The sequence below is a fragment of the Herbaspirillum sp. NPDC101396 genome, assembly GCF_044767365.1.
GTDB lineage: Bacteria > Pseudomonadota > Gammaproteobacteria > Burkholderiales > Burkholderiaceae_D > Herbaspirillum.
Window position 1 is genome coordinate 173,904 of record NZ_JBIWNT010000007.1, and the last position, 57,671, is coordinate 231,574.

Sequence of the window (57,671 nt, forward strand, 5' to 3'; positions counted from 1 at the left end):
TGCGGAGAGAAGTAAGCCGCCTGCGCGGCTTACGCGGGGGATTCGAAGGGAATCGCTTGCAAGCGATTCAGCGGCCTGCGGAACGTAGGCGAATCCCCCCTCTCTCCGCCAAATGCTAACGCCTAACCTGTTGATTTAAAACGGTTAGGCGTTTTTGTTTGTGGGCTACAATAGGCCGGAGTGGGGCTGAATTAACCTGAGAATGACAGCTTAAAAGCCAGCATTCACATACTGTCTATAGTCCCTTTCCTAAACTTCCTATAAATCATATCCCATGGGTAAAGACGATAAGAACGGAGCGGAGGCACAGGCGCAGCAGCAGCAAGCGTCTCGGGGAGCGCAGCCACATGTACTTGGTTTTTCTATGGATGAGTTAGGTGGCTTGTCTGTTGACGAACTTGCGGGGAATAAAGTCGCTTTGACAATGCTTTTGCACTATTACAAGCAACTCAACGACGAAAATACTGGGCTGAAGAATGAGCGGAATACACTGAGCACATATGTCAGCAGTTTTGGACAAAAGAAAAGCGATGCTCGCAATGGTGCAATATTTATGGCTGCGAGCACCATATTTACAGGTTTCGGAGTAAATATGCTGACCTCAGACGCGAAAACATTTGCCGGTTACGGTGTTTTTATCCCTGGTTTGGTACTGCTAGTTGTTGGCCTCTATCTTTCTTTGCGAGATGGGGAAAAATGACCGTCCGATATCTCTTCAATACAGCAGGAAACTACGTCGCGTTTATCTCCGGGCAAAATATTTTCACTCCAGACTGCGACTGGATTGGCTTCGTACATAAAGGCAATCTAATGTATGACCCAAGCGGCGAGTTCAAGGGTTACATTCTCGACGATGACAGAGTCGTCATAAATACGACCGAAGGACGTAGGGCGAAGTTAATGCGGCCCATGCGGCCCATGCGGCCGATGCGCCCGATGCGCCCGATTCGACGGTTACGCATGATGCCATTGCGCCCGCCGTTTAAGGACATCTTTGGCGAAACACCACTTACTAGCGATAATCAATTCATTCCTGGTGTGCAGTCCTTCTCCTCGTTGCTTGGCTCTAGGCTTGTTTCAGCCGATGGAACCTTTCTAGGAGTCGTAAGCAATAACCGCTTTGATGCAGATTCCTTACTTAACCCCTACGGTGAATATGGAAGCCCTTATCAGCCTCTTTCGATCTTCAATCAATTTGGGGAGTACGGGAGTCCATATGGCCACTTTTCTCCATTTAATCCTTACGGAGAGCCCGCTAGCTTTGTCAAAAGCAGCTTGATAGTTGCTAAGCTTTCGAAGAACACACTTCAGGGGCAATGTATTGACCCAGCCAATTTCATTCAATGGTTAAAATCGTTGTGAGAGCTTGATAACTATTCACGCTGATGCCAAAAAAGGGAAATAGCCTTGCTCCCTGCGTCAGGATTTGCGTCGAGAATCTAACGTCCGTACACACGAACGATCATTGTCCAATCTTTGTGGCCCATTTGTTGTGCGCCCCATAAGGTTGATTCGGCCGCTGTCAGCATTATGCTCGCGTAGGTGTGACGCGTTGGGTAGGGACGGCGCGATATCATACTCGGGCGGCAACGACCGTACGTTTCCATGCGCCTCGTACTACGATGTCGCCGCTCCAGCGATCACCAGTGCGTGGGTCTTTAAAAATCGCTCCATTTGCCTCGTACGTGAACTGTTTTTGTGCGTCCAACGCAGTTAAGACAGGAGCGAGGAGTTTTACTTCGCGGCGACCAGCCTTGGTTTTTGGTGCGTCTCCGGCACTCTTTAAGGCAATCGCCGCGCGAGTCAGTACAAGCCATACCTGGATAGAGACGTGCGAAGCGGATTGTTGAAACGCGCCAGCGCCAGAGTTAGCTTTCGAGGATCAATCAGAAATACCAAGGGGAAATATGGAAAGTTTCAAAGCAGGTGCGATTAAAAATCCGTTGACCATCATCGCCATCTTTGCGGGCATTGCTGAAATTAGTGGAACGCTCGTCCTACCTCACATTTCTCCAGAGAACCAGCATCTTTATATCTGGTTTCTGATGACTTTTCCCTCGGTGCTGGTGATAATTTTTTTTGCCACGCTGAATTTCAATCATAGGGTTCTATATGCCCCATCAGACTTCAACGACGAAGGACATTTCGTTAATCTAATCAGAAAGGCGAGCCCAATAGAAGTTCTCGGCAAAGTGGTAGAGGACGAGGTAGCAGCGATTGACGTAAAGAATGAGACTGCTGAGAAAGTTGACTCTGAGCACTCTACCGCAGCAGGGCCGCAGGACGACAACACGCCTCTGCATGATAAGGAAACGACTAAGCCTTCATCTCCCGTCGCCGGTGCTGCAACTGACAAAAGCTTGCCGTCTTCGACCGAACATCCGGCGGAGAAACCTCCTGAGGAATCGCTAAAGATGCCACGCAACTCGGAAGCGCCAGTCGCTCGAGCAAAGAGGACTGGCTACAGTACGCGCTCGCTCGAGAAATTCTCCATACTAGAAACATCTCGCGAATTTTTTGCTGCAGACCCCCAGTTCGACGTCAAGTTAGGGGATTCCTCCTATGTCTTCGATGCAATCACTGAGACAGGAACGAACTTGACCATATGGGAGTCGTTCACCGTGACCAGTCATGCGGCCGCGAAAGAGAAGGCCCGTCGTTTTCTTTCCGAAGCCTTGCTCGTGAGCCACAATACGACTGAAAAATTGCAAACGAAGATATCGGTGGTAATCATGCCGATATATGGGTCGACGGTGGCGCAAGAAGTCATAGACGACCGTAACAAGGATATTCAGGTCATGCTTTCCTCGTTCGGCATGAACGGTATCGTTTTGGCGAAGAGAATGGACGAGGTTTGGGAAGCCGCCAATCGATATGGCGTGCCGAAGCGCGCTGTCGCCAGGCCATGAGGGCGACGCGTGGGCCGGCCGCAACCTAGTCTGCTAAATGACTCATGTCGTTTCCTATTCCTGAATTTATGCCGCCAATGCGTCAATCTTCGTTTGCACGTCACGTATCGCACTATTGTCGCCTTCGAGCGCAAATTTGCGTTGCGCCGCTGGTTGCTCGGTTTGCTCAATATCGGCAATCCTCGCCGGACGTGGCTTTAATTCCAGACGAGCAGGCTTCATTTTTGACGCACCTACAAGGCGTTTTTTACAAGAGGTAATATGCTGTAAAAACAATCAGGGGAAACGATGGCCCAGGAGCAAACAGTTGAACAAAAAGAAGCGTTTGTGCGTACAGCGTTAGGCGAGCCCTTTGCCGCTGAATTTAGCGAATACGTCAGAAAATTAAGGATGAATCTCATCGTAGGAAGTTTTATCGGCCTTGCGATTGTGTACGCCAACGTCACCATTCTTCCGAGCTCGACCTTTTTTGGGCTGACCTTCAAAGGGCTAAACGACAGGCTTGTTCTCAAGCTATTGCTTTTGATTAATATTTATACAACGGTTCACTTCATTTGGTCTGCTGTCGATTATTTGATGGAATGGATGGCGAGGCTTTCAGGCACGAGACTGGCTTATCAACTAAGCGGAGGTAGCCCATTCGGAAATGAATACACTGACCAGTCAAAAGAACCGCGTCAATCCACACTCTATGGATGGTGGAAGCAACAGGCCTTTTACCTGCCCAGAATGGACGTCGAAATCAAAAAAATCGCAAGCGACCTTAAAGCATGGGAGGATCGAGTTAATGCCGAAGGAACAACGCGAGACGAAATTGTCGATGCCGTGCGCGCAGTTCATGCATTGCGTGGGCAGGTCGAGCAATTAAATGCGGGGGTCAACAGGGCCTGCCAGATTATAGAAAGCCCTCGCATTACGGTATCGCTTGAACGTTTCGACAAGAGATTCTCAACAATGCTTGAAAGCCAAAATCTGCGGTGGATCATTTTGGAGTTCGGAGTGCCGGTCACCATGGGTTTAGCGGCCATTTTTTATCTGCTGATGAAACTCATCAATGGTGGCGGGCTGGGTTGGATGACGGTATAGTTTTCAGGAACCTAGTGACAGCTTTTTGCCAGCATTTCCAAGGAAGCCGCGCAGCTACTGAACATAGCGTTAATTCGAATCCCCCTCTCTCCGCCAGAATACAAAATGCCCGCGCAAGCGGGCATTTTTATTTGTGTTTCCATTTTGTTTGCGCAGCAAACCTGGCTGCGGAGAGAAGTAAGCCGCCTGCGCGGCTTACGCGGGGATTCGAAGGGAATCGCTTGCAAGCGATTCCGCGGCCTGCAGAACGTAGGCGAATCCCAGCTACCGATACGGAAGCGCTCCCCTCACATCTTCTATGTCAGCCTTGTCTCAATTTTCGACGAAGACGTCGCTTTCTTTTGTGCGCTCAGTTCATGTAATTTCCGCGTCAGAACATCCAGCTCCAGATTCTTGATTTTTATCTGATCACCTAAAAACCGGTTTTCATTCGAGAGCTCTTTCCGCATGAATGCTTCATGGATATGCGCGCGCAGCTTGGTCTCGTCCCATGGCTTGGTCAAAAATTTGTAGACCGCGCCATCGTTGATGGCGTCCGTCACCGATTGCAACTCCGAGAAACCAGACAGGATAATCCGTATTGTTTCGGGATAGAGCACCTGCACACTGCGCAATAGCTCCACCCCCGTCATGCCGGCCATGCTCTGATCGCTCAGGATGACGTCCACCTCATGTGTCTCGAGTATCGCGAGCGCCTCTTCTCCATTGTTCGCCATCAGAATCTCGTAGTTATCCCGGCGCAATGGCTCCTGCAATTGCGACAGCATCTCCGCCTCGTCATCTACCAGCAAGATGGTGCGGGTCGCGTTCCCGGCGCCGAACAAGTGGGATGGCAGACGTTTTCCCTCTCTTAGCAAGACATCCAGTTCTTCCGACGAGATGCCGCGCGAAAAAAGATAACCCTGCATTTCATCGCACTGCTGGTCCCGCAAGATTGCGAACTGCGCTTCCGTTTCGATGCCTTCGGCGATCACTTTGATTCCCAAGCTGTGCGCCATGGAAATGATTGCTTTGGTAATAGCGGCGTCGTCGCTATCTTCCGTAAGATTGGTGACAAATGAGCGATCGATCTTTACGCGGTCAAAAGGAAATCGCTTGAGGTAGCTCAAGGATGAAAAACCCGTGCCGAAATCATCCAGCAGCAGATCGATGCCCATGGCCTTTAACCGCCGCAGTGTCGTTCTGGTGTTTTCGGTATCCAGCATGACTGCGCCTTCGGTAATCTCGAGGCACAGCATGGATGTATCCAGATCGTTGCGTTCAATCGCGTCCTGAATCAGGTCGGTCAGACGCGGACTGCTGAACTGATAGGGTGACACGTTGACGGCGACGCGCAACGGCGCGAGCCCTGCGGCCTCCCGTCGTCGCATGTCGAGACAGGCTGTTTGCAGAACCCAGTCTCCGATGTCTTCAATCAATCCCAACTCTTCCGCCACGGAAATGAAATGCGAAGGAGAGACGGCGCCGAGAGAAGAATGAGTCCAGCGAACCAATGCCTCCAGTCCGATGATGTCTCCGGTACGCATGGAGATGACGGGTTGATATTGCAGATGAAAATCCTTGGCCAGAACAGCCTGTCTCAACGACGATTCAAAAAACAGGCGCTCTTTCTCGATCAGGCTCTGCTCATCGACAACGATCGGCGTTGGATAGATATCAGGCTGCCAGGAATAGCCGCTTTGACTCAAGCCAGTGAAACGATCGCTGACATCAATCAGTACCGCGATGAAATGGGTGATCCTGCCTGTCGCGTCCGTCATCAAGGACAGCGTCACCTCGTTCCAGAACGGGGTACCGTCCCGGCGATAGTTACGCGCCACCAGCCGCGTATGCCCTTGCCGCTGCATTTGTTTCAATGCATCTTCGGCTCTCTCCGGTCGTTCACGCCCCTGAAGGAAGCGGCAATCACGCCCCATGATCTCGTGCAGCTGATAGCCGGTCAGCTCGCTGAACGCCAGATTGACGAAGACGATAGGGGCATTTTCCACCGTGGCGTCAACCACCATCAATGCCGCAGTCCAGGTGTTCAAGACTGCCGATTCCAAGGCAGGCAGATAAGAAGCCGCGCTTCCGTTATTGGTCGTATTTGGCATGGCGAGGCACCTATCGGTACAAAGATTGATCTTGTCCTACTGGGAGAGATGTAGATTACCATGCTATCCAAAGAGGAGTTTTTATCATGGTCAAGATGAGGAACTTATGAATCAACGTGGTTCAACACCCGCAGAACTGATTTCTCGCCTTCGTCTCCAGCCCCACCCCGAAGGCGGCCATTTCAGGGAAACCTATCGCAGCGCAATGGACGTGGCGCGATCCGGCGATGGCGTCACCCGCTCAGCCTCGACTGCGATCTACTATTTGCTGGGTGCCGGAGAAAGATCTGCCTGGCACCGGATCAAGTCCGACGAGATGTGGCATTTCTATGACGGGTCGCCCTTGCACATCCATGTCCTCGGGCAAGCCGGTGATTTAACGGTTCTCAAATTGGGCAATCCCGTTCTCCATGACGGCGCGGAATTCCAGGCCCTGGTGCCTGCCGGCGCCTGGTTCGCGGCGGAGTGCGCCGATCCGCAAGGCCACTCCCTGGTTGGGTGCACAGTGGCTCCGGGTTTCGAATTCGAGGAATTCGAACTCGCCGACAAAGCGCTGCTCACGCGGACCTGGCCTCAGCATGCGCAGGTGATTGAACGCCTCGCGTAAAGGCGTACCGCCAACGCCGTCAACATCAATCGCCTACTCAGCCGTCAAGGTAAACAACCTTTCAATGGCCGTGTCGTATTGCGTGGACTGATTGGGAAGCGTGCGCAGAATGGCGTATTGCGGCAATACGGTTTCGCGCAGCAGCGGCTCCTTGATCGGCATGCCGTTCTTGTCGCGCACCACGGCCACCAACGGCGCCGTCGGCGTAGTGCCGCGGCGGATTGTCACCGCCGTCTCGCCGCTTTTCAGCAGCACAAAACAACCCGGCGGATAGATGCCGAATTCCTTGAGCAGCGCCGATGCAATCGGATGTCCGTCGCTGGCCAGATAGACCGACTGGGCGGCTTGCCTCGACGGCATCGCCTCCCTGTTCTTGCGTGCGGAATATTTGGCGGTAAAGATATCGGCGAACCGGATCATTTGCGACAATTCGCTGAGTTTGTGTCTTGTGCCGTAGGGGTAACCGCCGCCGTTCGGACTTTCGTGATGTTGTTCAACTGCCTGCAACCAGTCCTCATCGGTCACGCCGGCATCCTGCAGCATGCGCACGCTTTCGGCCGGATGTACGTGTATCAGTTGCCGCTGTTGCCTGGTCGGCGCGCCCTCGCTGCGTGCAAGTTCGCCTTGCAAGCCGATGATGGAAAGATTCATCGTCAACGCGGCGTTGATGACGGTTTCCCTGTTCTTCTTCGACCAGCCCAGCCGTTTGGCAAGGATGCTGCAAACGCAGGCGACGTGGATCGAATGCGTGATGCCGTATGCAGCGAAGCGCTCCTGGTCGTGCCGGATGACCGAATAGATGGTCTGGTCGGTATGCTCCTCCGAGGCGACGCTGATCATCGATTCCACGTCGCTGATGCCGCTCAGAAATTTCGCATCACGATGATTCGCGAGCAGTTCGGTCAATCGTCTTTCCACCGCGTCCCACTGCTGGGCGAATGGCACCGTCGGCCGCTCGCTGGCGCCGAACAGCATTGGCGGCTGATCCTGGTGGGCCTGAACCTCGTCCGCATCCACAAACACGCCGCGCCGCAAAAGATTGTGCTGCATCTCCATGGTCTCGACCAGATAGCCGCGCGCCAGCAACAACTTGCCTTCCGTGTCCCGGACATTCCAAGGCAATGGAGCACCACAATTTATCTGCGCAGAGACTTCGCCAATCGGTATCAAGTTCATGATGAGCAGTCGAAAGATTGTCTTGAATGAAGCGCGTGGAAGATCTGCAGCCAACTCACCTGTTTCCCGAGCGGTACACAAATCCTTGCCTGATCGCCTGAAGCCGGCGCGTCGATTGAAGTCCAGAAATTCTGTGCGGCGTCATGCTGACCGACATACTAAGAGCGGCGCGAAAATATATCTGTCGGGAAACTATGATTCTTTAAGGAAAATAATGATGCCTATCCGGCAACCTTTTGGACATATCAGAGGAGATCAAAGGAGAAGCCTTACAAACGCCGACACAGTTAATTGTTTTGTAATAATTATTTGATATTATTCAAGCCACTGTTTCTGCCTGCGATCAACAAGAATCCAAAACTGCTCAGGGGGCGTATTGATAAATACGTTGAGCCGATTCGCAGCGACGCGACGATCACCACTGCGTTCAGACAGCAATCCCTGCAGCCATTTTTTTCGTCAACACCGATCCCCCATCGCGGCGGAACTCGGTGATGCAGTCGCGCAAACGCGCCCCGCAACGAAGAGAATGGAAAGCTCCAAATTCAACAGAAGGCGTAGTCAATCAAACGGCCGAAAAACCGACACTTACCCAGTGAGCGGTTGGCCAGAACGGCTGATCGAAATCAGTCATACTTTTTTGGGGCGGGGAAATGGATTTGAAAACGTGGCGCCAACTGGCGCCGGAAAAGAAAAAATTCGTCATCGGCATCGCCGTCGCCGTAGCGGTGGTCTATCTGATTTGCATACTGCTCAGCGTGAACGTTCTGCGCAACAACCGCGTGACGGCTGAGCTCAACCATCAGGCGCGCATGTCCAGCCTCGGCAAGGAACAAGGCGACTCCTCGTCGGCGCTCGCCGCTGCCGCCGGCAATGTCCCTACCGTTTCGGTCGGCACGTACGTGGACGGGATCGATACCTTCTCGATCAAGGATTCGAGCTGGAGCGGGACCTTCTACGTCTGGTTCCGCTGGACCGGCGACAAGGCCCTCGACCCGGGCGGCAAGCTCGTCGTCGTCGACGGCAACATCATCAAGAAAGAAGTGCTCGAGGAATACCACGGCGACGACGGCACGCATTACCAGCGGCTGCGGGTCACCGCCAAGTTCCTGAAATTCTTCGACACCATGCGCGTCCCGCTCGAAGACCACATGCTCAACATCTATCTCGAAGACGGCGCACGCGACAGCACCCGGTTGCGTTACGTCGCCGACGCAAGCTCCAACGTCAGTTCGCGGGTCCAGATTTCCGGCTACAAGATCACGGACAAATCCAGCGTCGTCAAACCGCACGCTTACCGTTCGTCCTATGGCGATCCACGCGTCGACGCGAAGACCGAAAAAGTATTCACGCAATACATCGCCGGCATCAACATCGCGCGCTCAAGCGCCGGCGTGTACAACAAGATCTTCCTGTCGCTGTTCGCCGCTTTGGCATTGGCGTTGTGCAGTTTCTACGTGAAGGCATCCGACGTCGGCCCGCGCTTCTCGCTGCCGTCCGCAGCCTATTTCGGCGCGGTGGCCAATTCCTACGTAGCCAACTCCATCCTACCGCCGTCGGGCTCGTTCGGACTGGTCGACTATGTGGCGGCGTTCGGCCTGGCCACGATCGCGCTGTCGCTGATCCTGGCGCTGCTGTCGAACTTCATCATGGTCAAGAAGGAAGACAAGGCCCTTTCGCACGCACTGGACCGGATGATGTTCTGGGTGTTGCTGAGTTCTTGTGTGCTGGCGAATATTGCCCTCCCCTGGGCTGCACGGGGTTAAAGCAAGCATCTTCCCGCAAGCTTGCGGGAAGGAAAAAAGGCTCCCGAACGGGAGCCTTTTTATTTGCGATCAGCGCGAACTGCCAATCGCGAAAGCCAGTGCGACCAGTCCCACCAGGAATGCCCATCCATATCGGGTCATGAATGGAATCGGGCTTTTCTCGAACTTGGCCTCCACCACTTTGTTCTCAAGCTGCCAGCCGCGACGGCAAACATCGCAGGCCATGTCATAGCGTTTTTCGGTGACCCAGCGCAAGTAGTACAGGTGCGCATAGCGATATTGCAAGATCAGCTTCATGGGCCGCTCTTTTTCGCAGGTGTCACAGTGGCGCAGTTCAATCTGGCCGAGATCTTTCACGTTGCCGCCCGATCCCCAAATGATCATGTTGCTTCCTCTTTTATTGTTAGTCCAAAGTGTTATGTTCCCGCGCTTTTTTGCAGCGACGGGTCATCAGGTCAACTCACTGGAATGTGACTTGCGCCGAGAAAAGCGCCTGATCGTTCAGCGAGGCTTTGCACAAGCGGCCGACTTCCACGGTTTGCATCATGATGACCATGGACTTGGCCTGCTCTTCGGTCAACTGGGGCATGTTTTGCTGCATGGAGGCGATGCGCTCGGGCGCGACCTCGGTCGGGCCCTCGTTCTGCGGCGTGCAGACCAGGTTAAGGTTGCCGCCTTGATAGGCCGCTGAAACACCCTTGGTGGTATCGTCGTCAATGCCCTTGACCACCAGCTTGCCGTCGATTTTTACCAGATAGGTGTCATGGGAAAAATTCCCCTGCGCGACGCACAACTCGACCTTGGCCGCGGCCTCGCCGATCTGGCTGCTGCCCGACTGGCAGATGGTTTTCCCCGCCTTGGGGAGGATGGTGAAGCTTGCAGGTTCGGCGCTGACGGCCATCGTGCTTGTGAACAGAACTGAAACGGCCGCAAGGCCTGTGAAATAGTGCCGGTATTGCATTCCCACTCCCCGTAGATTTGCTGTCGTAGACATCGCCGCCAAGGCAGCGCTGCCGCCGTTGTTGCCTTAATTATTATGTGGCGACAACGGCGGCATATGTTACGACGGAGAAACAAACCTGCGCATCCGAATGTGCGTGGGGAGGGAGCTAAATTGTGGTCAAGCCGCCGCTCGCACATCCACATGCGACTCACCCGAGAACGCCCCCATCAACTCCTCCCACTCCCGATCAGCCTTATCCATCGCCGCCAGCTTGACGTGCCCATACCCACGCACCTGCTCCGGCAACTGCGCCAACTTCAACGCCGCTCCCTTGTTGCCGGCATTCAGCTGTTCCGCCAACGCAAGCACAAAGCTCAAATACCGATCCCGCAACGCCCGCTCACGCCGACGCTCTTCGGTATAGCCAAACACATCCAACGGTGTCCCGCGCAGCGACTTGAAGCGCGACAGCACGGCAAACCCCGACATCATCCACGCGCCGAAGCGCATCTTGGCCGGCACGTCCAAGCCCGGCTTCTTGCGTGCCAGCATCGGCGGCGCCAGGTGGAAGGCCAGCTTGTAATCGCCGTCGAACTGCGCGGCGATCTGTTCGCGGAATACCGGGTCGGCGTGCAGGCGCGCGACTTCGTATTCGTCCTTGTAGGCCATCAGCTTGAACAGGTTGCGGGCAACCATCTTGCTGATCGGGCGCCTGGAGGCGTTGTCTTCCACGCGGGCTTCGGCGCGTTCGACTGCTGCCACGGCTTCTTCGTAGCGGCGGGCGTAGGCGCGGTTCTGGTACTTGGTCAGGAAGTCGATGCGGAAGGCGACGGTGTCGGCCAGCGACTTCGGCGCGGCAAACTGGATGACTTGCTGCTTCGGCTTGCCGAGCTTGTCCAGCGCAGCCGCATCGGCGGCGGCGAGGCGGCCGAGGGTGAAGGCGCGCTTGTTCATGTCGATGGCGACGCCGTTGAGCTCGATGGCGCGCATCAGCGCCGGGAGGCCGACCGGCACCAGGCCGCGTTGCCAGGCGTAGCCCATCAGCAGGATGTTGCCGCCGATGGGGTCGCCGAGGAAACGCAGCGCCGTGTCCTGCGCGTCGATCTGCACGACGTTGTCGGCGCCGGCCGAGGCGGCCAGTTTCTCCAGCAGGCCTTCCTTGTTGATCGAAGCGTCCGGGTTGCGCGTGAAATCGGCGGTCGGGATTTCGCGGTCGTTGGCGATCACCTTGGTGTGGCCGCGGCGCATGACCGACAGGCCTTCCGGCATGGCTGAGACCACCAGGTCGCAGGCGAACACGGCGTCGGCCTGTTGCAGGTCGATGCGCACCTGGTTGAGCGCCGCCGGCGATGCGGCGATGCGCACGTGCGACAGCACCGCGCCGCCCTTCTGTGCGAAGCCCATGAAGTCGAGCGTGGAGGCGCCCTTGCCTTCCAGGTGCGCGGCCATGGTGATCAGCGCGCCGACGGTGACGACGCCGGTGCCGCCGACGCCGGCCACGAGGATTTCAAAAGGTTTGGCGAAGCGATGCGGCGCCGGTGTCGGATACGCGGCCAGCGTGGCTTCCAGGTCGGCCAGGGTGAGCTTGACGCTTTCCGGCTTCTTCAGCGTGCCGCCCAGCACCGAGACGAAGCTCGGGCAAAAGCCTTCGACGCAGGAGTAATCCTTGTTGCAGGAGGATTGCTCGATCTGGCGCTTGCGGCCGAGTTCGGTTTCCAGCGGCAGGATCGACAGGCAGTTGGATTGCACGCCGCAGTCGCCGCAGCCTTCGCACACCGCCGGGTTGATCATCATGCGGCGCGCCGGGTCGGGGAAGGCGACGTGGCCGGGCTTGTTCTTTTTGCGGCGGCGACGCTTCTCGGCGGCGCAGGTCTGGTCGTAGACCAGCACAGTCACGCCGGGGATGTCGCGCAGCATGCGCTGGATGACGTCGAGTTCGCTGCGGTGATGCACCGTGACGCCGGCCGGCAGTTTGATCAGCGCGTAGTTCTCGGGCGCATCGGTGACGACCACGACTTTCTTCGCGCCTTCGCTGGTGACCTGCTGCACGATCTGCGGCACCGACAGCGAGCCGTCGACCGGTTGGCCGCCGGTCATGGCGACGGCGTCGTTGTAGAGGATCTTGTAGGTGATGTTGGTGCGCGCGGCGATGGCCTGGCGAATCGCCAGCGAGCCCGAATGGTAATAGGTGCCGTCGCCCAGATTCTGGAACACGTGCTTCTCGTCGACGAAGCGCGAGGAGCCGACCCAGTTGATGCCTTCGCCGCCCATCTGCGCGAGATAGTTGGTGTCGCGCTTCATCCAGGTCGCCATGAAATGGCAGCCGATGCCGGCCATGGCGCGGCTGCCTTCCGGCACGCGGGTGGAGGTGTTGTGCGGGCAGCCCGAGCAGAAATACGGTGTGCGCTTGACGCTGTCGGCGCCGTTGGACAGCAACTCGGCGGCGCAGAAATCGGGCAGGAAGCGTTGCAGGTTCAGCGCCGGGAATCGCGGTCCGAACCAGCGCACCAGCGCCGGCGCGATGCGCGACGGGCGCAGCTCGCCCAGCGCCGACAGCAGCGCTTCGCCGTGGGCGTCGGTCTTGCCGATCACCGATGGGCGGCGCTCTTGCGGCAGGTTGTAGAACAGGTTCTTGAGTTGCTGCTCGATGACGGCGCCCTTCTCTTCCACCACCAGGATTTCATCGAGGCCCGCGGCGAAGGCCGACAGGCGCGTGCGCTCCAGCGGATAGGTCAGGCCCGGTTTGTACAGGCGCACGCCAAGGTCTTCCAGCTGCTGTTGAGACAGACCGAGGCGCTCCAGCGCTTCCAGCAAATCGAGGTAGGCCTTGCCGGCGCTGATGATGCCGATGCGCGCGTGCGGCGACGGCACGATCAGCTTGTCGATGGAATTGACGCCGGCGAATGCCTGCACTGCCTTGAGCTTGTCGTCGACGCGCTGCTCCAGCGCCAGGCCGGGCAAGTCGGGCCAGCGGTTGTGCAGGCCGTCGGCCGGCGGCGTGTAATCGGTCGGCATGGTGTAGCTCGGCAGCGGCGGCAGTTCGACCACGGCGCCGCCTTCCACGGTTTCCGAAATCGCCTTGAAGCCGACCCACGCGCCCGAGAAGCGCGACAGCGCCCAGCCGTACAGGCCGAACTCCATGTATTCCTGAATATTGGCGGGATTGACCACCGGCATGCCCCAGGCGATTAGCGCCTGTTCGCTCTGGTGCGGCATCGACGACGACACGCAACCGTGGTCGTCGCCGAGGATCGACAGCACGCCGCCGTGCGGCGACGAGCCGTAGGCGTTGCCGTGCTTGAGCGCATCGCCGGAGCGGTCGACGCCGGGGCCCTTGCCGTACCACATGGCGAATACGCCCTGCACCTTGCGCGTCGGGTCGGCTTCGACCTGCTGCGAGCCGAGCACGGCGGTGGCGCCGAGTTCTTCGTTGATGGCCGGCAGGAACTCGACGTTGTGCGCACTCAGCAACTTGGAGGCGCGCCACAGTTCCTGGTCCACCGCGCCCAGCGGCGAGCCGCGATAGCCGCTGATGAAGCCGCCGGTATTGAGGCCGTTGGCGGCGTCGGCAACCTTCTGCATGCACAGCAGGCGCACCAGCGCCTGGGTGCCCGTCAGGAAGACGCGGCCGCTGCTGCGGGTGAGGTTGTCTTCCAACGCGTAATCGGGATCTGCCAGCGCGGAAACCAGCGATGCGGTCGTTTCAATTTGCGTTTCGGGCAGCGCTTCAAGCTGCGTTTCAAACTCATCCAGCGGCAGAGTTGCAGGCTGAACCGGCGCCGTAGCGGCCGATCGGAAGGGGGGAATTGTCACCGAGTTCATCGTTATCGTTGTCGTCTCAATAGGGGGCGGAAGGCTGCCGGAAAACCCGTCAAAAACGGGTATTGATACGAGAAAGGATATGGCTTCGAACCGGAAAAATTATTTCTATTTATGCCTTGATAGTCGATAGAATTGGAATTATTTTTCTAGATACGACCTCGAAAATGAAAAACTCACCTCTCGATCCCGCATCGCAAAAGATCCTCGCCGAGCTGCAGAAAAATGCCCGGATTTCCTCCAATGAACTGGCGGAAAAAGTCGGCATGTCGGCCAGTCCGTGCTGGCGCCGGCAGAAGGAATTGGAGGACAACGGCTATATCGTGCGCTACACCGCCCTGGTCGACCGGCGCAAGCTGGGATTGTCGGTCTGCTGCCTGGCGCACATCTCCCTGCTGCGCCATGCCGAGGGCGTGGTCGAGAAGTTCGAGGAAACCATGCGCATGCGTCCCGAAGTGATCGAATGCTATGAAACCACCGGCACCGCCGACTACATGGTCAAGGTCATCGTGCCCGACATGGACGCTTATCACGACTTCCTGCACAACGTGCTGGTCAAGCTCAACGGCGTCTCGCAGGTCAACACCAGCGTGGCGCTGCGTGAAGTGAAATACGAGACTGCGCTGCCGATCTGAGGCAACGCAAGACTTTTTAACCCTTGTAAATCCCGCAGCCGATCACCAGGCCGTTGACCTCTTCGATGTAGGTGGTCTTTTCTTCCAGCACGGCGGTGACCGGATTCGGCCAGCGGTAGTCGATCCAGCCTTTGCCGGCGCCCTTGGCGGTGTCGACGAATTGCTTGATGAACAGCTTGCCGTCGGCGTCCTTCAGGTCGATCAGGTTGCGCCCGATCAGCTTGGCGTTTTCGCCGTGCGCGAGCGTGTTGCCGTTGAGGTCGATGACGTTGATGTAGAGGTCGCGCTGCTTGAATGCCGGCGTGGGGCGGCTGAAGTCGGCCAGCGCCGCGTCCTTGCCCTGCTGCTTGACATGCTGCACCGCGCGCTTGACCATCGCCACGGCGTCTTCCGTATGGTTCTCGAGGCGGAAGGCGCTGACCGATTGCGCCAGCGAAGTCGCCAGTTCCTGCATCTTCACCGCCGACGAAGCGGCCTGCTCGACCATTGCGGCGTTCTGCTGCGTCATGCGGTCCATCTGCGTGATGGCCTGGTTGATCTCGCCGATGCCGCTGCTCTGCTCGCGGCCGGCCTGGGTGATTTCGGAGATGATGCGTTCGACGTGCTGGACCGAGTCGACGATTTCCTTCATGGTGCCGCCGGCCTGGCCGGCCAAGGCGTTGCCGCTCTGCACCTTCTGCACGGAGTCGTCGATCAGGGTCTTGATTTCCTTGGCGGCGACGGCCGAGCGTTGCGCCAGGTTGCGTACTTCGGACGCGACCACGGCGAAGCCCCTGCCCTGTTCGCCGGCGCGCGCCGCTTCCACCGAAGCGTTGAGCGCGAGGATGTTGGTCTGGAAGGCGATGCCGTCGATCACGCTGATGATCTCGACGATCTTGCGCGAGCTCTCGTTGATCGAACCCATGGTGTCGAGCACCTGACTCACCACCTGGCCGCCCTTGACGGCGAAGCCGGACGCCGCTTCGACGATCTGGTTGGCGCGCACGGCATGGTCGGCGTTCTGGGTGACGGTGGCGGTCAGCTGTTCCATCGAGGACGCGGTCTGTTCCAGCGAGCTGGCCTGCGCTTCGGTGCGCGCCGACAATTCGCTGTTGCCGCTGGCGATCTGGCCGGAGGCGTCCGAAATCACCTGCGTGCTGGAGCGCACTTCACCGACGATCTTGAGCAGGCTCTGGTTCATGGCCTGCAACGCTCCCAGCAGGTCGCTGACTTCGTCGCGCCCTTCCACCACCACTTTGGAAGACAGGTCGCCGGTGGCCACGCGCCGTGCGACCGACACCGCCGCCTGCAAGGGTCGCGTGATGCTGCGACTGAGGCGCCAGGCGATCAGGGCGCATGCCAGCATCAGCGCAACGCCGGCGCCGAGGGCGAATTTCAGCAGCACGCCACGCGCGGCGTCGGAATCGGTCAGCGCCGCAGCGATGGCGCTCTTCTGCGCCGCCGGCACGGTGGCGGCGATTTGCGTCAGTTGCTGCGACAAATCGTTTTGCAGCGACGCCGCCTGGATGGCGATCGCCGCGCCGAGCGCGACCAGCAACACGAACAGCAGCGCAAAGCCGCCGCCCAGCCGCACACCGATAGAAAACCGACGCAGGTTCATTGTCTCCACTCCGTTGTTGTTCGTAATTTGCGATCTGTGTCGCAATATTCTTTTTTAATGTTTGGCGAAACCCAGATAGCTCTCGATGATCTGCTTGTTGGCAGCGAGTTCCGAGGCCGGACCTTCCATCACCGGCTCGCCCATTTCCAGCACGTAGGCGTAGTCGGCGACCTGCAACGCGGCGCGCGCATTCTGCTCGATCAGCAGCGTGGCGACGCCGGTCTTGCGCAGCTCGCTGATGATGTGGAAGATTTCCTTGGTGATCAGCGGCGCCAGGCCCAGGCTCGGCTCGTCGAGCATCAGCACCTGCGGCTTGGCCATCAGCGCGCGGCCGACCGCCAGCATCTGGCGCTCGCCGCCGGACAAGGTGCCGGCCGCCTGCTTGCGCCGTTCCAGCAGGCGCGGGAACAAGGCGTAGACCGGGTCGAGCTGGTCCATGTAGTTGGCTTCGCCGTTCTTCTTGCGCTTGTAGGCGCCCAGTTGCAGGTTGTCTTCGACGCTCATGGTGGCGAACAGCTCGCGCTTTTCCGGCACCAGGCAGAGGCCGCGCGCGACGCGGTCTTCGACGTCCATGCTGCTCAGTTCCTGGCCGAGGTACTTCACGCTGCCGCTGGCCGAACCGCTGGTCGGCAAGGCGCCCATGATGGCGTTGAGCAGGGTCGACTTGCCGGCGCCGTTGGGGCCGATGACGGTGACGATCTGGCCGGCGCGCACTTGCAGCTTGGCGCCGTGCAGTGCTTCCACCTTGCCGTAGCGCGCGTCGAGGTTGCTGACGTCGAGCAGGACTTCGCCGTTGTTGATGATGGCGTTGGCTAGGTTGTTACTCATCATTCAACTCCTCCGAGATAGGCTTCCAGCACGGCGGGATGGACCTGGATCTGCGCCGGGGTTCCCTCGGCGATCTTGGTGCCGAATTCCATGACCACGATGTGATCGGTCAGTTGCATCACGAAGTCCATGTCGTGCTCGACCAGCAGCACGGCCATGCCTTCAGCGCGCAGCTTCCTGAGCAGTTCGGACAACGCCTCTTTTTCCTTGTAGCGCAAACCGGCGGCCGGTTCATCCAGCAGCAGCAAGGCCGGATCGCAGCACAGCGCACGGGCGATTTCGAGGATGCGTTGCTGGCCCAGCGCCAGGCTGCCGGCGGGACGGTACAGCATGTCGCCGAGGCCGACGCGTTCCAGCTGGCGTTTGGCTTCGAGCAAAATTTTGTCCTCTTCCTTGCGGTTCAGGCGCAGGATGCTGGCCAGTGCGCCGCCTTGCGCTGCACGGTCGCCGCGCAGGTAGGCGCCCATGGCGGCGTTCTCGAGCACGCTCATGCCTGGCACCAGGCGCACGTGCTGGAAGGTGCGCGCGATGCCGCGGCTGGCGATCTGGCGCGACGACAATCCCGCGATCGAGCGGCCGCGATAATTGACTTCGCCGCTGGTGATCGGCAGCACGCCGGTGACCAGGTTGAAGGTTGTCGACTTGCCGGCGCCGTTGGGGCCGATCAGGCCGACCACTTCGCCGGCCTTGACCGAGAAGCTGACGTCGTTGACCGCCACCAGGCCGCCGAACTGCTTGCGCGCGGCCTTGACGTCGAGGATGACGTCGCCGGCGGCAGGCTTGTCCTTGTGCGCCAGCGCAGGCGCATCGTCCGGCGCCCTGGCCGACGGCCGGCCCGGGAAGCGCGCCTGGATGAACGGCCACAGGCCTTCATTGGCGTATTGCAGGAACAGCACCAGTGCAATACCGAAGACGATGGCCTCGAAGTTGCCGCCGGTGCCGAGCACGGCCGGCAGCCACTCTTGCAGGAAGTTGCCGAGCAAGGTGATCAGGCCGGCGCCGAGCAGCGCGCCCCAGACGTAGCCGGCGCCGCCCACTACCACCATGAGCAGGTAGTCGATGCCGTACTTGAGGCCGAACGGGGTCGGATTGACCGCGTGCTGCAAATGCGCGTACAGCCAGCCGGACACGCCGGCCAGCATGGCGGCGTAGGCGAAGATGACGATCTTGAGCCAGACCGTGTTGACGCCCATCGCTTCCGGCATGACGTAGCCGAACTTGAGCGCGCGCACGGCGCGGCCGGTGCGCGAGTTGAGGAAGTTCTTGACCGACACCAGCGCCAGGATCACCACTACCCAGATCAGCACGTACATCGACTTGCCGCTGCTGAATTCGAAGCTGAACAGCGGAATCGACGGGATGCTGCCAATGCCGTCGTACTTGCCCAGGCTTTCCAGATTGCCGAACAGGAAGTACAGCGACAAGCCCCAGGCGATGGTCGACAGCGGCAGGAAGTGGCCCGAGATGCGCATCGTGACCGCGCCGATCAGCAGCGCCGAGACGCCCGTGATGAGCAGCCCGGCCAGCAGGCCGATCCACGGCGACAGGCCGAATTGGGTGGTCACGTAAGCGGTGGTGTACGCGCCGATGCCGACGAATGCAGCCTGGCCGAACGAGGTCAGGCCGGCGACGCCGGTCAGCATCACGAGGCCGAGCGCGACGATGCTGTACAGGCCGACATAAGATAACAGCGTGATCCAGAACGGCGGCACCGACAGGAACGGCAGCGCCAATACCAGCAACAGAACGACGACCGGAGCAATGGTCGAGAGAACGAGTTTGTTTTTCATGTGTTCCACCTCAGGCTTCTTCATCGACGTGGTTGCTGGTGAGCGAGCGCCACAGCAAGACGGGGATGATCACCGTGAAGACGATGAGGTCCTTGAACGAGCTGGCCCAGAACGAGGAGAAGCTCTCGATCAGGCCGACGCCGACCGCGCCGATAGCGGCGATCGGATAGCTGGCCAGGCCGCCGAAAATGGCGCCGACAAAACCCTTGAGCGCGATCAGGAAGCCCGATTCGTAATTGATGATCGTGAACGGCGCGATCAGGATGCCGCACAGTGCGCCGATGCCGGCGCTCAATGTGAACGACAGCTTGCCGGCCTGGTTGGTGCCGATGCCGACCAGGCGTGCGCCGAGGCGGTTGACGGCGGTCGCACGTAGAGCTTTGCCCGACAATGTGCGTTCAAAGTAGAAATAGATGCCGACGATCAGCGCGATCACGGTGCCGATCACGATCAGGCTCTGGCCCGAGATCGTCATCTCGCCGATGGTGAATTGCGCATCGGTGAAGGGCAAGGTGTTGGAGCCTTCCGGACCGAACATCAGCAAGCCCAGGCCGACCATCGCCAGATGCACGCCGAGCGAGACGATCAGCAGCACCAGGATGCTGGCATGCGCCAGCGGCTGATAGGCCAGGCGATACACCATCGGGCCCATGGGCACGACGATGGCCAGCGCCAGCGCGATCTGCGCCAGCATCGGCAAATCCTTGAGCGGGACGTAGAGCGTGACGGCGTAGATGGCGATCGGGAACAGCAGGTATTTGCCCGCCAGCAGCGGCAGCCGACCGAGCAGCTTGCCGCGGCGATCGGCGCGGCGCAGGTTGCTGGCCAGCTCGCACAGCATGGTTGCCACGCCCAGCGCCACCATCAGCAGCGCGGATTGCGGCGCATGGCCGCCCTGGATGGCCGCCAGGGTCAGTGCGCCGAAGGCGACGAATTCGCCTTGCGGCAACAAGATGACTCGCGTCACCGAAAAAACCAGTACCAATGCCAGCGACAGCAAGGCGTAAATTGCGCCCGTCGTAATGCCGTCTTGCACCAGGACCGCAAAGATACTTGCGTCCACGTCCATCCTCCCTTGGTTGCATGGCGGCAGGCGCGCGCCGTGCAGATTGAAATAGTGTTGTCGAAGGCGATGCCGGTCGATGCCGGTTGTCGCCTTCTGCCCTGCGTGCGCACTCCGGAAATTCAGGAGCGCTGCCGCAGGCTTTTTGTTATTGGGTGTTGCGGGGTATTACCGTGATTAGTTCTTCTTGGCGACCAACGTCAGGATGTCGTACGAAGCCACCAGTTCACCGTCCTGGTTGGTCACTTCGACATCCCATGCGACCACGCCCTGGCCGACGCCGTTGACGTCTTTCTTGTTGCGGTCGATCTTGCGCTTGCAGGTCAGGCGTGCGCGGATGGTGTCGCCGATGCCGACCGGCTTGACGAAGCGCAGCGTGTCCAGGCCGTAGTTGGCCAGCACCGGACCCGGCGCGGGCGAGACGAACAGACCGGCGGCGGCCGACAGCACGAAGTAGCCGTGCGCGATGCGCTTGCCGAACGGCGACTCCTTGGCGGCGATCTCGTCGAAGTGCATGTAGAAGTAGTCGCCCGACAGGCCGCCGAAGTTGACGATGTCGGCTTCGCTGACGGTGCGGCGATGGGTCAGCAGCGAGTCGCCGATCTGCAGGTCTTCGAAGTGATGGCGGAACGGATGGATGTCGGACTCGCGCACGGCAGCGCCGCGCACGTGTTCGCCGGTGACGGCGGCCAGCATGGTCGGCGAACCTTGCACCGCGGCGCGTTGCAGGTAGTGCTTGACGGCGCGCGCGCCGCCCAGCTCTTCACCCCCGCCGGCGCGACCGGGGCCGCCGTGCTTGAGTTGCGGCAAGGGCGAGCCGTGACCGGTGGACTCCACTGCCGCTTCGCGGTCGAGGATCAGCAAACGTCCATGCCATGCGGCGGCGATCGGAATGGCCTTGGCGGCGACCTTGGGATCGTGCGTCACGAGGCTGCCGACCAGGCTGCCGCGGCCGCGTGCGGCCAGGTCCAGCGCGCCGTCGAAATCGTCATAGGCGATCAGCGTGCTGACCGGGCCGAAAGCTTCAATATCATGCACCGCCGGATTGGCCACGCCGTCGCGGCACAGCAGCAGCGTCGGCGCGAAGAAGGCGCCGTCACCAACCGCATCGCCGACCGGGTTGAAGCCGTCGCCGGCGCCGAAGATCTGTTCATTGCCGGCCTTGAGCAGCGCCAGGCGTTCGGCCACGTCATGCTGTTGCGCCTTGGAAGCCAGCGGCCCCATGCGCACCTGTTCCAGCGACGGGTCGCCCACTACGGTCTTGGCCAGGCGCGCGCGCAGGCGTTCGGCGACGGCGTCGATGTGTTGGCGCGGCACGATGGCGCGACGGATCGCGGTGCACTTCTGGCCCGCCTTGGTGGTCATTTCGCGCGCGACTTCCTTGACGAACAGATCGAACTCTTCGTCGTCCGGCGAGACGTCCGGGCCGAGGATGGCGCAGTTGAGCGAATCGGCTTCGGCGTTGAAAGGAACGGAATGGCGGATCAGGTTCGGATGCACGCGCAGCTTGGCGGCGGTGTCGGCCGAGCCGGTGAAGGTCACCACGTCCTGGCCCAGCATGCGGTCCAGCAGATCGCCGGTGCCGCCGATGATCAGTTGCAGGCTGCCGGCCGGCAGCAGGCCGGAGGCGTTGATCAGGCGTACTGCGGCTTCGGTCAGGTAGCTGGTGGCGGTGGCCGGCTTGATCAGGCATGGCATGCCGGCGAGGAAGGTCGGCGCGAATTTCTCAAGCATGCCCCAGACCGGGAAATTGAAGGCGTTGATGTGCACGGCGACGCCGCCGCGCGGCACCAGAATATGCGTGCCGGCGAACTTGCCCTGCTTGCCCAGCGGGATGGCCGGACCTTCATGCACCAGGTTACCCGATGGGAATTCGTTGCCGCCCACGCTGGCGTAGGCGAACAGGGTGCCGGAACCGCCTTCGATGTCGATCCAGCTGTCGGCGCGCGTGGCGCCGGTATGCGCGGAGACGGCGTAGAGCTGTTCCTTGTGTTCGTTGAGGTATTTGGCGAGCGCGCGCAGGATGCCCGCGCGCTGCTGGAAATCGAGCTTCAGCAATGCCGGCAATCCCTGCTTGCGCGCATAGGTCACGGCTTCATCGAAGTCGATGCTCTCGGCATGCGTGGAGGCGATGAGACGGCCGTTGACGGCGCTGTTGAGCGGCGTCGCGGCGGTGGAACCGATCCAGCGGCCGCCGATGTAGCTTTGCAAGAGTGTGGATTGTGCTGTCATTGTTGTGTCCGATTTGTGCTCGAAAAACTGAGGCAGCGACGACGTTGGGACGCTAAAACGGCAAGGCGCTGAGGTAAGCCTCCCCTCGGAAGCCATCCCTCAGCCGCCCTGCCCGTTTCTACGTCATCGCATTGCCGGTAACGATGTTGCGCTTACGGTTGGTACTTCCATGCGCCGTTGACGATCTTCACCATCACCGATGCACGTTGATCCAGGCCGAGGTGGTCAGTGGCCGACATGTTGTAGACGCCGTGCACGCCGTTGACATTTTTGGAGGCTTCCAGCGCGTCGCGCAGTGCGGCGCGGAATTCAGGCGTCCCGGGCTTGCCCTTCTTCAGCGCTTCCGGCGCGGCGGCTTGCAGCAGCAGGCCGGCGTCCCAGGCATAGCCGCCGAACAGCGAGACGCTATCCTTGCCGTGCACCGCTTCATACTTGACGGTGTAGGCCAGGGCTACCTTGCGGATTGGATTGTCGGCCGGCAGTTGCGCCGCCACCAGCACGGGGCCGGCCGGCAGCAAGGTGTTGTCCAGCAGCTTGCCGCCTACGCGCAGGAAGTCGGAATTGGCGACGCCGTGGGTCTGGTAGATCAGGCCCTTGTAGCCGCGTTCGGCCAGGGCGCGCTGCGGCACGACGGCCGGGGTGCCGGAGCCGGCGATCAGGATCGCATCAGGCTTGGCCGACATCAGCTTCAAGGCTTGCGCGGTGGCCGAGGTATCGTTGCGTGCAAAACGTTCGTTGGCCACGACTTCGACCTTCTTCAAGGCGGCGGCCTTGCTGAATTCGCTATACCAGCCTTCGCCATAGGCATCCGCAAAACCGACGAAGCCGACACGCTTGATGCCGCGCGCAACCATGTCCTGCACGATCGCCAGCGACATCATGATGTCGTTTTGCGGAGTCTTGAAGACCCATTTCTTTTTCGCGTCCATCGGTTCGACGATGCGCGCCGAGGCGGCCAGCGAAATCATCGGCGTCTGCGCTTCGGCGACCACTTCAATCATCGACAGCGAGTTCGGCGACACGGTCGAACCGATGATCAGGTCGACGTTGTTTTCGGAGATGAAACGACGGGTGTTCTTGACTGCCTGGGTGGTGTCGGAGGCGTCGTCCAGCACGATGTAATTCACTTTTTGGCCGGCGATGGTGGTCGGCAGCAGGGCGATGGTGTTTTTTTCCGGGATGCCGAGCGATGCAGCCGGGCCGGTGGTCGAGAGGGTCACACCGACGTTGATGTCGGCGTGCGCTGCGCCGGCAAAAGCCAGCATTGCCAATGCAACCGACGTGGTCAGGGCGTTGAGTTTTTGGACGAATTTCACTTGCAGTCTCCTTGGTTGATTTTCTGGTCACTTCTTGCTGCATCGTTTGCCTGCAGCGTCCTGCCCGGATGGAAGCGGCTTGCACCGTCCCCTCCCCGTCTCTTGCGCAGAAATGATCGACTCTCAATCTGAAGCCTTGCTCATTCCTGCCGTATTCTTTTCCTTCTCAGGACTGGCCGATATCGTCCAGTCGCACTGCGCCGATGCCGCCGAACAGCAGGTCCGACACCACCATCGCCATGCGCTCATGGGTCAGTTCGCCGTCGGGCTTCAACCACATGAACATCCAGTTGATCATGCCGAACAGCAGCATCGTCAACGGCTTGGCCATCTTGCTGGCGTCCAGCTCGGGCCGTACACCGATCATTGCCTGCGCCATGGCGCCAACCACCTTGCGCTCGCCGGCGAAGATGCGCTGCTGGTCTTCCTCTTTCAGGAAGCGCACATCTTCGGTCAGCACCCGATGCTCGTTCTGGGCATCGGCGTATTCCTCGACAAATCGCTGCACCATCAGGCGCAGGCGCGGTTCCGGCGCCAGATCCTGCTGCGCCACTTCATCGACCAGAGCGCACAGGCGCTCGATATGGCCTTCGCAGATAAACATCAGCAACTGATATTTGTCCGACATGTAGTGGTACAGCGATGCCTTCGACAGGCCGCAAGCCTCCGCCACTTCATTCATCGACGTGCCGGGAAAACCATTGCGCGCGAACAAGGTTGCCGCTTGCTCGATGATCAGGTCGCGCTGGTTATCAAATCCTGCTGCACGCTTGCGTGGCATTTTCTTCCTTTCAACAAATTCCAAGAAGCCGTGATTGTGCCGTAAATCCGACCCAATTCAGCTTCACCTGTCGCTCTCACCGGCTTGCATTCACTCGTCGCTGCGCAAGTTCGTGCTGGCATTCCGGCATGTCGCGACATGCTGAAAGAACGTCAAACCATCTTCCGACCGTTTTTACAATGGCTCGCTCTTCCGCTCTGGGCGCGGCTTTGGCGCGCACTCCTGCACGCCGCGAACGCAACACAAATAGCGAAAATAGTTCAAAACATTATTGACCGACCGGTCGGTTGAATTTATTATTAACCAAAATCGGATGCCAGGCAAATGTTTTTTACATTGCCCCGCCCCGCCAAAAACAGAGCCGGAACATCTGGACAAGCAGGTCATCAAGGAGACGAGCAATGCCGTGTTATTCGATAGAAGGCGTGATCCCGGTGGTGGATCCCAGCGCCTACGTTCATCCGACCGCCGTGTTGATCGGCGACGTGATCGTCGGACCGGATTGCTATATAGGACCGGCCGCCTGCCTGCGCGGCGATTTCGGCCGCATCGTCATGCATCGCGGCTCCAACGTGCAGGACACCTGCGTGGTGCACGGTTTCCCCGCGCATGACACGGTGATCGAAGAAAACGGCCACATCGGCCACGGCGCCGTATTGCACAGCTGCATCGTGCGCCGTGACGCGCTGGTCGGCATGAATGCCGTGGTGATGGACGACGCCGAAGTCGGTGAAGAAGCCATCGTCGCCGCCAGCGCCTTCATCCGCGCCGGCATGAAAGTGCCGCCGCGCTCGCTGGCCGCCGGCGTCCCGGCCAAGATCCTGCGCGAACTGACTGAGCAGGAAATCGCCTGGAAGCGAGAAGGCACGCATACCTATCAGGACCTGACCAAGCGCTGCCTGGCCAGCATGAAGGAAGTCCAGCCGCTGCAAGAGATCGAAGCCGATCGGCCGAAATTGAAAGCGCCCGCGGTGGAGCCGCTGATCGCGGCAAAGAAGAACTGAAGCGTTACCCATTTAGCTTATTTAGAAACACGCCGTCGCGCCGCAGTGAATCACTGTTCAGGTCATTGATCAGCGCGGCACTATCACCTCAGTGGAGATGAACATCATGTATGCACAACTGGTAGAAACCGGCCTCAAGAACGTGCGCTCGCTTGACGAGATGAGCGCGGAAGAACGCGCGTTCCAGGCGCGCATCGACGAAGGCGTCAAGATCGAGCCGAAGGATTGGATGCCGGACGCCTATCGCAAGACGCTGATCCGCCAGGTGTCGCAGCACGCGCACTCGGAAATCGTCGGCCAGTTGCCGGAGGCGAACTGGGTCACGCGCGCACCGACGCTGGAGCGCAAGGCCGTGCTGCTGGCCAAGATCCAGGATGAAGCCGGCCACGGCCTGTACCTGTACAGCGCCGCCGAGACCCTGGGCGTATCGCGCGACCAGTTGCTGGCCGACCTGCATTCGGGCAAGGCCAAGTATTCCAGCATTTTCAATTACCCGACGCTGTCGTGGGCCGACATGGGCGCCATCGGCTGGCTGGTGGACGGCTCCGCGATCATCAACCAGATCCCGCTGTGCCGCTGCTCTTACGGTCCGTATGCGCGCGCCATGGTACGCGTCTGCAAGGAAGAATCCTTCCATGCGCGCCAGGGCTACGACATCATGATGTCGCTGTGCAAGGGCACGCCGGAACAGAAACAGATGGCGCAGGATGCGCTTAACCGCTGGTGGTGGCCGTCGCTGATGATGTTCGGCCCGTCCGACGCCGCCTCGGTCAACAGCGCGCAGTCGGCACAATGGCGCATCAAGCTGTTCTCCAACGACGAGCTGCGCCAGCGCATGGTCGACCAGACCGTGCCGCAAGCCGAATACCTCGGCCTGACCGTGCCCGATCCTGATCTCAAGTGGAACGAGGAAACCGGCCGCTACGATTTCGGCGCGATCGACTGGGAAGAATTCCACAACGTCCTGCGCGGCAACGGCCCTTGCAATCGCGAGCGCCTGCAGACGCGCAAGAAGGCCTACGACGACGGCGCATGGTTCCGCGATGCGCTGGTCGCCCACGCCGACAAGAAACAGACGGCGCAAGCTGCCGCATAAGTAGCCACATAAATACGCAATCCAATACAACACAGCCACGACCGCCCGCCTGCTTGCTTGCAGTGCGGCCGGTCCAGTCCAAAGGAAGAGATGATGAGTAAAGAATGGCCGCTATGGGAAGTTTTCATCCGCAGTCAGCACGGCCTGGCGCACAAGCACGTCGGCAGCCTGCACGCGCCTGACGCCGAGATGGCGATCAACAATGCGCGCGACGTCTACACCCGTCGCAACGAAGGCGTCGGCATCTGGGTGGTGCGCGCCGCGGATATCGTCTCCAGCAGCCCGGGCGACAAGGTCGCGCTGTTCGAGCCGGCCAACAACAAGGTGTATCGCCACCCGACCTTCTTCCCGATGCCGGAAGAAGTGAAGAACCTCTAACCCTTGCGCTCAGGAAACCGGCATGTCAGATAAAGCAACTTATGTACGCCGCCTCGGCGACAACGCGCTGATCCTCAGCCAGCGCCTGTCTGAGTGGTGCGGCAAGGGCCCTGCCCTGGAAGAGGATATGGCCTTGACCAACGTCGCCCTGGACCTGATCGGCCAGGCGCGCATGTGGCTGTCCTACGCCGGCGAACTCGAAGGCGACGGCCGCAGCGAAGACCAGCTTGCCTTCCTGCGCGATGCCCATCAGTTCAGCAACGTGCTGCTGGTCGAACAGCCCAACGGCAACTACGCGGATACGCTGGTGCGCCAGTTCTTCTTCGACGCGGCGCATTACTTCCTGCTGGAAGCGCTGACGACCTCGACCGATCCTCGCATCGCCGAGATCGCGCAAAAGTCGATCAAGGAAGTGACCTATCACGTACGCCGCAGCGGCGACCTGATCGTGCGCCTCGGCGACGGCACCGAACTGAGCCATCGCATGGTGCAGCAGGCTGTCGATTACCTGTGGCCGTACACCGGCGAACTGTTCAGCAGCGACGCCGCCGACCTGGCCATGCAACAGGAAGGTGTGGCGCCCGCGCCGGACGCGATCCGCGCACAATGGCTGCAGCATGTACAGGAAATCCTGACCGAAGCCACCCTGCAGACGCCGCCGGCCGACGCCTGGATGCAAAGCGGCGGCAAGCAAGGCAAGCACACCGAACACCTCGGCTACCTGCTGGCGGAAATGCAGTTCCTGCAGCGCGCCTATCCGGGAGCCACCTGGTGATCGCGAGCGCTTCCAGCCTGTCGACCGAGCAACTCCAGGAACAAATCTGGAGTTGGCTGCACCTGGTCCCCGACCCTGAAATCCCGGTGATTTCGGTGGTGGACCTGGGCATCGTGCGTGACGTGCAAGTCAGCACGGGCGACGAGCAGGAAGTGCAATGCACCATCGTGATCACGCCGACCTATTCCGGCTGCCCCGCCATGCAGGTGATTTCCCAGGAGATCGTCGCAGTGCTGGCGCAGCATGGCATTGCCGGCGTCGACATCCAGACCCGGCTATCGCCGGCCTGGAGCACCGACTGGATGAGCGAGCACGGCAAGAGCCAGCTCAAGGGCTACGGCATCGCGCCGCCGGCGCAGCAGGTGATCGACATCAGCGGCATCAGCCGCAAGCGCTTGCAGGCGCCCAAGGTGGCCTGCCCGCATTGCGGCTCGATGCATACCGTGGTCGTCAGCCAGTTCGGTTCAACCTCCTGCAAATCCCTGTACCAGTGCAAGGATTGCCTGGAGCCGTTCGACTATTTCAAAGCCCATTGAGTCCGTTGATATCTCAATAGGCGTCCCAAGCACATCAGGCAGACATCCATCATGAGCAAATTTTATCCTCTGACCGTCGGCAACGTGAAGAACGAAACCCGCGACACCATCGTCGTGTCGTTCGACGTGCCGGCCGAACTCAAAGAGACCTTCCAGTACCAGCAGGGCCAGCACCTGACGCTGCGTTCCGAGATCAACGGCGAAGACCTGCGCCGCTCCTACTCGATCTGCTCGGCGGTGCAGGACGACCAGTTGCGCGTGGCGATCAAGCGCACGCAAGGCGGCGTCTTTTCGACCTGGGCCAACGACACGCTCAAGCCGGGCCAGAGCCTGCAGGTGATGCCGCCGATGGGCCACTTCAACCTGCCGCTGGACGCCGCCAACCAGAAGCACTACCTGGCCTTCGCCGCCGGCAGCGGCATCACGCCGATGCTGTCGATCATCAAGACCACGCTGCTGGCCGAACCGGGCAGCCGCTTCACGCTGGTGTACGGCAACCGCGCGTCGTCGTCGGTGATCTTCAAGGAAGAGCTGACTGATCTGAAGGACGTCTACCTGGAACGCCTCAACATCGTCTACGTCATGAGCCGCGAACAGCAGGACGTCGAGTTGTTCAACGGCCGCATCACGCGCGAAAAATGCGACCAGTTCTTCAAGTCCTGGATTGATCTCGACGACATCGATGCCGCCTTCATCTGTGGCCCGGAAGAGATGCTCAACGCGGTCAGCGCATCGCTGCAGGCCAACGGCCTGGACAAGTCCGCCATCAAGGTCGAACTGTTCGCCGCCAGCATCCCGAAACACAAGGCCGTGGCGCAACGTCCGGTGGTCGGCAAGCAGGAATGCGAAGTCACCGTGATCGTCGACGGTTACCACACCGTCTTCACGATGGAGAAGGAAAAAGAATCCTTGCTCGACGCCGGCCTCAAGAACGGCATCGACATGCGCTATTCGTGCAAGGGGGGCGTCTGCGCCACCTGCCGCTGCAAGATCGTCGAAGGCAAGGTCGACATGGACGCCAACTACTGCCTGGAAGACTATGAAATCGCGCGCGGCTTCGTGCTGAGCTGCCAGAGCTTCCCGGTCACCGACAAGCTGCTGATCGACTTCGATCAGGATAATTAAACTCGCTGAGCCGAGCTGATCCGCGCTGATCCCAACTGATCCTACGTCGACCACTACACAATCATTCAGGAGACCACATGTCGACCACCTTCTTTGAACGCCACCGCGCCACGCTGGATAAAGCGGTACAAGCCATCGGTGAACGCGGCTACTGGAGCCCGTACAGCGAAAGCCCGAGCCCGCGCGTCTACGGCGAAACCGCCGCCGACGAGGGCAAGGCCGCTTACGAGGCGCGCCTCAACCGTCCGTTCGAGATCGACCAGGCCGGCACCACCGGCCGCACCGGCAATGAAGTCTCGCCTTACGGCCCGGCGCTCGGCATCACTTACCCGAAGGCCGACATCGATCAGCTGCTGCAAGGCGTGGCCGCCGCCGGCGTCGCCTGGCGCAAGGCCGGACCGGAAGTCTGGGCCGGCGTCGCGCTGGAGATTGTCGCCCGCCTGAACGCCCGCAGCTTTGAAATCGCCCATGCCGTCATGCACACCACCGGCCAGGCCTACATGATGTCCTTCCAGGCCGGCGGCCCGCATGCGCAGGACCGCGCAGTCGAAGCGATCGCCTACGCCTGGCAGGAAACCAGCCGCATCCCGGCCGGCGCGCATTGGGAAAAACCGCAAGGCAAGCACGACCCGCTAAAGATGCAGAAGAGCTTCCGCATCGTGCCGCGCGGCATCGGCCTGGTGATCGGCTGCTGCACCTTCCCGACCTGGAACAGCTATCCCGGCATGTTCGCCGACCTGGCGACCGGCAACACCGTGATCGTCAAGCCGCATCCGGGCGCGATCCTGCCGCTGGCGATCACCGTCGAGATCGCGCGTGCGGTCATCGCCGAAGCCGGTTTCAATCCCGACGTCGTCACCCTGGTCGCGCATGAAGCCGGCGACAAGGTCGCCACCGAACTGGCGCTGCGTCCGGAGATCAAGCTGATCGACTTCACCGGCAGTTCCGCCAACGGCAACTGGCTGGAGCGCAATGCGGTGCAGGCGCAAGTCTTCACCGAGAAGTCCGGCGTCAACCAGATCGTCATCGACTCGACCGCCGACTTCAAAGGCATGGCGCGCAACATCGCGTTTTCGCTGGTCCTGTATTCCGGCCAGATGTGCACCACGCCGCAAAACATCTACATCCCGAAGGACGGCATAGCCACCGCCGAAGGCCACGTGAGCTTTGACGCCGTGGTGGCGGCGATCGGAGAAGCGATCAACAAGCTGACCGGCGATCCGGTCAAGGCGGTGGAACTGCTGGGCGCGATCCAGAACACTGCCGTGCTGGACCGCATCGAGGCGGCGCGCAAGGTCGGCGAGGTTGTGCTCGACAGCACAGCGCTGCAACATCCGCAATTCCCCGAGGCACGCATTCGTACGCCGCTGCTGGTGAAGGCGGTCGGCGGCAAGGCCGTGACGGAAGAATTTTTCGGCCCGATCTCGTTTGCCATCGGCACCGACAGCACCGCCGAGAGCATCAGGCTGGCCGAGAAAACCGTGCGCGAACATGGCGCGCTGACGCTGTCGGCCTACACCACCGATGCCGCCGTCAAGGAAGCACTGGGTGATGCCGCCGCCGAAGCCGGCGTGGCGCTGTCGCTGAACCTGACCGGCGGCGTGTTCGTCAATCAGTCGGCGGCCTTCAGCGACTTCCACGGCACCGGCGCCAATCCGGCGGCCAACGCCGCGCTGGCCGATACGGCCTTTGTCGCAAGCCGCTTCCGCGTGGTGCAGACCCGCGAACCTGTCTGATCGTTTAGGAACCCGCCATGCAATACGAATCCATCCTGTTTGAAAACACCGACGGCGTCGCCGTCATCACGCTGAACCGGCCCGACAAGCTCAACAGCTTCACCGTCGCCATGCATCTGGAAGTGCGCGATGCGCTGGAAAAAATCAAGGCCGACGCCGGCGTGCGCGTCTTGCTGCTGACCGGCGCGGGTCGCGGCTTCTGCGCCGGGCAGGACTTGTCCGACCGCGCGGTGAAGCCGGGCGACGGCGCCGTCGATCTGGGCGAATCGATTGAAAAATACTACGGCCCGCTGGTGCAGACGCTGCGCGCCCTGCCCTTCCCGGTGATCTGCGCGGTCAATGGCGTGGCCGCTGGCGCCGGCGCCAATATTCCGCTGGCGTGCGACATCGTGCTGGCGGCGCGTTCGGCCAGCTTCGTGGAAGTGTTCTGCAAGCTGGGCCTGCTGCCGGATACCGGCGGCACCTACTTCCTGCCGCGCCTGGTCGGCACCGCGCGCGCCATGGGCCTGGCGATGCTGGGCAACAAGCTGAGCGCCGAACAAGCCGAGCAATGGGGCCTGATCTGGAAATGCGTCGACGACGACAAATTGCAAACTGAAGCGCGCGCCATGGCGCAACATTTCGCCACCGCGCCGACCAAGGGTCTGGCGCACACCAAGGCGGCGATCTATCAGAGCCCGGCCAATACCCTGACCGAACAGCTGGCGCTGGAACGCGACAGCATGCGCGCGCTAGGCTACAGCCGCGACTACAAGGAAGGCGTCACGGCCTTCCTTGAAAAGCTCGCGCCGCTGTTCACCGGAGAATGAGCATGTCCGGCAGCAATCAATCCAAAGCGTTGGCGCGTTCGCGCACTGTTGCCGTCATCGGCAGCGGCGCCATGGGCGCCGGCATCGCGCAAGTGGCGGCAGCGGCCGGCTACACCGTGCAGCTGTTCGACACGCGCGCCGAAGCGGTGGCGAAAGCGATCGCCGATATCGGCGGCATGTTCAGCAAGCTGGCCGACAAGGGCCGCATGACGGCCGACGAAGCGCGCGCCGCCACGGCGCGCCTGCGTCCGGCGGCGGCCTTGTCCGAGCTGGCTGAAGCCGGCCTGGTGGTCGAAGCCATCGTCGAAAACCTCGACGTCAAGCGCAAGCTGTTCGCCGACCTGGAAGCCGTGGTCGCGGACGACTGCATCTTCGCCAGCAACACTTCGTCGATTTCCATCACCAGCATCGGCGCCGCGCTACGGTTGCCGCAACGACTGGTGGGCATGCATTTCTTCAACCCGGTGCCGTTGATGGCCCTGGTCGAAATCATCAGCGGCCTGGCCAGCGATGCCGCCGTGGCCGAGTGCGTGTACGACACCGCGCTGGCCTGGGGCAAGAATCCGGTGCACACCAAATCGACGCCGGGCTTCATCGTCAATCGCGTGGCGCGTCCCTACTACGCCGAAGCCCTGCGCATCCTCAATGAGCAAGCGGCCGAACCGGCCACCATCGACGCCATCCTGCGCGAAGCCGGCGGCTTCCGCATGGGACCGTTCGAGCTGATGGACCTGATCGGTCATGACGTCAACTTTGCAGTGACGCAGTCGGTATTCAACGCCTACTTCACCGATCCGCGCTTTACGCCGTCGCTGATTCAGCAGGAGTTGGTCAACGCCGGCTTCCTCGGGCGCAAGAGCGGACGCGGCTTCTATCGCTACGGCACGGATGCCGTCGCACCGACGCCGGCTACCGAGGGCTCCTTTGAACGTGCGGCGCAGGCGGTACAGCTGTTCGGCACCGGCGCGCTGGCCGAGGCGCTGGCTGCACGACTGGGCAACGTCAGCGTAGAACGTAGCAGCACTCCCGGCGCCGATAATGCAGTGCTCCAGTGCGGCAGCGCCCGCGCCTATCTGACCGACGGCCGCAGCGCCACGCAGCGCGCCGCCGACAACCGTCATGCCGATACCGTGCTGATCGACCTGACGCTGGACTTCGGCAAGGCCACGCGCGTGGCCGTGACGCGCGCCGATCAGTGCAGCGACGCCGCCTATTCCTCGATTGTTGCGCTGCTGCAGGCGGCCGGCTTTGCCGTTTCGCGTCTGGACGACGTGCCGGGCATGGCAGTCATGCGCACGGTGGCGATGCTCGCCAACGAAGCCGCCGACACCGTCAACCAGGGCGTGTGCAGCGCCGCCGACGCCGACATGGCGATGCAGAAAGGCGTCAATTATCCGCGCGGACCACTGGCCTGGGCCGACGCCATCGGGCTCGACACCATCGCCGAAGTGCTGTCGCACCTGGCCGCCGCCTATGGTGAAGACCGCTACCGCGTGTCGCCGCTGATCATGAGAAAAACCGCAAGCAAAGGAAAGTTCCATGGCTGAAGCAATCATCAACGCCGCTGCTGTGCCCGCGGTTGCGCTCAACCCCGAAGAAGCACAGGCCCTGGCCGAAGCCACCGCCAAGTCCATGTATGCACGCGACAACGCCACACAGGCGCTGGGCATGAAGATCCATGAAGTGCGTCCCGGTTATGCGCGGCTGTCGATGCTGGTGCGTTCAGACATGCTCAACGGCCATGCGTCCTGCCACGGCGGCTTCATCTTCGCGCTGGCCGACAGCGCGTTCGCATTCTCATGCAACAGCCGCAACCAGGCCACGGTCGCCTCCGGCTGCAGCATCGAGTACCTGGCGCCCGGCGCGGTCAACGACGTGCTGACGGCGGAAGCCATCGAGCAATCGCTGGCGGGACGCACCGGCGTCTACGACATCACCGTCACCAACCAGGACGGCAAGCGCATCGCGCTGTTCCGCGGCAAGTCCTATCGCATCAAGGGCGAAGTCATCGCCGGACTGGACGCCACGGCGCTGGCGCGCGCCGCTGCAGCCTGACGTGCTGAACACGAAATTACCCATTACACAATAGAGCAGAGCCCTCACGGAGACCACCATGCCACAACGCACCCCACAACCAGGCGACCTGGAAGCCATCGAAACCGCCAGCAAGGACGAGCTGCAGTCCTTGCAATTGCAGCGCCTGAAATGGTCGCTCAAGCACGCCTACGACAATGTGCCGCATTACCGCGCCTCGTTCGACGCCGCCGGCGTGCATCCGGACGACCTGAAGACGCTGGCCGACCTGGCAAAATTCCCGTTCACGGGCAAGAAGGACCTGCGCGACAACTACCCGTTCAACATGTTCGCAGTGCCGCGCGAGCAGGTCGTGCGCATCCACGCCTCCAGCGGCACCACCGGCAAGCCGACCGTGGTCGGCTACACCCAGAACGACATCGACACCTGGGCCACCGTGGTGGCGCGTTCGATCCGCGCAGCGGGCGGCCGCAAGGGCGACATCGTGCATATCTCCTACGGCTATGGCCTGTTCACCGGCGGCCTGGGCGCGCACTACGGCGCCGAGAAGCTGGGCTGCACGGTGATCCCGATGTCGGGCGGCCAGACTGAAAAACAAGTCCAGCTGATCCAGGATTTCAAGCCGAGCATCATCATGGTGACGCCGTCGTACATGCTCAACATCATTGAAGAATTCCAACGCCAGGGTCTGGATGCGGTCGACAGTTCGCTCAAGGTCGGCATCTTCGGCGCCGAGCCGTGGACCGACGCCATGCGCGCCGAAATCCAGGCGCGCGCCGGCATCGACGCGGTCGACATCTACGGCTTGTCGGAAGTCATGGGACCGGGCGTGGCCAGCGAATGCATCGAAAGCAAGGACGGCCCGGTGATCTGGGAAGACCATTTTTATCCCGAAATCATCAACCCGGAAACCGGCGAAGTGCTGCCCGACGGTTCCGACGGCGAGCTGGTGTTCACCTCGCTGACCAAGGAAGCGCTGCCGATCATCCGCTACCGCACGCGCGACCTGACACGCCTGCTGCCGGCGACCTCGCGCTCGATGCGCCGCATCGGCAAGATCACAGGCCGCTCCGACGACATGCTGATCATCCGCGGCGTGAACGTGTTCCCGACCCAGATCGAAGAACTGATCCTGAAGATGCCGAAGCTGGCGCCGCAGTATCAGCTGGTGGTCGGTCGCAACGGCCATCTCGACACCTTGGGCGTGACGGTCGAACTGCGTCCCGAAGTTGCGCTGTCGGCGGGCGACATTGATGCGCTGGCGAACGAGCTGCAGCATCACATCAAGACGCACGTGGGCGTGACCACGGCGGTGCAGGTGGTGGCCAGCGGCAAGATCGAGCGGTCAGCCGTGGGCAAGGCCAAGCGCGTGATCGACCAGCGTCCGAAGGTGGTGCATGAAGCGCCGACCGGCGCGATCTGAACAACACGAACCAACCCCTATTCAGCCATCAGGCAACAGACAAGGAACATCATGGAAGCTTTTATCTGCGACGCCATCCGCACCCCTTTCGGCCGCTTCGGCGGCGCCCTGGCCGGCGTACGCGCCGATGACCTGGCCGCGTTGCCGATCCGTGCGCTGATCGAACGCAATCCCGGCGTCGACTGGACCAAGGTCGACGACATCATCTACGGCTGCGCCAACCAGGCCGGTGAAGACAACCGCAACGTGGCGCGCATGGCAGGCCTGCTGGCCGGCTTGCCGGTCGAGGTGCCGGGCACTACCTTGAACCGCCTGTGCGGCTCGAGCATGGATGCGGTGGGCACCGCCGCCCGCGCCATCAAGGCCGGGGAATGCGACCTGGTGATCGCCGGCGGCGTGGAAAGCATGACGCGCGCGCCGTTCGTGATGGCCAAGGCGGAGTCTGCCTTCTCACGCTCGGCAAAGATCGAAGACACCACCATCGGTTGGCGTTTCATCAATCCGCTGATGAAGGCCAAATACGGCATCGACTCCATGCCGGAGACGGCAGAAAACGTGGCTGACGAGTTCAACATCAACCGCGCCGACCAGGACGCCTTCGCCGTGCGCAGTCAGCAACGCTGGGCCGCCGCCAATGCAGCCGGTTTCTTCGCCGGCGAAATCGTGCCGGTCACGATCCCGCAAAAGAAGGGCGATCCCAAGATCGTCAAGGACGACGAGCATCCGCGCCCTGACACCACGGTCGAAGCGCTGGGCCGCCTGAAAGGCGTGGTCCGTCCGGATGGCACCGTCACCGCCGGCAACGCCTCTGGCGTCAACGACGGCGCCTGCGCCGTGCTGCTGGCTTCGGCTGCCGCCGTCGACCGCTACAAATTGAAGCCGCGCGCCAAGGTGCTGGGCATGGCCACAGCGGGCCTGGCGCCGCGCATCATGGGCTTCGGCCCGTCGCCGGCGTCGCGCAAGGTGTTGGCCCAGACCGGACTGACGCTGGAACAAATGGATGTGATCGAACTCAATGAAGCCTTCGCCGCGCAAGGCCTGGCAGTCACGCGCGACCTCGGGCTGGCGGACGATGCCGCCCACGTCAATCCGAACGGCGGCGCCATCGCCATCGGCCACCCGCTGGGCGCATCCGGTGCACGCCTGATCACCACCGCGATCAACCAGCTGGAACGCACCGGCGGCCGCTACGCGCTGTGCACCATGTGCATCGGCGTCGGCCAGGGTATCGCCGTGATCATCGAACGCGTCTGAAGGGCGGCCACTCCATGAGCGACCAACCTGTCACCGCCCATCAGGACATCCTGGTTGAACGCAGCAGCGCGCACGTGCTGCTGATCACGCTCAACCGCCCGGACGTGCGCAATGCGCTGCGCAACAACAGCCTGCGCGAAATCGCCGCAGAGCTGGCGCTGGCGGAAGCCGACGACAGCATCCGCGTGGTGGTTATCACCGGCGGCGCGAAAGTATTCGCCGCCGGCGCCGACATCAACGAGATGGCGCAAACCGACGCCATCGGCGCCCTGCTCGACGTCCGTCCGCAATACTGGAAAGCCATCGCCGGATTCAGCAAGCCGCTGCTGGCCGCCGTCAATGGTTACGCGCTGGGCGCCGGCTGCGAAATGCTGATGCACGCCGACATCGCCATCGCCGGGCGCGGCGCCAAGATCGGCCAACCGGAAATCAACCTCGGCACCATCCCCGGCGCAGGCGGCACGCAGCGCCTGATCCGTACGGTCGGCAAGCCGCTGGCGATGAAGATGGTCCTGAGCGGAGAGTTCTTGTCGGCTGACGATGCTTTGTCTGCGGGCCTGATTGCCGAAGTTGCCGACGATGAGCAAACGCTGCCGCGCACGCTGGCGCTGGCCGAGACCATCGCCGCCAAGTCGCCGCTGGCGTTGCGGCTGGCAAAGGAAGCCATGCTCAAGTCATATGAGCTGGGCTTGGAAGCCGGCCTGAACCTGGAGCGCAAGTCCTTCTCGCTGCTGGCAGCCAGCAAAGATCGCCGTGAGGGAATCGCCGCGTTCAAGGAAAAGCGCGCAGCGAAGTTTGTCGGACGCTGAATCGGGTCTGCATTCTTTCCGATGCCGGTGACGCGGCAATCCCATGGAAAAAGCCGTCTCGTGGACGGCTTTTTCTTTGAGGGGACGCAGTTGATTAGCGCGTCACGCTCGGGCTTGCGACTTTGCCGACGATATTGAGGTCCGGCTTCTTGCTCGCTGCCTGAGGCGTGAACTCGCAGCGCGCTTCCGCCGTGTCGAACACGATGCCTTTGGCGTCCGTCGGGCGCGGCGGCAGCTGGTACTGCACCGAACATTGCTGGGTCGCCGCAGGTCCCCAACGCATCTGAAGGCTTCCCTGATCCTCGTTGGTGGTGCGCACGAACACACGGCCGCCCTGCCCGGCCAGACCGATCGAGTTGCCCTTGTCATCCAGCGCTTCGGCGCCGAACGGCACCGCATCGCCGTTCGGCAGCGTCACCTGCAACAGCATGGAGCGGCCGCTCACGGTCGGATATTTCAACATCACCACTGCCCCTGCCCGCGGCGCAACGCGCTGGCTGGTCACCGCCAGTTCGACGTCGGTAGAGGTACCCTTGGGATCAAGGGCAATTTCATTGAGACGGTATGGCGTCATGTAAGGCACGACGGCGTAGCCGCGACCGTCCACCCGCACGCCGGCGGTGTTGACCATGGCGCCTTCGGCGTCGCGCGCCTCGACGATACCGATGGTTTCACCCACCGATTGGGCCAGCGTCACGCCGCCCGGATGCGCGACGATGGCGCCGGACACCTGCGCCGACATTTGCGTCGAACCGCCGGTCGTATAACCGTAGCTGCCGCCGACATTGGCGTAAGCGGCCCGGTACTGGCCATTGACCGACGCGGTCGAGGAACCCGGGTTCTTGCCTGCGCTGACACCATAGCTGAACGCATTGTCCTCTCCCAGCACGCCGCCGAGTGTCGATTGCAAACTGGTGCCGCCGGCGCTGTCCTTGCTGACGCTGGCCGTCATCATCGGCGAATGCACTTCGCGTCCGAGCGGCATGCTGGCGCTGGCGTAGTACTGGGTGCTGGTGGCGCCGGTGGCCAAGTCTTTCTGGCGCTGCATGTAGACGCTGTAGCTGATCATCTTCCAGTTGTTGTTGTAGCCGGCCTGGTATTGCAGTGTCGAGCCGTCGCGGTTCCAGTAGTTCTGCATCGAACTGCTGAGGTAGAAGGAACCATTCTTGTCGCCCAGGGACTGATTGACCAACAATTGCAGCTGGCTGCGTTGGCGGTCGATCTGACTGCCGGGCAATCCTCTTGCGATCTGGTCTTTTGCCGCCAACAGGTCCTGCAGGCGCATGAAACCTGCGCTGGAATACCGATATGCCGCCAGTGACAGATTGGTGCCGGTGTCTTTCAGCAACTTGCTGTAATCGGCCCGGTAGCTCTGACCGGAACGCGTCTCCTGTTCCGACACCTTGGCGTGCGACTGCGTCATGCTGGCCGAGAACGCGCCGACCTCGGTGTTGAGCGCCGCGCCGCCTACCGCCGACAGATAATCGTTGGCCGCCTGGGCGCCGCCGAACAGCGTGACGCTGTTGGTCATGCCGCGCTCATACGTCGCCTGGACGAAATTGGCCTGCGACAATCCGTAGCTGCGTGTGCGACCGGCGGTGACGCTGTAGCGGCCGACGCCTGGGCGCAGCAATCGCGCCACTGATGAATACGGGATGGTGAAACTGCTGCGGCTGCCGTCAGCTTCCGTGACGACGACCGTCAGGTCGCCGCCGTAACCGGTGGCGTACAGATCGTTGATCTCGAACTGACCGGGAGCGACCGTGGTTTCATAGAGGATGTTGCCGCCCTGGGACACCGTCACCTTGGCGTTCGTTTTGGCGACACCGCGCACCACCGGCGCATAGCCGCTGAGGGAGTCCGGCAGCATGCGATCATCCGATGCCAGCCGCACGCCACGGAACGAGAAACTGTCGAAAAAATTACCTGGCGTGAACGTGTCGCCGATGGTCAGCTGGCTTTTCAGGTCGATGAGATCGCGCTGCAGATAGGTCGCGGTATTCTGGAAACGCGTCTGACCGCCGCTTTGTTTCGTCACCGCCGAAAAATTGCGCAGGCGCCAGTCGCCCAGATTGATGCCGCCGTTGAGACCCAGATAAGAGGATGAATTGGACGGCGCTCCAGGCGTGCTGGTGCGATAGGTATTGAAGTTGTAGCCGAGGATCCCCGCATTGACGCCGCGATCCCAGAATTCCGGACTGACGTAGCCGCGCGCCTGCCGGCGCAGCGCAATCTGCGGAATACTGACATTCAGGCGCAGTTCGGCATTGTCGAACGATGCGGTCGCACTGGGAATCAGTTCTTCAATATCGAGGCAGCTTTCCGGTGCTGCCTGCTTGATGATCGCCAGCGCCTCGGGCGAGAGTTTGGCGAAGTCGACACCGGCCATGTCGAGGAAAGCACGATCCGCACAGAACACCACGTTGGTCGGATCGCCATTGACACTGCGCATCACCACATCCGACCGCCCCATCCAGGAGTCATTCACGTAGACGTCGGCGCGATACGACCCGGCCTGGACCGGATTGCCGTTCTGGAAGCGCGACAAATCGACCGACTTGCCATCCTTGCGCTGCAGGAACTGGTCGTTGAACTGTGCCTGCGCCAGGGTAGTCGGCTTCTTTTCCGCGTAAGCGGCGCTGGCCGGCAACGCGGCAAGCATGATCAGGATCATGTTGCATAAGGGCTTGCGCTTGAACGTCTGTCGAATGGGTTTCATGGTTTCTGCTTTGCCCTCTTGCGAGGGCCTGCTGCGTTTCAATGAGGGTAAAAATGGCACGGCGATATGTTCACCGCCCGGACGATCACTTCGATAACACGCCTTCGCCGACAACGCCGGCGCCATAGTCATTCAGGAATTCGAACTTCACTTTTTGCCCCGCAGCCGGCATGCTCTTGAGGTCCTTGAGCGGATATCGCTGGGTGCCGCCCGGCTCGACCATGCCGCCTTCGCTATTCATGATGTCTTTTCCGCCTTCCACCGACGCGGCCAGGCCGGCATTGATCAGGTTGTAGTAATACGGCGACGGGTTCTTGACCTCGAGCGCGTAACCGGCGTCTTCGCGCACGACTGTCCATGTCATCTGCGATGGCACCTTGTAATAGGCCTCTTGGTTGTCCAGGGCCTTGGGACGGTAGAACACCTTGATGCGTGTACGGAAGGCCATCTGCATGAAGTTGACGTTTTCCGCGTCCAGATCGACCGGCCGCGGCGGCACTTCGAGCAGGTTCAGGTAGAAAACCGATTCCCTGTCCTGCGGCAGGGGCTCGCGCGTGTAGATCATGCGCAGGGTCTGTCCCTTGCCCGGTTCGATACGGAACAACGGCGGCGTCAGGATGAACGGCACTTTGGTTTCATCCGGTTTGGCATCGGGGTTGCCTGCGTCCATCCACATCTGGATCAGACCTGGCGATTGCCCTTCGTTGCTGAGGCGTACGGACACTTCTTTTTCGCTGGACGGAAAAATCACGCGCGTGCCGTGGATAATCACGCTTGCCCAGCTGGAGGCGGCGCCGGCAGCCAACAGCAAGGCAACGGCTGTTCTTGTTATGGTGCGTTTCATAGGTATCCCTTATTTGCTGTTGATGAGCCCGGATGCATGAGGCTGATGCCCGACACCCGGACTCAGGTGCAAAGATGGCGTCAAAAAAAGCCGGCCCAAGACCGGCGCTTTTTTGAACCGGACGACTTATTGAAAATCGAGGCTGTACTGAACTGTGGTAACGACCTGACCTCTTGTTGCTATGCCAGTTGCCACATACTTGGTGCCGTAGACGACTGTCGCGGTGCCGGTGCTGGGGGTTGCAGAAGTGTCGCCGGTGATCGGGATATAGGGATTGCCACCTGTGTTTTGATCGCCGCCGATATTGATATCCGAGAAGTCCGAATTGATCAAACCGATTTCAACATTGGTGGCAAAATTCGCACCAGTGGTATTGATCAGACGATGCGTCGTAGGATTCACTGTCGGACCGCCGTCAAATCGGACGCGGACAGCGCCGTTCGCGGCAGGAGTGGCGCCGTTATTGGTGCAACCGGTCAGAACGAATCTGATCGTATCGTTCCGGACAACAGCAGTTTGACCCTTACCGGCAAGCGCAGAAGTTGGAGCAGAGTCCAATTTAACTGTGAAGTCCTTGGTACCACCGTTGCCGCTGATGCTGCAGGTCTGACCGGTGACATTACCGTTGAAGGTGATGGTACCGTCAGCCGCTTGGGAAAGAACTGGTGCTGCCGCGATCACCAGCAACGAAGACAGGATGATTTTTTTCATGTTGATACTCCAAATGGAATTTAAAATTTTTCGCAATTCATGCAGATGCCTGAACCTGCAAAAGACCTTGCTACAGCTTCCCCCGATACCGCCGGGCGACCTTGCATTGCGTAGCGTGACGTTGCGTTGAGCGTGTCGCTTTTGGTTCTGACACATTCATCACAGGACGCATCATAGGGATTCACCGGTGCTAAAAATATAAGAAAAATCTCAAACTGCTCCCGATGAAAAAAATCCGACAAAATCCGTTGAGACAGGACATGAAAACTCTGCGCGCTGCACAACAATCAGACCATCAAGATGAATGTCGAGACGCGTTCTCTGCTCCGGCAACGCAATGCTGCGCGCAGAGCAATGCATGTTTCAGGAAAAGAAAAGCGAAGACGCGCACGCGTCTCGCCTCACCGGGTGCGGAAGGAAAAAGCGAAAAGGAAAAGGAAAATGGGAAGGAGGAAAGAAAGAGCGCGCCCCATCTGCTGCGCTCTGTCGAAGATGATTGTTTTCCGCTTCGCGCCGGACGATGTCCGTCGCATATCCCTGCAGATCAATCTATTTTTTTGGCCGCGAGTGCGGCGATTGCCAACCCCTCTTTTATCAATCGATAAAAATCAGATCATGCCAGTCGCGTACGCGTACTTGATCAGGTCTGCGTCCGTCGCCAGGCCAAGCTTGCGCATGGCGTTGTTCTTATGCGTGCTGACGGTACTGGGCGTACGCGACAGTCGATCACAGATGTCGCCGAGAGAGCAGCCGCCGACGAACAGTCGCACCACTTCCAACTCGCTCATGGTGAGCTCCTTGTTTTGTGCGAACGCATCGCCCTGGGCCCAGCTCATTTCCAGCTCGCCGCGCAACGAGACGGGGAAATAGACCTGCTTGGCCGATTGGGTGGCGAGACAGGCGTTGACCAGTTCATCGGCTTTTTCTTTCTTGCTGATGACGGAGAAGACGCCCATGCGATACAGGCGCTTGACCACGGCGCTGTTGCTCATCGCGGTGTAGACGATCAACTTGGTTGACGGAAACTCGGCGCGGATGCGCTTGATCAGCACGAAGCCGTCAGCCTCGTCCTTCTCTTCGGTGGGCATGGCAAAGTCGGTGATGACCACTTCACAAGGCGTGCGCTGCAGAGACTCCAGCAATTCGTCGCCGGTGTGCGCCATCAGCACGATGCGGAATTCCGGCAGGCGGCCCAGTTCGTGTTTGAGTGCGTTGAGCACCACCGGATGATCATCTGCAATCGCGATTTGCAGGACCTTGTTCAAAATTAAACTCATACATTCTCCTATCATTAATTTGCACGCTTAGCGGCTTCAACCATACGCACTTCGTGCAAGTGCGATATGCCCCTCAAAAAATATATGCTCTGGAGTGGCAGCCATCTTGCTTGGTTCCCTGCTGTTTTTCGCTAATCCCGGCAAAGCGTTTTTTCTCCTATGACGCGCGGCGAAAAATATTTTTTTGCGATTTTTTTAAATTGCGAAAAAGCAACAGCAAACAAAACTATCGCGACATATAATCTAGAAAAAATTCAATTCAATATAAGTAACACCCTCTCAAACTCTCGAAAAAATTCGATATAACATCGAATTGCTCAGTCCGTTTCAGCAGCCTATTTTTCGAGGAGTATCAACCCATGCCCACCACCATCCGCTTTCAACGCCTGGCCGTCTTCGGCATCATCGGCACATGCTCTTCGCTGGCTTTCGCCATTGGAGGAACCATACGCTTTTCCGGAGCAATCGTCGATCCGGGATGCACGGTGGAAACCCAGGCGATCGACATGAAGACACTGTCGACGTCGCGCGGCGGCAGCAAGATTCCCTTCAGCGTGTATTGCGACAACAGCCAGTCCGTGCGGATTTCCATGCAGGACATGGGCACGGCGACCGGCCGCAAGACCTTCGACGGCGGTACGGCAGGTGCGGAAGTTGCCATCAGTCATGGCGCGACGCTGATCGGTCCGGGCGACAGCATCAGCTACAACTTCAAGGGCAGACAGGCGGTGTCCATTCCATTGACGGCAACTTTGCGCAAGGCGGCCAACGTCGATGCCGCCGCCATGCACAGCACCGTACTGGTTTCTTTCGACTATCGCTAGAAAGTAAAACGGACGGCTACGCCAGGCGGCGCAGCACGTCCGTTCAGTGAAGTGCGCGAGCTGCGCGCACCTGCACTACCGTCACCAATAATCTTCGGTAATGAATTGACCTCCGCCAGCACGGCGGCACGGACCGAGTCCGCGCTCGCGCAGGATTTCCCGCACCTCGGTGATCATGTCGGGATTGCCGCACACCATCAGGCGTGATGCGTCGGAATTGATGTCGAGCCCGGCTTTGCGCTCAAGGCTGCCGTCGCGCAAGGCGCTGGTGATGCGTCCGTGCAGGCGGTCAGGATGTCCGGCGGCATCGTCGCGCGTGGTCATGGGGATGAGCTGCAACCGGCCCGGCAGGTTTTGCGCTGCAGCCTGTTCACGCAAGGCCTGGAATTTTTCCTGATAGGTCAGCTCTTCTTCGTGGCGTACGCAGTGCACCAGCACCAAATTGCGGAATTGCCGCCAGACTTCCGGCTGCTGCAGGATGGAAACATAAGGTCCCAGCCCGGTCCCGGTCGCCAACATCCAGAAGTCGTCGCCGCCGCCAAACCGGTCGGGCGTCATGAAGCCGTAGCTGAGCTTTTCGACCCACACCGGGTCGCCCGGCTTCAGGGCGTTCAGCGCGGTGGTGAACAGGCCGTCGGGAACCACGATGGCGTAGTACTCCAGTTCGTGTTCCGTCTCGGCCGACGTGATCGAATAGGCGCGCCAGACCATTTCGCCGTTGACCAGCAAGCCCAGCCGAGCGAACTGGCCGGGTGTAAAACGATATTCTGCGGGACGCGTGGTCCGGAAGGTCAGCAATTTGTCGGTCCAGCGATGCACGGAAACCAAGGTTTCCTGTGTGGCCTTTTCGGTTGCCGGGATTTGCGCGTTCACGTCCTTGCTCCTTGTCTGCATGCATTAGAACCCGTTTCACAAAGAAACGGGCTCTAACATCCCGAACGTCCAGCGACGTCTGGGAAAACTCTCAAAAATGCCCTGCCCGGGGCTTGCTTCGCTCGATACGCCACTTTGCCGGATACAATGGCAACTGATCGCCGCGAAGGGCTGCCCATACGTCCGCCGGCGCCAATAGCCATGCGCGTTGCAGGGGAACTAATCCCCTCCGGCAGGGCCACAACCAACATCCTAACCGCACTTCAGCCTGAACGCCCCGGCAAGTGCATGATTACGAAAAACCAAGAATCAACGAACACCCGATGAAATGGACTTGCCGATTAGCGATTGCCCTCCTGTCCTGCGCTGCCGGCGCGGCGCATGCCGCCTACAAGGTGGAGATCAGCGCCCCCGATCCGCTCAAGAAAATCCTCAAGGAGCACCTCGACCTGGTGCGTTATCAGGACCGCGCAGACCTGAGCGAGGAACAATTGCAATTCCTGCTCGACACCGTCAGCGACCAGGTGGTGCAACTGGCCTCGACCGAAGGTTATTTTTCGCCCAAAACCGAAGTCCGCCTGGACAAGGACGGCAAGCAGGAAAAGTTGGTGCAGCTGCATGTCGACGCCGGTCCGCAGACAAAGATCAACTCGGCTGACGTCAGCGTCTCCGGCGCGGCCGCCGAGCAGGACGCCGCACGCGTGAGTGATATTCAGAAAACCTGGGCGCTGCCGGTCGGCGCGCCGTTCCGCCAGGAAGACTGGGACAAGGCCAAGAACCAGGGCTTGGACAAATTGCAGCAGCACAAATACGCCGCCGCCCGTATCGCAGAATCGCAGGCCAGCGTCGACCCCGACGACCAGCAGGCCGACCTGACCGTGCACTACGACAGCGGCCCACGCTTCACGCTCGGTCCGCTGCAGATCACCGGCACCAAGCGCTATCCCGAAAGCATCATCCGTAACGTCAACCCGCTCAGCGTCGGCGAAGAATACGACGTCAATCGCCTGCTGTCGCTGCAACGCCAGATCCAGAACACGCCCTACTTCAGCAATGCCATCGTCGGCATCGACAACGATCCTGAAAACGCCGACATGGCTCCCGTAAAAGTGCAAGTCACCGAATTCGCCACGCAACGCATTCGCACCGGTATCGGGTACGCCACCGACACCGGCGCCCAGGTCGAAGGCCGCTATTCGCACTACAACGTGTTCAACAAGGCATACGTGTTCGACAGCCAGCTGCGGCTCGAACAGAAACGCCAGTACGGCCTCCTCAACCTGGCCATGCCGCCCGATACAAAAGCCTTCGTCAACAGCGTCAACGCCTCGATGGAGCGCACTCGCCTGGAAGGCGTCGACTTGCGCAGCCTGCGCACCGGCATCAAGCGCGCACGCACGGGCGAGTTCTACGACACCGCCTACACGCTGACCTACTACCGCGACCAGCTGCAACAGGAAAACGGCGCCACCCTGCCGCCCGACACTGTCGTCACGCAAGGCCGCCATCAGGCGCTGGTACCGGGCTTCTCGTGGGCGCGCCGCAACGTCGACGACCCCATCTTCCCGCGCAAGGGCAACCTGCTGACGCTGGAAACCGGCTTCGCCGTCAAGGGCGTGATCACCGACCAGACCTTCGGCCGCCTGTACGGTCGCTTCAAGCAATATCTGCCGGTCGCCAAGCGCGACCTGATCATCCTGCGTACCGAGCTCGGCGGCGTGTTCACCAAAGGCTCGGCCTCCGAAGTGCCGGCGTCGCTGCTGTTCCGCGCGGGCGGCAACGATTCGGTGCGCGGCTACAGTTATCAAAGCATCGGCAATGAAGTCAACGGCACCGTCTATCCGACCAAATACCTGGTGACCGGCAGCGCCGAGTACCAGCGCTGGTTCACGGAAAAATGGGGCGCGGCGGTGTTCTACGATGTCGGCGCCGCCGCCGACAACTGGAACAACAAGACCTTCTATAACGGCGTCGGCACCGGCGCGCGCTGGCGCAGTCCGGTCGGTTCGCTCAACCTCGACCTGGCCTATGGCGTGCAAAAGAAGCAGATCCGTCCGCACATTTCACTGGGCATCGCTTTCTGATTCGCTCTTGAACCTCAATCACTTTTAACCGACGCACGCATGACCGCACCAACCGCCACCGATCATCCTGAAGACCAGCAAGCGCCCCCACCCAAGCGCGGACGCGCCGGTCGCCGGGCGCTTTACGCATTGCTCGCTGTGGCCGCCTTGTTGCTGGCGCTGGCGGCGACGCTGGCGTGGGTGGTCGGCACCGACAGCGGCGCGCGCAATGCCTGGCGCTTCGCGGTCTGGAGCATGCAAGGGAAATTGTCCGGCGTGCACGGCGGCGGCAGCCTGGCCGACGGCCTGCACATGCGCAACCTGCGTTATCGCGACGCCACGATGCAACTCGACATCGATCGCATCGACGCAGCCTGGAATCTGTCGCTCACCCAGCGCCGCCTCACCATCAGTTACCTTCACGTAGGCACGGTCGACATCAACAAGCAACCATCGCCGCCTACGCCGACCATCATGCCGACGTCGTTGAGCCTGCCGCTGGCGCTGAACCTGAACGACGTCTCGCTGCAAAAACTGATTCTGCAGCAAGGCACGTCCATCACCGAACTGAGCGGCCTGCAATTGCACGGCACCTCGGACGGCGTGCAGCACACGCTGGTGCTGGACAAGCTGACTACTGCTTTCGGCCAGGCCACGGCGCTGCTGCACCTGAACGGCAAGCAGCCGTTCGCGCTCAACGGCGGCATCGAGCTGGCGGGCTTGTATGCGCAGGAAAAGATCTCTGAAAAATTCCAGCTGGCGGCGCAATTGTCCGGCTCGCTGCAGGAGCTCGGCATCGCCCTGACCGCCACCGGCGACAAACTCAACGGCAACGCCGACGTCGTCGCCACGCCGTTCGCCACGGTGCCGCTCAAGCGCGCCAGGGTCGACGTGCAGCACGTCAATCCGCAAGCCTTCAGCAGCGGCGCGCCGAAGGCAGATCTGCAGTTGCACGCCGATCTGGCGCCGGTGGCCGGCGCGACGGCGGACAATTTGCGCGTCGCCGGCCCGGTCGAGATTGTCAACGCCATCCCCGGCAGTCTCGACCAGCAACGCCTGCCGCTGAACTCGGTCAAGGCCAAAGTTGATCTCGGCGTCGACAGCCAGCAACTGAGCGACTTGCGCATTGCGCTGCTCAAGAACGCCACGTTGACCGGCAAGGGTGAGTTCCACCCCGCTGACAAGGCCGGCCGCTTCGACTTCGAGGTTGCCGCACTCGATCTGCATGCGATTCACAACGAACTCAAGCCGACCCGCCTGGCCGGTCCGCTCAACGTCGTCCTCAAGCCCGGCGGCCAGGACATCCTGCTGAAGCTGCAAGACGCGCAATACAGCATCCAGGCCGACGCCGCCGTCACGCCCGAGCAAGTCGCGCTGAAACAAGTGCTGCTGACGGCGCAGAAGGCGCGGCTGGAACTGGCCGGTACATTGGGCACGGTCGGCGCCATGGAATATGCGTTCAAGGGCAAGCTGGCCAACTTTGATCCTTCACTGTGGGTGAAGACCGGCAAGGTGCCGGCCAATGCCAAGGCCGGAACCGCAGCGCACGCGATCACCGCGCGCATCAACATGGACTTCGACACCACCGGTTCGCTCTCGCCGGCGTTGCAGGCGAAACTGAATTTTTCCATCCACGACAGCAGCTACGACCAATTGCCCATGAGCGGCAACGGCAAGCTGCAACTGGCCGGCAAGCGCCTGTTGCCGAGCAGCCTGGACCTGCTGGTGGCGGGCAACCAGCTGCAGCTCAAGGGTGCATTCGGCGCGCCGTCCGACAAACTCGACATCCATGTCGATGCGCCGCAACTGGCGCGGTTGGGCTTTGGTATTTCCGGCCTGCTCAAGCTGGACGGCCAGCTCACCGGCAGCATGCAACGCCCCAACCTGCGTGCGACCTACAGCGGCCAGCAACTGGCGTTCGGTCCGCATCACCTGAACCGGCTCGGCGGCCAGGCCGACCTGCAGACCGATCTCAACACAGGCGCAGCATCCGCCAACAACAAGCTGCAACTGAGCATCGACGGCGACGGCTACAGCGGCCCCGACGCCACGCTCAACCAATTGAAACTGACGCTGTCCGGCACCTATGGCGACCACAAGCTGGCCGTGCAGGCCGACGGCCGCGTACGCAACCAGACGCTGGCGCTGCAGCTCAACGCCCACGGCAAGGTCACCGAAGACAAGAACGGCTACGGCTGGAACGGCGTCATCGACAAACTCGACAACCAGGGCCTGCCGCGCATTGCGCTGGCGTCGCCGCTGAGCCTCACGCTCGCCGCCGATACGCTGGTGGCGGGCGCCACCCGGCTCAATGTCGACCGCATGGCAATCGACCTGCGCAGCCTGAGCTACCAGCAAGGCCGCATCCGTTCCGAAGGCAGCGCCAAGGCGCTCGACGTCGGTCGTATCCTGGAACTGGTGCAGGAAATGACTGGCGCATCTGCTGCTGCGCCGCCGGCGAAGACCGATCTGGTGCTTGACGCCGACTGGAATTTCTCGCTGGCGGAAACCGCCTCGGGCTTCTTCCAGGTGCTGCGCAAGAGCGGCGACGTGTCGGTCAACACCGGCAATTCGCAAGTCGCCCTGGGCCTCTCGACGCTGCAACTGCGGGTCGATCTCGCCGGTCAGGAAGCGAAGTTCAACAGCCGCGTAGCTGCTGCCCGCGTCGGCACAATTGAAGCCCAGGGCCAGGCCGGCCTGCTGCGCCAGGACGGCGTACTGACGCTGCTGCCGGACTCGCCGCTGACCGCACACGCGCGCCTGAACGTGCCCGAGGTCAAGACCATCGGCGCCCTGCTTGGCCCTCAATACAGCCTGGACGGCAAGCTGGCGATGGACATCAATGCCGCCGGCACGCTGGCCAAGCCGCGCCTGGCCGGCGCCATCAACGGCGACAGCCTGGCCGTGACGCTGTTCGACCAGGGCATCCAGCTCAAGGACGGCACCGTGCGCATCGTCATGGACGACAATGTGATCGACCTGCGCCAGATCGAATTCCACGGCGGCGAAGGCACGTTGCGCGCCACCGGCAAGGTCAAGCTGGGCGACGCCGATCCCGACCTCAACGCCACCATCGTGGCCGACCGCCTGCAACTGTTCGCCAGTCCCGATCGCCAGCTGATGCTGTCGGGTCAGGCCAAACTGGCCAACGTCAACGAGCAATTGCGCATCGACGGCAAGTTCGTGGTCGACAAGGCCCTGTTCGACCTGCCCAAGAGCAGTGCGCCCAAGCTGGGCGACGACGTCGTGATCGTGCGCAAGGACAAGGACGGCAAGTCCCGCGCCAAGGCCGGCGCGGCCGCAACCTCGAAAGAAAAGCTCACGGCCGCGACCGAGAAACCGGCCGGACGTTTTGCGCCGGTGATGAACATCGTGGTCGACCTCGGCGACAGCTTCCGCTTCAACGGCAGCGGCGCCGACCTCAAGCTGCGCGGCGAGATGAACGTGCGCAGCGAACCGCTGCTGCCGTTGCGCGCCACCGGCACCGTGCGCGTTGCCGAAGGCACCTACGAAGCCTTCGGCACCAAGCTCAACATCGAACGCGGCATCATCAACTTCCAGGGACCGATCAGCAACCCGAATCTCAATATCCTTGCCATGCGCCGCAACCAGGACGTCGAAGCCGGCGTCGAAGTCACCGGCAACGCCAATCAGCCGCGCGTACGCCTGGTGTCGGAACCGAACGTTCCCGATGATGAAAAACTCTCGTGGATGATGTTCGGCCACGGCAGCGACAGTTCCGGGCTCGGTCAGCGCAGCGCCAGCAGCCAGGCGCTGGCCTTCGTCGGCAACTACGGTGGCAAGAAGATTGCCAAGGACATCGGTCTTGACCAGTTCTCGATCGGCGCCAGCGAATCGGGCCTGTCCGACGAGCAGGTGGTCAATCTCGGCAAATCGATTTCCGAAAAGCTCTCGCTCGGCTACGAACAAAGCCTGACAGGCGCGGCCAGCATCGCCAAGGCCACCTGGCAGCTGTCGCGGCGCTGGTCGCTGGTGGCGCGCACCGGCACCATCAACGGCCTCAATGTGCTGTACAACCTACGTTTCGACTGATTGGGCGGGACGTAAAAAAGGCGGTGTGGAATGCCACACCGCCCTTTTTTTTGCATCTGATTTTCTATAGCCAGCCGACCTTGCGCAAGCGGTAGTACAGCCAGCTGCATGATCCTCCAATGGCGATCAATACTGTCGGATAACCCCAGTGCCACTCCAGCTCGGGCATGTATTTGAAGTTCATGCCGTACAAGCTGAACATCATGGTCGGGATCGCCAGGATGCCGCCCCAGCCGGCCAGGCGCTTGACCACTTCGTTCTGGCGTATGGTCACTTGGGCGAGCTCGATCTGCATCGCCGCCGCCACCATTTCACGCAGGCGGTCGCCGGTCTCGATCAGGCGCACCACGTGATCGTAGATGTCGCGGAAATAGACCTTGCCGTCCTTGGTGATGATGTTTTCGTGAAAGCGCAGCAGCTGCGTACACACGTCCAGCAACGGCACCGCCGCCGAGCGGATCTTGATCAGCTGGCGCTTGAGCTGGTAGAGATCCTGTAAATGGACTTGCTCCGACACACGGTCGAACAGCTCCGCTTCGTACTTGTCGAAACGCTCTTCCAGGTCGTCCATGATGGGGCCGTAGTTGTCCACCACGAAGTCCATGATCGAGTACAGCACGTAGCTGGGACCGCGGACCAGGCGCTCGGGCAGCATCTCGCAATGCTCGCGCACCTTGGCGTAGCTTCTCGACGAACCGTGCCGCACCGACACCACGAAGCGCGCACCGACGAAGATGTGGGTCTCGCCGAATTGCACCACCGCGTCAACCACTTGCGCGGTCTGCAGCACCACGAACAAGGTGTCGCCGTATTCCTCGATCTTGGGCCGCTGATGGGCGGCGTAGGCGTCTTCCACGGCCAGTTCATGGAGGTTGAATTCTTCCTTGATCTGGCGCATCAGCTCGACGCTCGGTTCCAGCAGGCCGACCCAGACGAAGGTATTTTCCTCCAGCAGCACGTCGCTGATTTCCTCGATCGTGATATCGCGCAGCTTCTTGCCGTTCTTGTAGGCCGTGCAATTGACGACCATGTTTGCATTGTTCATGTTTGAGCCTGCTTTCCTGTTTGTCCGTCAGACGGCCGGCCGTACGATTCTGCGCTTGATCACCTGCGCCAGCACCACGCCGGCCAGCGTGATGCCGCCGCCGACCGCGTGATACGAATGCAAAGCCTCATCCAGCACGACCATGGCAATTATGACGGTAAATATGGGCGACAAGTTCATGAACATGGTCGAGTGCGTCGCCCCCAGATGCGCGATGCCGTTCATCCACAGGATCTGCGAAATGATGGAGGCGGCGATGCCGGCATACAGCAACAGCGGCAGGTTGGCCGCCGTCACCGGCGAATACGGCGCCGCCAGGCACAGCGGCAACAGCAGGATCACCGCCACCCAGATTTGCAGGTAGAGCAAATGCCAGGCGGCAATCGGCAGCGCCCAGCGCTTGAGCAGCACGCCGTAGAAAGCGTAGGCGACGGTCGCCACCAGCATCAGCAGGTCGCCGAACACCACGCCATTGGTGAACAGTTGCGCCGGATGGCCTTTGCCGATCAAAATCATCAGGCCGAACAGCGAGAGCACGCCGCCGATCAGCGTGCCCCAGGTCGGCGGCTCGCGCAGCAGGATGCTGCTCAGCAGCAAGGTCAGCAGCGGCATCAGCGAGGCGATCATGCCCATGCTGGTGGCCGAGGACGTGGCCGCAGCGAAGTACGCCAGACTCTGATACAGCACCATGCCGAACAGCGCCAACACCACGACTTTCCACAGGTGCGGACGAATCTGGTGACGCTGCCGCCAGACGCCGCGCAGGCAAAACGGCGTCAGCAACAGGCCGGCCATCAGCCAGCGATAAAACGACATCGCCTCCGGCTCGATCACGCCCGCCGCCATCTTGCTGACAATGGTGTTGCCGGACCAGATCAGGATCGCGCTGATCGGGAAGATGCTGTATTTGAGCTGCATGTGGGCCATGGCGATGAGGTGAAATAGTTACGTTGCGCTTGCCCGGCTTGCCTTGGGGTCGCGACCGGCCAGCTCGGCGCCGGCATCGGGCGGCAGGCGCATGAGCATCGGGATCGAAAACGAAGCCGCCACCGCCACCGTCAGGAACGCCGGCCAGAAATCCTGGCTGACCAGGGTAGCGTGACCCTGCAACTGGTTGGACATCTGCAAGGCGAAACCTCCCAGCACCACGCCCATGCCGACCGACAATTGCTGCGCCACGCTGGCAATGCTGGTGGCCTGGCTGAGGCGGTTGGTGTCGACATCGGCGTAGGAAATCGCATTGAGGCTGGTGAACTGCAATGAACGGAAACAGCCGCCGATCAGCAGCACGATCAGCATCACCGCATACGGCGTGGCCGGCGTGAAGAGGCCCATCGCCGCCAGCGAAAGCACGCCGCAGGTACCGTTGACGATCATGACGCGGCGGAAGCCATAGCGCTTGAGGAATTTGGCCGCGATGGTCTTCATGAACATCGCGCCGGCCGCCGACGCGCAGGTCAGCAGGCCGGAATGGAAGGCGCTGAAGCCGAAGCCGAGCTGCAGCATCAGCGGCAACAGGAAGGGAATCGCACCGATGCCGAGGCGGAACAGCGAGCCGCCGCCGACGCCGGCCTGCAGGGTTTCGATCTTGAGCAGCTTGAGGTCGATCAGCGGATGTTCGGTACGGCGTGCATGCCAGACGTAAGCGGCCAGCGACAGGCTGCCGAGCACCACGCAGGCCAGCGAAATGTCGCCCGACACCAAATGGCGTCCGGTGGTCGCCAGCCCCATCATCACCAGCGAACAACCCAGCGCCGACAGCACGAAGCCGATCCAGTCGAGTGGCGCGACGCTATCCGCTTTGGCGTTGGCAATGAAACGCGTGGCAAGGTACAGGCCGAGGATGCTGATCGGGATATTGATGAAGAAGATCCAGCGCCAGTGGAAATACGTCGTGATGAAACCACCCAGCGGCGGCCCCAGCACCGGCCCGAACATGGCGGGAATGGTGAGGTAGCTGAGCGCCTTGACCAGGTTGGCCTTGTCGACGCTGCGCAGGATCACCAGCCGCCCGACCGGCACCATCATGGCCCCGCCGATACCCTGGAAGAAGCGCGCCGCCACGAACTCCGGCAGGTTTTGCGAGACGCCGCACAGGATCGATCCCAGCATGAACACGCAGATCGCCGAACGAAATATCGTCAGCGCGCCGAAGCGATCGGCCATCCAGCCGCTGATCGGAATGAACACGGCCAGGCTGACCAGGTAAGACGTCAACGCCAGCTTGAGTGAAATCGGATCGACCGCCATGTCGATCGCCAGCACCGGCAGCGAGGTCGAAATCACGGTAGAGTCCATCTGTTCCATGAACAGGGCGCAGGCGACGATGAGGGGAATGGTGAAGGTGCGCTGTAAAGCCATGGGATGGGAATTGGTTGAGTCAGCGTTGATTCGGGCCTCTGCGCAGCGAGCCCGTTGCATCACGGAAATATGCTCCAGTATACCGTTTAAGCTATGATGCTGCCGGGCGCTCCCGGCCGTTGTCCGGCAGTTTGCCTTACCTTGTTTACTCTTGGCCGAACCACGCACGACTATGTCCCTCCCCTGCTTCGCCCTGCTCGACGACAGTTACCGCCACGGTGATGCCGGTACACGCACGGACGAACCGCGTTCGCGCCTGTACACCGGCTATCACGCGACGCTGCGCTGTGAAGATGCGGACGGCATGGCGAACATGCTCACCGACATGCAGGCGGCGCAACAAAAGGGCCTGCATGCCGTGGCGCTGTTCAGCTATGAGCTGGGAGGATGCTTGCACGGCATCGAAGCGCATGCCGGCCAGCCCGGTCCGCTTGCAGAAATCCTGCTGTTCACCGACTGCCGCCGCCTCAGCGCCGTACAGACCGATGAATGGCTGCAACAGCAGCAAGCTGCCGTCCCGACCGAAGCCGGCATCGCCAACGTGCGCGCCAGCGTCGACGAACAGCGTTTCAACGCCGACATCGCGCGCATCCGCGACTACATTGCAGCCGGCGACACCTACCAGGTCAACTACACCTATCGCCTGCATTTCGACGCCTGGGGCGAGCCGCTCAGTCTGTACAACAAATTGCGCGCACGCCAGCCGGTGCCGTACGGCGCGCTCATCCGACTACCCGATGACCGCTGGGTGCTGTCGTTCTCGCCGGAATTGTTCGTCCGTCACACGCGGGGAAAACTGTTCGCACAGCCGATGAAAGGCACCGCGCCGGCGCACGACGACGCGGCCGAAAACAGCCGCCGCGCCGAGCAGTTGGCGAACGATGAAAAGAACCGCGCCGAAAACCTGATGATCGTCGACCTGCTGCGCAACGACCTCGGCCGCGTCGCCGTCGCCGGCTCGGTGCAGGTGCCGCAGTTGTTCGCAGTCGGCCGCTTCGGCCAGGTGCTGCAGATGACCTCGACCGTCACGGCGCAACTGCGCGACGACGCGCACATCGCCGACGTGGTGGCCGCTCTCTATCCCTGCGGATCGATCACCGGCGCGCCCAAACGCCGCACCATGCAAATCATTCGCGAACTGGAATCGACGCCGCGCGGTCTGTACACCGGCGCCATCGGCTGGTTCGACCCCGCGCCGCCGGATCGGGCGGTGGGCGATTTTTGCCTGTCGGTGCCGATCCGCACGCTGGTGCTGCAGGCGCCTGAACAAAGCCTGCGCCGCGGTGAGATGGGCGTCGGCGCCGGCATTGTCTACGACAGCAAGGCGGCAGACGAGTTTGCCGAATGCCGCTTGAAGTCGGCATTCCTGACCGGCCTCGATGGCGGCTTCAGTCTGTTCGAAACTATCCATGCCGATCATGAAAACGGCTGCCGCCACCTGGACCTGCATCTGCGGCGGTTGCGAAGCTCGGCGGCGTATTTCAATTTTGCATTCGACGAAGCACTCATCCACAATACGTTGAACGAAGCCTGCGCACAACTTCCCCCGGCAACGCCGCATCGTTTGCGGCTGGACCTGTTCCGCGACGGCGCGGTCCGCTTGCAGCAAGGCGCGCTGTCGACGTTGGGCGCGACGGTAAAGGTATTCGTTTCACCGACGCCAAGCCGCAGCGACGATTTGTTCCTGCGCCACAAGACTTCTGTGCGCTCCGTCTACGATGAAGCCTGGAAGGACGCGGAACGGCGCGGCGGCTTCGACACGCTGTTCTTCAACGAGCGCGACGAGCTCACCGAAGGCGGCCGCAGCAACATCTTCGTGCAACTGGATGGCCGCTGGTGCACGCCGCCGCTGGCGGCCGGGGCCCTGCCCGGCGTGATGCGCTCGGTGCTGCTCGCCGATCCGGCATGGGCGGCGACCGAGCGCAGCATCACACGTGAGGAACTGCGCCGCGCCGATGCCGTGACGATCTGCAACGCCTTGCGCGGCATGGTGCATGCCGACATCGTCTGGGACATGAGGGCGTAAAAAAGCGCAGCACCGAGGCTGCGCTTTTTGCCGATCCGGCAAACTTAGCCTAACTTATTTCTTCTTGCTGTTTTCCGACTGACTGGCCAGCGCGCCCAGGTCGGCGATGTTCTGCTCGCTCCAGCCGCCGCCGAGGGCCTTGGTCAGCAACACGCTGGCGGCCATACGCCGGTACAAAATATCCAATGCAGTGCGTTCGCTGGTCAGCGCGGTGGCTTGCGCCGTGATCACGCTGGTGTAATTGACGACGCCGGACTTGTACTGGTTGGTGACGAGAGTCACAGCCTGGCGTGCAGACTGCAGCGCTTCGTTCTGCACGACAGCTTCCTGTTCGAGGATGCGCAGCGCAGCGAGATTGTCTTCCACTTCCTGGAACGCGGTCAGCACGGTCTGCTTGTACGCTGCGGCCACGCCGTCATAGGTGGCGATGGCCTGGTCGGTGACCGAGCGGCGCGCGCCGCCGTCGAAAATCAACTGGCTCAATTGCGGCCCCAGCGACCACACCCGGCTGGGCATGGTGAACCAGTTGGCCAGACCGTTGGACGTCTGGAATCCCCCCGAGGCCGACAGCGACAGGCTCGGGTAATACGCCGCCTGCGCCACGCCGATCTGGGCGTTGGCAGCAGCGACGCGGCGCTCGGCGCCGGCGATGTCGGGACGCCGCTCCAGCAGCATCGACGGCAAGGCCACTGGAATCGGCGGCGCCGCAGCCGCCAACGGCGACGGCGTGATCGAGAAGGTCGAGGCCGGTTGGCCGACCAGCAAGGCGATCGCATGTTCCAGCTGCGCGCGCTGCACGCCGTTGTCGAGTGCCTGTGCCTGCGCTGACTTCAATTGCGTCTGCGCCTGGATGACGTCAGACTTGGCGACCACGCCGGCGTTGTATTGATTCTGCGTCAGTTGATACGAGCGCTGGTAAGCGGTGACGGTATCGTCCAGCAACTGCTGCTGCGCATCGAGCACGCGCAGTTGCAGATAGTTCTGCGCCAGTTGCGCCTGTGCGCTCAGCCGGGTTGCCGCCAGGTCGGCGGCGCTGGCTTGGGCGCTGGCTTCGTTGGATTCGACATTGCGCCGCACGCGGCCCCAGACGTCGATTTCCCAGTCGGCGTTGAGCGAGAAGGAATAATTGTCGCGCACCGATGAACTGGAGCTGTTGCCGCTGCTGCTCGTTGCGGAGCGCGAACGCGTGCGCGAGGCATCCACCGACAAGGTCGGCGAATAGTCGGCGCGCGCGCCCTGCACCAGCGCCATG

The 57,671-nt window shown here is 61.0% G+C and carries 47 protein-coding genes (1 of these 47 only partly in view); 25 read left to right on the top strand and 22 right to left on the bottom strand.

Translation table 11 applies throughout. The annotated features are described in order from the left end of the window. Positions 1–274 precede the first annotated feature (274 nt). The 3 genes from ACIROY_RS22855 to ACIROY_RS22865 all read left to right on the top strand — a co-directional run bounded on the left by ACIROY_RS22855 (position 275) and on the right by ACIROY_RS22865 (position 2,909). Positions 275–700, top strand: a complete 426-nt coding sequence (locus ACIROY_RS22855; RefSeq protein ID WP_402344420.1) for a hypothetical protein — start codon at positions 275–277, stop codon at positions 698–700. Beyond that, a complete protein-coding gene (locus tag ACIROY_RS22860; RefSeq protein WP_402344423.1) occupies positions 697–1,362 on the top strand; it encodes a 4-fold beta flower protein in 666 nt (221 codons plus the stop codon). Before ACIROY_RS22855 ends, ACIROY_RS22860 begins: the two co-directional genes overlap by 4 nt. Positions 1,363–1,907: 545 nt before the next feature. Continuing rightward, positions 1,908–2,909, top strand: a complete 1,002-nt coding sequence (locus ACIROY_RS22865; RefSeq protein ID WP_402344425.1) for a hypothetical protein — start codon at positions 1,908–1,910, stop codon at positions 2,907–2,909. Positions 2,910–2,975: 66 nt separating this feature from the next. Here ACIROY_RS22865 and ACIROY_RS22870 read toward each other — a convergent pair whose 3' ends face one another. Next, positions 2,976–3,131 (bottom strand): hypothetical protein, encoded by a 156-nt coding sequence (locus ACIROY_RS22870; RefSeq protein ID WP_402344428.1) that lies wholly within the window; start codon positions 3,129–3,131, stop codon positions 2,976–2,978. Positions 3,132–3,197: 66 nt separating this feature from the next. On the opposite strand from ACIROY_RS22870, the gene ACIROY_RS22875 reads away from it, so the two are divergent. After that, the gene (locus ACIROY_RS22875; RefSeq protein ID WP_402344430.1) at positions 3,198–3,995 is read left to right on the top strand and encodes a hypothetical protein; all 798 of its coding nucleotides are present in this window, start codon (positions 3,198–3,200) and stop codon (positions 3,993–3,995) included. Positions 3,996–4,291: 296 nt separating this feature from the next. Here ACIROY_RS22875 and ACIROY_RS22880 read toward each other — a convergent pair whose 3' ends face one another. Continuing rightward, a complete protein-coding gene (locus tag ACIROY_RS22880) occupies positions 4,292–6,088 on the bottom strand; it encodes an EAL domain-containing protein (RefSeq protein WP_402278462.1) in 1,797 nt (598 codons plus the stop codon). 106 nt (positions 6,089–6,194) lie between these two features. On the opposite strand from ACIROY_RS22880, the gene ACIROY_RS22885 reads away from it, so the two are divergent. After that, positions 6,195–6,695, top strand: a complete 501-nt coding sequence (locus tag ACIROY_RS22885) for a cupin domain-containing protein (protein WP_402344433.1) — start codon at positions 6,195–6,197, stop codon at positions 6,693–6,695. Between the two features lie 33 nt (positions 6,696–6,728). On the opposite strand, the gene ACIROY_RS22890 is transcribed toward ACIROY_RS22885, so the two are convergent. Then, a complete protein-coding gene (locus ACIROY_RS22890; protein WP_402344436.1) occupies positions 6,729–7,925 on the bottom strand; it encodes an HD-GYP domain-containing protein in 1,197 nt (398 codons plus the stop codon). 599 nt (positions 7,926–8,524) lie between these two features. Between ACIROY_RS22890 and ACIROY_RS22895 the strand changes: the two genes are divergently transcribed. Beyond that, positions 8,525–9,637, top strand: coding sequence for a hypothetical protein (locus tag ACIROY_RS22895; RefSeq protein WP_402344439.1), 1,113 nt, complete (start codon positions 8,525–8,527; stop codon positions 9,635–9,637). A 69-nt stretch (positions 9,638–9,706) separates the two neighbouring features. Here ACIROY_RS22895 and ACIROY_RS22900 read toward each other — a convergent pair whose 3' ends face one another. The 3 genes from ACIROY_RS22900 to ACIROY_RS22910 form a co-directional block, all read right to left on the bottom strand. Beyond that, on the bottom strand, positions 9,707–10,021 hold the full coding sequence (locus tag ACIROY_RS22900) for a hypothetical protein (RefSeq protein WP_402344442.1): 315 nt from the start codon (positions 10,019–10,021) through the stop codon (positions 9,707–9,709). Between the two features lie 76 nt (positions 10,022–10,097). Further along, entirely contained in the window at positions 10,098–10,538 is a 441-nt protein-coding gene (locus tag ACIROY_RS22905) for a hypothetical protein (RefSeq protein ID WP_402344445.1), read from the bottom strand. Positions 10,539–10,757: 219 nt separating this feature from the next. Next, positions 10,758–14,402, bottom strand: coding sequence for an indolepyruvate ferredoxin oxidoreductase family protein (locus tag ACIROY_RS22910; protein WP_402344447.1), 3,645 nt, complete (start codon positions 14,400–14,402; stop codon positions 10,758–10,760). A 164-nt stretch (positions 14,403–14,566) separates the two neighbouring features. Between ACIROY_RS22910 and ACIROY_RS22915 the strand changes: the two genes are divergently transcribed. Next, positions 14,567–15,034 carry an Lrp/AsnC family transcriptional regulator gene (locus tag ACIROY_RS22915; protein WP_402344450.1) on the top strand — a complete coding sequence of 156 codons (468 nt, stop codon included), beginning with the start codon at positions 14,567–14,569 and terminating at the stop codon, positions 15,032–15,034. 16 nt (positions 15,035–15,050) lie between these two features. On the opposite strand, the gene ACIROY_RS22920 is transcribed toward ACIROY_RS22915, so the two are convergent. The 7 genes from ACIROY_RS22920 to ACIROY_RS22950 all read right to left on the bottom strand — a co-directional run bounded on the left by ACIROY_RS22920 (position 15,051) and on the right by ACIROY_RS22950 (position 24,644). Continuing rightward, complete coding sequence (locus ACIROY_RS22920) at positions 15,051–16,634, bottom strand: methyl-accepting chemotaxis protein (protein WP_402344453.1); 1,584 nt, start codon at positions 16,632–16,634, stop codon at positions 15,051–15,053. 54 nt (positions 16,635–16,688) lie between these two features. Beyond that, on the bottom strand, positions 16,689–17,462 hold the full coding sequence (locus tag ACIROY_RS22925; protein ID WP_402344456.1) for an ABC transporter ATP-binding protein: 774 nt from the start codon (positions 17,460–17,462) through the stop codon (positions 16,689–16,691). Next, on the bottom strand, positions 17,462–19,252 hold the full coding sequence (locus tag ACIROY_RS22930) for an ATP-binding cassette domain-containing protein (protein WP_402344459.1): 1,791 nt from the start codon (positions 19,250–19,252) through the stop codon (positions 17,462–17,464). Before ACIROY_RS22930 ends, ACIROY_RS22925 begins: the two co-directional genes overlap by 1 nt. 10 nt (positions 19,253–19,262) lie before the next feature. Next, positions 19,263–20,315, bottom strand: coding sequence for a branched-chain amino acid ABC transporter permease (locus tag ACIROY_RS22935; protein WP_402278440.1), 1,053 nt, complete (start codon positions 20,313–20,315; stop codon positions 19,263–19,265). Between the two features lie 177 nt (positions 20,316–20,492). Next, on the bottom strand, positions 20,493–22,547 hold the full coding sequence (paaZ, locus tag ACIROY_RS22940) for a phenylacetic acid degradation bifunctional protein PaaZ (RefSeq protein ID WP_402278438.1): 2,055 nt from the start codon (positions 22,545–22,547) through the stop codon (positions 20,493–20,495). A gap of 152 nt (positions 22,548–22,699) precedes the next feature. Further along, complete coding sequence (locus ACIROY_RS22945) at positions 22,700–23,812, bottom strand: ABC transporter substrate-binding protein (protein WP_402278774.1); 1,113 nt, start codon at positions 23,810–23,812, stop codon at positions 22,700–22,702. Between the two features lie 217 nt (positions 23,813–24,029). Further along, entirely contained in the window at positions 24,030–24,644 is a 615-nt protein-coding gene (locus ACIROY_RS22950; protein WP_402278436.1) for a TetR/AcrR family transcriptional regulator, read from the bottom strand. A 401-nt stretch (positions 24,645–25,045) separates the two neighbouring features. On the opposite strand from ACIROY_RS22950, the gene paaY reads away from it, so the two are divergent. From paaY to ACIROY_RS23015, 13 genes are all read left to right on the top strand, one after another. Further along, positions 25,046–25,648, top strand: coding sequence for a phenylacetic acid degradation protein PaaY (gene paaY, locus ACIROY_RS22955; RefSeq protein WP_116435407.1), 603 nt, complete (start codon positions 25,046–25,048; stop codon positions 25,646–25,648). A gap of 106 nt (positions 25,649–25,754) precedes the next feature. Beyond that, a complete protein-coding gene (gene paaA, locus ACIROY_RS22960; RefSeq protein WP_402278433.1) occupies positions 25,755–26,744 on the top strand; it encodes a 1,2-phenylacetyl-CoA epoxidase subunit PaaA in 990 nt (329 codons plus the stop codon). A gap of 93 nt (positions 26,745–26,837) precedes the next feature. Then, positions 26,838–27,122 carry a 1,2-phenylacetyl-CoA epoxidase subunit PaaB gene (paaB, locus tag ACIROY_RS22965; RefSeq protein WP_016836359.1) on the top strand — a complete coding sequence of 95 codons (285 nt, stop codon included), beginning with the start codon at positions 26,838–26,840 and terminating at the stop codon, positions 27,120–27,122. Between the two features lie 22 nt (positions 27,123–27,144). Beyond that, the gene (gene paaC / locus ACIROY_RS22970; protein ID WP_402344462.1) at positions 27,145–27,897 is read left to right on the top strand and encodes a 1,2-phenylacetyl-CoA epoxidase subunit PaaC; all 753 of its coding nucleotides are present in this window, start codon (positions 27,145–27,147) and stop codon (positions 27,895–27,897) included. Next, complete coding sequence (paaD, locus tag ACIROY_RS22975; protein WP_402344465.1) at positions 27,894–28,433, top strand: 1,2-phenylacetyl-CoA epoxidase subunit PaaD; 540 nt, start codon at positions 27,894–27,896, stop codon at positions 28,431–28,433. Before paaC ends, paaD begins: the two co-directional genes overlap by 4 nt. Positions 28,434–28,484: 51 nt before the next feature. Beyond that, the gene (paaE, locus tag ACIROY_RS22980; protein ID WP_402278428.1) at positions 28,485–29,558 is read left to right on the top strand and encodes a 1,2-phenylacetyl-CoA epoxidase subunit PaaE; all 1,074 of its coding nucleotides are present in this window, start codon (positions 28,485–28,487) and stop codon (positions 29,556–29,558) included. A 77-nt stretch (positions 29,559–29,635) separates the two neighbouring features. Beyond that, positions 29,636–31,294 (top strand): phenylacetic acid degradation protein PaaN, encoded by a 1,659-nt coding sequence (gene paaN, locus ACIROY_RS22985; RefSeq protein ID WP_402344468.1) that lies wholly within the window; start codon positions 29,636–29,638, stop codon positions 31,292–31,294. 17 nt (positions 31,295–31,311) lie between these two features. Then, entirely contained in the window at positions 31,312–32,103 is a 792-nt protein-coding gene (paaG, locus tag ACIROY_RS22990) for a 2-(1,2-epoxy-1,2-dihydrophenyl)acetyl-CoA isomerase PaaG (protein ID WP_402344471.1), read from the top strand. A gap of 2 nt (positions 32,104–32,105) precedes the next feature. Further along, positions 32,106–33,650, top strand: a complete 1,545-nt coding sequence (paaH, locus tag ACIROY_RS22995; RefSeq protein WP_402344474.1) for a 3-hydroxyacyl-CoA dehydrogenase PaaH — start codon at positions 32,106–32,108, stop codon at positions 33,648–33,650. Beyond that, positions 33,643–34,158 carry a hydroxyphenylacetyl-CoA thioesterase PaaI gene (gene paaI / locus ACIROY_RS23000; RefSeq protein ID WP_402278421.1) on the top strand — a complete coding sequence of 172 codons (516 nt, stop codon included), beginning with the start codon at positions 33,643–33,645 and terminating at the stop codon, positions 34,156–34,158. Before paaH ends, paaI begins: the two co-directional genes overlap by 8 nt. Positions 34,159–34,216: 58 nt before the next feature. Beyond that, positions 34,217–35,560 (top strand): phenylacetate--CoA ligase PaaK, encoded by a 1,344-nt coding sequence (paaK, locus tag ACIROY_RS23005; protein WP_402278419.1) that lies wholly within the window; start codon positions 34,217–34,219, stop codon positions 35,558–35,560. 51 nt (positions 35,561–35,611) lie between these two features. Continuing rightward, a complete protein-coding gene (pcaF, locus tag ACIROY_RS23010; RefSeq protein WP_402344477.1) occupies positions 35,612–36,814 on the top strand; it encodes a 3-oxoadipyl-CoA thiolase in 1,203 nt (400 codons plus the stop codon). 14 nt (positions 36,815–36,828) lie between these two features. Further along, positions 36,829–37,623, top strand: a complete 795-nt coding sequence (locus ACIROY_RS23015; RefSeq protein WP_402344480.1) for an enoyl-CoA hydratase-related protein — start codon at positions 36,829–36,831, stop codon at positions 37,621–37,623. A gap of 94 nt (positions 37,624–37,717) precedes the next feature. Here ACIROY_RS23015 and ACIROY_RS23020 read toward each other — a convergent pair whose 3' ends face one another. The 3 genes from ACIROY_RS23020 to ACIROY_RS23030 form a co-directional block, all read right to left on the bottom strand. After that, on the bottom strand, positions 37,718–40,342 hold the full coding sequence (locus tag ACIROY_RS23020) for a fimbria/pilus outer membrane usher protein (protein ID WP_402278413.1): 2,625 nt from the start codon (positions 40,340–40,342) through the stop codon (positions 37,718–37,720). A gap of 85 nt (positions 40,343–40,427) precedes the next feature. Beyond that, a complete protein-coding gene (locus ACIROY_RS23025; RefSeq protein ID WP_402278411.1) occupies positions 40,428–41,186 on the bottom strand; it encodes a molecular chaperone in 759 nt (252 codons plus the stop codon). A gap of 126 nt (positions 41,187–41,312) precedes the next feature. Then, complete coding sequence (locus ACIROY_RS23030) at positions 41,313–41,897, bottom strand: fimbrial protein (protein WP_402278409.1); 585 nt, start codon at positions 41,895–41,897, stop codon at positions 41,313–41,315. A gap of 260 nt (positions 41,898–42,157) precedes the next feature. Here ACIROY_RS23030 and ACIROY_RS23035 point away from each other — a divergent pair, with 260 nt between their 5' ends. Further along, positions 42,158–42,502, top strand: coding sequence for a hypothetical protein (locus tag ACIROY_RS23035; RefSeq protein WP_402278407.1), 345 nt, complete (start codon positions 42,158–42,160; stop codon positions 42,500–42,502). 3 nt (positions 42,503–42,505) lie between these two features. Here the strand turns inward: ACIROY_RS23035 and ACIROY_RS23040 are convergent, their stop codons facing one another. After that, positions 42,506–43,174, bottom strand: a complete 669-nt coding sequence (locus tag ACIROY_RS23040) for a response regulator (protein ID WP_402278405.1) — start codon at positions 43,172–43,174, stop codon at positions 42,506–42,508. Positions 43,175–43,533: 359 nt separating this feature from the next. Here ACIROY_RS23040 and ACIROY_RS23045 point away from each other — a divergent pair, with 359 nt between their 5' ends. Continuing rightward, positions 43,534–43,998, top strand: a complete 465-nt coding sequence (locus ACIROY_RS23045; RefSeq protein ID WP_402278403.1) for a fimbrial protein — start codon at positions 43,534–43,536, stop codon at positions 43,996–43,998. Positions 43,999–44,079: 81 nt separating this feature from the next. On the opposite strand, the gene ACIROY_RS23050 is transcribed toward ACIROY_RS23045, so the two are convergent. Further along, positions 44,080–44,871 carry a ferredoxin--NADP reductase gene (locus ACIROY_RS23050; RefSeq protein WP_402344483.1) on the bottom strand — a complete coding sequence of 264 codons (792 nt, stop codon included), beginning with the start codon at positions 44,869–44,871 and terminating at the stop codon, positions 44,080–44,082. Positions 44,872–45,194: 323 nt separating this feature from the next. Between ACIROY_RS23050 and ACIROY_RS23055 the strand changes: the two genes are divergently transcribed. Next, positions 45,195–46,955: an autotransporter assembly complex family protein gene (locus ACIROY_RS23055; protein WP_402344485.1), complete on the top strand. Its 1,761-nt coding sequence runs from the start codon at positions 45,195–45,197 to the stop codon at positions 46,953–46,955. A 39-nt stretch (positions 46,956–46,994) separates the two neighbouring features. Continuing rightward, a complete protein-coding gene (locus tag ACIROY_RS23060; RefSeq protein ID WP_402344488.1) occupies positions 46,995–50,987 on the top strand; it encodes a translocation/assembly module TamB domain-containing protein in 3,993 nt (1,330 codons plus the stop codon). A 64-nt stretch (positions 50,988–51,051) separates the two neighbouring features. Here the strand turns inward: ACIROY_RS23060 and corA are convergent, their stop codons facing one another. Genes corA through ACIROY_RS23075 form a run of 3 tightly spaced genes read right to left on the bottom strand, consistent with a single transcriptional unit; the run spans position 51,052 to position 54,393 of the window. Then, entirely contained in the window at positions 51,052–52,032 is a 981-nt protein-coding gene (gene corA, locus ACIROY_RS23065; protein WP_402278395.1) for a magnesium/cobalt transporter CorA, read from the bottom strand. A gap of 27 nt (positions 52,033–52,059) precedes the next feature. Then, on the bottom strand, positions 52,060–52,950 hold the full coding sequence (locus ACIROY_RS23070; RefSeq protein WP_402344491.1) for a DMT family transporter: 891 nt from the start codon (positions 52,948–52,950) through the stop codon (positions 52,060–52,062). A gap of 27 nt (positions 52,951–52,977) precedes the next feature. After that, positions 52,978–54,393, bottom strand: a complete 1,416-nt coding sequence (locus tag ACIROY_RS23075; protein ID WP_402344494.1) for an MFS transporter — start codon at positions 54,391–54,393, stop codon at positions 52,978–52,980. Positions 54,394–54,565: 172 nt separating this feature from the next. Between ACIROY_RS23075 and pabB the strand changes: the two genes are divergently transcribed. Next, positions 54,566–56,419 carry an aminodeoxychorismate synthase component I gene (pabB, locus tag ACIROY_RS23080; RefSeq protein ID WP_402344497.1) on the top strand — a complete coding sequence of 618 codons (1,854 nt, stop codon included), beginning with the start codon at positions 54,566–54,568 and terminating at the stop codon, positions 56,417–56,419. A gap of 54 nt (positions 56,420–56,473) precedes the next feature. Here the strand turns inward: pabB and ACIROY_RS23085 are convergent, their stop codons facing one another. Next, positions 56,474–57,671, bottom strand: partial view of an efflux transporter outer membrane subunit gene (locus tag ACIROY_RS23085; RefSeq protein WP_402278387.1) — the 3' portion only. The gene runs 284 nt beyond the window's last position; the window shows 1,198 of its 1,482 coding nt (coding positions 285–1,482); its start codon lies beyond the right edge, outside the window; it ends in the stop codon at positions 56,474–56,476.

What these genes read in the sequence shown, in the direction of transcription:
- paaK (WP_402278419.1), top strand. Translation starts at nt 34,217, where the DNA reads ATGCCACAACGCACCCCACAACCAGGCGACCTGGAAGCCATCGAAACC.
- ACIROY_RS23015 (WP_402344480.1), top strand. Translation starts at nt 36,829, where the DNA reads ATGAGCGACCAACCTGTCACCGCCCATCAGGACATCCTGGTTGAACGC.
- paaN (WP_402344468.1), top strand. Translation starts at nt 29,636, where the DNA reads ATGTCGACCACCTTCTTTGAACGCCACCGCGCCACGCTGGATAAAGCG.
- ACIROY_RS23030 (WP_402278409.1), bottom strand. Translation starts at nt 41,897, where the DNA reads ATGAAAAAAATCATCCTGTCTTCGTTGCTGGTGATCGCGGCAGCACCA.
- ACIROY_RS22855 (WP_402344420.1), top strand. Translation starts at nt 275, where the DNA reads ATGGGTAAAGACGATAAGAACGGAGCGGAGGCACAGGCGCAGCAGCAG.
- ACIROY_RS22875 (WP_402344430.1), top strand. Translation starts at nt 3,198, where the DNA reads ATGGCCCAGGAGCAAACAGTTGAACAAAAAGAAGCGTTTGTGCGTACA.
- ACIROY_RS23060 (WP_402344488.1), top strand. Translation starts at nt 46,995, where the DNA reads ATGACCGCACCAACCGCCACCGATCATCCTGAAGACCAGCAAGCGCCC.
- ACIROY_RS22880 (WP_402278462.1), bottom strand. Translation starts at nt 6,088, where the DNA reads ATGCCAAATACGACCAATAACGGAAGCGCGGCTTCTTATCTGCCTGCC.
- ACIROY_RS23075 (WP_402344494.1), bottom strand. Translation starts at nt 54,393, where the DNA reads ATGGCTTTACAGCGCACCTTCACCATTCCCCTCATCGTCGCCTGCGCC.
- ACIROY_RS22860 (WP_402344423.1), top strand. Translation starts at nt 697, where the DNA reads ATGACCGTCCGATATCTCTTCAATACAGCAGGAAACTACGTCGCGTTT.
- ACIROY_RS22870 (WP_402344428.1), bottom strand. Translation starts at nt 3,131, where the DNA reads ATGAAGCCTGCTCGTCTGGAATTAAAGCCACGTCCGGCGAGGATTGCC.
- ACIROY_RS22910 (WP_402344447.1), bottom strand. Translation starts at nt 14,402, where the DNA reads ATGAACTCGGTGACAATTCCCCCCTTCCGATCGGCCGCTACGGCGCCG.
- paaA (WP_402278433.1), top strand. Translation starts at nt 25,755, where the DNA reads ATGTATGCACAACTGGTAGAAACCGGCCTCAAGAACGTGCGCTCGCTT.
- ACIROY_RS23040 (WP_402278405.1), bottom strand. Translation starts at nt 43,174, where the DNA reads ATGAGTTTAATTTTGAACAAGGTCCTGCAAATCGCGATTGCAGATGAT.
- paaI (WP_402278421.1), top strand. Translation starts at nt 33,643, where the DNA reads ATGGCTGAAGCAATCATCAACGCCGCTGCTGTGCCCGCGGTTGCGCTC.
- ACIROY_RS22925 (WP_402344456.1), bottom strand. Translation starts at nt 17,462, where the DNA reads ATGAGTAACAACCTAGCCAACGCCATCATCAACAACGGCGAAGTCCTG.
- ACIROY_RS23020 (WP_402278413.1), bottom strand. Translation starts at nt 40,342, where the DNA reads ATGAAACCCATTCGACAGACGTTCAAGCGCAAGCCCTTATGCAACATG.
- ACIROY_RS22915 (WP_402344450.1), top strand. Translation starts at nt 14,567, where the DNA reads ATGAAAAACTCACCTCTCGATCCCGCATCGCAAAAGATCCTCGCCGAG.
- paaG (WP_402344471.1), top strand. Translation starts at nt 31,312, where the DNA reads ATGCAATACGAATCCATCCTGTTTGAAAACACCGACGGCGTCGCCGTC.
- ACIROY_RS22945 (WP_402278774.1), bottom strand. Translation starts at nt 23,812, where the DNA reads ATGCTGGCTTTTGCCGGCGCAGCGCACGCCGACATCAACGTCGGTGTG.
- ACIROY_RS22900 (WP_402344442.1), bottom strand. Translation starts at nt 10,021, where the DNA reads ATGATCATTTGGGGATCGGGCGGCAACGTGAAAGATCTCGGCCAGATT.
- pabB (WP_402344497.1), top strand. Translation starts at nt 54,566, where the DNA reads ATGTCCCTCCCCTGCTTCGCCCTGCTCGACGACAGTTACCGCCACGGT.
- ACIROY_RS22930 (WP_402344459.1), bottom strand. Translation starts at nt 19,252, where the DNA reads ATGAAAAACAAACTCGTTCTCTCGACCATTGCTCCGGTCGTCGTTCTG.
- ACIROY_RS23035 (WP_402278407.1), top strand. Translation starts at nt 42,158, where the DNA reads ATGAAAACTCTGCGCGCTGCACAACAATCAGACCATCAAGATGAATGT.
- ACIROY_RS23045 (WP_402278403.1), top strand. Translation starts at nt 43,534, where the DNA reads ATGCCCACCACCATCCGCTTTCAACGCCTGGCCGTCTTCGGCATCATC.
- paaH (WP_402344474.1), top strand. Translation starts at nt 32,106, where the DNA reads ATGTCCGGCAGCAATCAATCCAAAGCGTTGGCGCGTTCGCGCACTGTT.
- paaY (WP_116435407.1), top strand. Translation starts at nt 25,046, where the DNA reads ATGCCGTGTTATTCGATAGAAGGCGTGATCCCGGTGGTGGATCCCAGC.
- paaB (WP_016836359.1), top strand. Translation starts at nt 26,838, where the DNA reads ATGAGTAAAGAATGGCCGCTATGGGAAGTTTTCATCCGCAGTCAGCAC.
- ACIROY_RS22885 (WP_402344433.1), top strand. Translation starts at nt 6,195, where the DNA reads ATGAATCAACGTGGTTCAACACCCGCAGAACTGATTTCTCGCCTTCGT.
- paaZ (WP_402278438.1), bottom strand. Translation starts at nt 22,547, where the DNA reads ATGACAGCACAATCCACACTCTTGCAAAGCTACATCGGCGGCCGCTGG.
- ACIROY_RS23055 (WP_402344485.1), top strand. Translation starts at nt 45,195, where the DNA reads ATGAAATGGACTTGCCGATTAGCGATTGCCCTCCTGTCCTGCGCTGCC.
- pcaF (WP_402344477.1), top strand. Translation starts at nt 35,612, where the DNA reads ATGGAAGCTTTTATCTGCGACGCCATCCGCACCCCTTTCGGCCGCTTC.
- ACIROY_RS22865 (WP_402344425.1), top strand. Translation starts at nt 1,908, where the DNA reads ATGGAAAGTTTCAAAGCAGGTGCGATTAAAAATCCGTTGACCATCATC.
- ACIROY_RS23070 (WP_402344491.1), bottom strand. Translation starts at nt 52,950, where the DNA reads ATGCAGCTCAAATACAGCATCTTCCCGATCAGCGCGATCCTGATCTGG.
- ACIROY_RS23025 (WP_402278411.1), bottom strand. Translation starts at nt 41,186, where the DNA reads ATGAAACGCACCATAACAAGAACAGCCGTTGCCTTGCTGTTGGCTGCC.
- ACIROY_RS22950 (WP_402278436.1), bottom strand. Translation starts at nt 24,644, where the DNA reads ATGCCACGCAAGCGTGCAGCAGGATTTGATAACCAGCGCGACCTGATC.
- paaE (WP_402278428.1), top strand. Translation starts at nt 28,485, where the DNA reads ATGAGCAAATTTTATCCTCTGACCGTCGGCAACGTGAAGAACGAAACC.
- corA (WP_402278395.1), bottom strand. Translation starts at nt 52,032, where the DNA reads ATGAACAATGCAAACATGGTCGTCAATTGCACGGCCTACAAGAACGGC.
- ACIROY_RS22905 (WP_402344445.1), bottom strand. Translation starts at nt 10,538, where the DNA reads ATGGCCGTCAGCGCCGAACCTGCAAGCTTCACCATCCTCCCCAAGGCG.
- paaC (WP_402344462.1), top strand. Translation starts at nt 27,145, where the DNA reads ATGTCAGATAAAGCAACTTATGTACGCCGCCTCGGCGACAACGCGCTG.
- ACIROY_RS22920 (WP_402344453.1), bottom strand. Translation starts at nt 16,634, where the DNA reads ATGAACCTGCGTCGGTTTTCTATCGGTGTGCGGCTGGGCGGCGGCTTT.
- ACIROY_RS22895 (WP_402344439.1), top strand. Translation starts at nt 8,525, where the DNA reads ATGGATTTGAAAACGTGGCGCCAACTGGCGCCGGAAAAGAAAAAATTC.